The sequence below is a fragment of the Dulcicalothrix desertica PCC 7102 genome, assembly GCF_003991905.1.
Classification (GTDB): domain Bacteria; phylum Cyanobacteriota; class Cyanobacteriia; order Cyanobacteriales; family Nostocaceae; genus Dulcicalothrix; species Dulcicalothrix desertica.
In genome coordinates, this window is sequence record NZ_RSCL01000003.1 from 378,747 (window position 1) to 435,814 (window position 57,068).

General features: G+C 38.5%; 60 protein-coding genes, 2 tRNA genes and 2 pseudogenes (2 of these 64 cut by a window edge). 37 read left to right on the plus strand and 27 right to left on the minus strand.

Going from position 1 to position 57,068, the window contains the following annotated elements; translation table 11 throughout:
* Together DSM106972_RS08415 and DSM106972_RS08420 are read left to right on the plus strand one after the other, a co-directional pair.
* Window positions 1-302, plus strand: the 3' portion of a protein-coding gene (locus DSM106972_RS08415; RefSeq protein ID WP_127080271.1) for a hypothetical protein. 178 nt of this gene lie to the left of the window's left edge; only the last 302 of its 480 coding nucleotides appear in the window; its start codon lies beyond the left edge, outside the window; its stop codon occupies window positions 300-302.
* Between the two features lie 92 nt (window positions 303-394).
* Window positions 395-1,255 (plus strand): DUF6671 family protein, encoded by an 861-nt coding sequence (locus tag DSM106972_RS08420; RefSeq protein WP_127080272.1) that lies wholly within the window; start codon window positions 395-397, stop codon window positions 1,253-1,255.
* Window positions 1,256-1,306: 51 nt separating this feature from the next.
* On the opposite strand, the gene DSM106972_RS08425 is transcribed toward DSM106972_RS08420, so the two are convergent.
* Window positions 1,307-2,248, minus strand: a complete 942-nt coding sequence (locus tag DSM106972_RS08425; protein WP_127080417.1) for a lysophospholipid acyltransferase family protein — start codon at window positions 2,246-2,248, stop codon at window positions 1,307-1,309.
* 728 nt (window positions 2,249-2,976) lie between these two features.
* Here DSM106972_RS08425 and DSM106972_RS08430 point away from each other — a divergent pair.
* Window positions 2,977-3,219: a hypothetical protein gene (locus DSM106972_RS08430; protein ID WP_127080273.1), complete on the plus strand. Its 243-nt coding sequence runs from the start codon at window positions 2,977-2,979 to the stop codon at window positions 3,217-3,219.
* A gap of 58 nt (window positions 3,220-3,277) precedes the next feature.
* Here DSM106972_RS08430 and DSM106972_RS08435 read toward each other — a convergent pair.
* The 6 genes from DSM106972_RS08435 to DSM106972_RS08460 form a co-directional block, all read right to left on the minus strand.
* Window positions 3,278-3,349, minus strand: a tRNA-Thr gene (locus tag DSM106972_RS08435).
* 67 nt (window positions 3,350-3,416) lie between these two features.
* Window positions 3,417-3,497 (minus strand) — tRNA-Tyr (locus DSM106972_RS08440).
* Window positions 3,498-3,654: 157 nt separating this feature from the next.
* Window positions 3,655-4,188 carry a DUF937 domain-containing protein gene (locus tag DSM106972_RS08445; RefSeq protein WP_127080274.1) on the minus strand — a complete coding sequence of 178 codons (534 nt, stop codon included), beginning with the start codon at window positions 4,186-4,188 and terminating at the stop codon, window positions 3,655-3,657.
* A gap of 24 nt (window positions 4,189-4,212) precedes the next feature.
* On the minus strand, window positions 4,213-7,071 hold the full coding sequence (locus tag DSM106972_RS08450) for a DUF4912 domain-containing protein (protein WP_127080275.1): 2,859 nt from the start codon (window positions 7,069-7,071) through the stop codon (window positions 4,213-4,215).
* A gap of 324 nt (window positions 7,072-7,395) precedes the next feature.
* Complete coding sequence (locus DSM106972_RS08455; protein ID WP_127080276.1) at window positions 7,396-8,136, minus strand: metal ABC transporter ATP-binding protein; 741 nt, start codon at window positions 8,134-8,136, stop codon at window positions 7,396-7,398.
* Between the two features lie 125 nt (window positions 8,137-8,261).
* Window positions 8,262-9,302 (minus strand): metal ABC transporter substrate-binding protein, encoded by a 1,041-nt coding sequence (locus DSM106972_RS08460; protein WP_233787738.1) that lies wholly within the window; start codon window positions 9,300-9,302, stop codon window positions 8,262-8,264.
* Window positions 9,303-9,711: 409 nt separating this feature from the next.
* Here DSM106972_RS08460 and DSM106972_RS08465 point away from each other — a divergent pair, with 409 nt between their 5' ends.
* Complete coding sequence (locus DSM106972_RS08465; protein WP_127080277.1) at window positions 9,712-11,346, plus strand: iron uptake porin; 1,635 nt, start codon at window positions 9,712-9,714, stop codon at window positions 11,344-11,346.
* 406 nt (window positions 11,347-11,752) lie between these two features.
* Here DSM106972_RS08465 and DSM106972_RS08470 read toward each other — a convergent pair whose 3' ends face one another.
* Window positions 11,753-13,474: an Rqc2 family fibronectin-binding protein gene (locus DSM106972_RS08470; protein ID WP_127080278.1), complete on the minus strand. Its 1,722-nt coding sequence runs from the start codon at window positions 13,472-13,474 to the stop codon at window positions 11,753-11,755.
* A gap of 471 nt (window positions 13,475-13,945) precedes the next feature.
* On the opposite strand from DSM106972_RS08470, the gene DSM106972_RS53245 reads away from it, so the two are divergent.
* The 5 genes from DSM106972_RS53245 to DSM106972_RS08490 all read left to right on the plus strand — a co-directional run bounded on the left by DSM106972_RS53245 (window position 13,946) and on the right by DSM106972_RS08490 (window position 17,298).
* Window positions 13,946-14,086 (plus strand): hypothetical protein, encoded by a 141-nt coding sequence (locus DSM106972_RS53245; protein WP_186538898.1) that lies wholly within the window; start codon window positions 13,946-13,948, stop codon window positions 14,084-14,086.
* A gap of 148 nt (window positions 14,087-14,234) precedes the next feature.
* On the plus strand, window positions 14,235-14,687 hold the full coding sequence (locus DSM106972_RS08475) for a hypothetical protein (protein WP_233787739.1): 453 nt from the start codon (window positions 14,235-14,237) through the stop codon (window positions 14,685-14,687).
* A 170-nt stretch (window positions 14,688-14,857) separates the two neighbouring features.
* The gene (locus tag DSM106972_RS08480) at window positions 14,858-15,976 is read left to right on the plus strand and encodes a hypothetical protein (protein ID WP_127080279.1); all 1,119 of its coding nucleotides are present in this window, start codon (window positions 14,858-14,860) and stop codon (window positions 15,974-15,976) included.
* Between the two features lie 242 nt (window positions 15,977-16,218).
* Window positions 16,219-16,740, plus strand: coding sequence for a hypothetical protein (locus tag DSM106972_RS08485; RefSeq protein ID WP_127080280.1), 522 nt, complete (start codon window positions 16,219-16,221; stop codon window positions 16,738-16,740).
* 78 nt (window positions 16,741-16,818) lie between these two features.
* A complete protein-coding gene (locus DSM106972_RS08490) occupies window positions 16,819-17,298 on the plus strand; it encodes a hypothetical protein (protein ID WP_127080281.1) in 480 nt (159 codons plus the stop codon).
* 127 nt (window positions 17,299-17,425) lie between these two features.
* On the opposite strand, the gene DSM106972_RS52140 is transcribed toward DSM106972_RS08490, so the two are convergent.
* Genes DSM106972_RS52140 through DSM106972_RS55705 form a run of 3 tightly spaced genes read right to left on the minus strand, consistent with a single transcriptional unit; the run spans window position 17,426 to window position 18,005 of the window.
* Window positions 17,426-17,602 carry a DUF6887 family protein gene (locus DSM106972_RS52140; protein ID WP_170213564.1) on the minus strand — a complete coding sequence of 59 codons (177 nt, stop codon included), beginning with the start codon at window positions 17,600-17,602 and terminating at the stop codon, window positions 17,426-17,428.
* On the minus strand, window positions 17,599-17,796 hold the full coding sequence (locus DSM106972_RS08495; protein ID WP_127080282.1) for a DUF6888 family protein: 198 nt from the start codon (window positions 17,794-17,796) through the stop codon (window positions 17,599-17,601). Before DSM106972_RS08495 ends, DSM106972_RS52140 begins: the two co-directional genes overlap by 4 nt.
* On the minus strand, window positions 17,793-18,005 hold the full coding sequence (locus tag DSM106972_RS55705; protein WP_127080283.1) for a helix-turn-helix domain-containing protein: 213 nt from the start codon (window positions 18,003-18,005) through the stop codon (window positions 17,793-17,795). Before DSM106972_RS55705 ends, DSM106972_RS08495 begins: the two co-directional genes overlap by 4 nt.
* 305 nt (window positions 18,006-18,310) lie before the next feature.
* On the opposite strand from DSM106972_RS55705, the gene DSM106972_RS08505 reads away from it, so the two are divergent.
* Together DSM106972_RS08505 and DSM106972_RS08510 are read left to right on the plus strand one after the other, a co-directional pair.
* Complete coding sequence (locus DSM106972_RS08505; protein WP_127080284.1) at window positions 18,311-18,616, plus strand: hypothetical protein; 306 nt, start codon at window positions 18,311-18,313, stop codon at window positions 18,614-18,616.
* Window positions 18,617-18,871: 255 nt separating this feature from the next.
* A complete protein-coding gene (locus tag DSM106972_RS08510) occupies window positions 18,872-20,596 on the plus strand; it encodes a hypothetical protein (RefSeq protein WP_127080285.1) in 1,725 nt (574 codons plus the stop codon).
* Between the two features lie 396 nt (window positions 20,597-20,992).
* Here the strand turns inward: DSM106972_RS08510 and DSM106972_RS08520 are convergent, their stop codons facing one another.
* Window positions 20,993-21,412: a QcrA and Rieske domain-containing protein gene (locus tag DSM106972_RS08520; RefSeq protein ID WP_127080286.1), complete on the minus strand. Its 420-nt coding sequence runs from the start codon at window positions 21,410-21,412 to the stop codon at window positions 20,993-20,995.
* Between the two features lie 316 nt (window positions 21,413-21,728).
* Between DSM106972_RS08520 and DSM106972_RS08525 the strand changes: the two genes are divergently transcribed.
* Window positions 21,729-21,983, plus strand: coding sequence for a hypothetical protein (locus tag DSM106972_RS08525; protein WP_127080287.1), 255 nt, complete (start codon window positions 21,729-21,731; stop codon window positions 21,981-21,983).
* 340 nt (window positions 21,984-22,323) lie between these two features.
* Window positions 22,324-22,929, plus strand: a complete 606-nt coding sequence (locus DSM106972_RS08530) for a hypothetical protein (protein WP_127080288.1) — start codon at window positions 22,324-22,326, stop codon at window positions 22,927-22,929.
* 16 nt (window positions 22,930-22,945) lie between these two features.
* Here the strand turns inward: DSM106972_RS08530 and DSM106972_RS08535 are convergent, their stop codons facing one another.
* Together DSM106972_RS08535 and DSM106972_RS08540 are read right to left on the minus strand one after the other, a co-directional pair.
* On the minus strand, window positions 22,946-23,986 hold the full coding sequence (locus DSM106972_RS08535) for a Uma2 family endonuclease (RefSeq protein WP_233787740.1): 1,041 nt from the start codon (window positions 23,984-23,986) through the stop codon (window positions 22,946-22,948).
* The gene (locus DSM106972_RS08540; protein ID WP_127080290.1) at window positions 23,974-24,174 is read right to left on the minus strand and encodes a transcriptional regulator; all 201 of its coding nucleotides are present in this window, start codon (window positions 24,172-24,174) and stop codon (window positions 23,974-23,976) included. The genes DSM106972_RS08535 and DSM106972_RS08540 overlap by 13 nt, the downstream gene beginning before the upstream one ends.
* 170 nt (window positions 24,175-24,344) lie before the next feature.
* On the opposite strand from DSM106972_RS08540, the gene DSM106972_RS08545 reads away from it, so the two are divergent.
* The 4 genes from DSM106972_RS08545 to DSM106972_RS55320 all read left to right on the plus strand — a co-directional run bounded on the left by DSM106972_RS08545 (window position 24,345) and on the right by DSM106972_RS55320 (window position 27,313).
* A complete protein-coding gene (locus tag DSM106972_RS08545) occupies window positions 24,345-26,561 on the plus strand; it encodes a tetratricopeptide repeat protein (protein WP_127080291.1) in 2,217 nt (738 codons plus the stop codon).
* Between the two features lie 71 nt (window positions 26,562-26,632).
* A complete protein-coding gene (locus DSM106972_RS08550; RefSeq protein WP_127080292.1) occupies window positions 26,633-26,872 on the plus strand; it encodes a hypothetical protein in 240 nt (79 codons plus the stop codon).
* Window positions 26,873-27,024: 152 nt separating this feature from the next.
* Complete coding sequence (locus DSM106972_RS55315; protein WP_325052166.1) at window positions 27,025-27,162, plus strand: hypothetical protein; 138 nt, start codon at window positions 27,025-27,027, stop codon at window positions 27,160-27,162.
* Window positions 27,155-27,313, plus strand: a complete 159-nt coding sequence (locus DSM106972_RS55320; protein ID WP_158632784.1) for a hypothetical protein — start codon at window positions 27,155-27,157, stop codon at window positions 27,311-27,313. Before DSM106972_RS55315 ends, DSM106972_RS55320 begins: the two co-directional genes overlap by 8 nt.
* Window positions 27,314-27,595: 282 nt before the next feature.
* Here DSM106972_RS55320 and DSM106972_RS08555 read toward each other — a convergent pair whose 3' ends face one another.
* On the minus strand, window positions 27,596-28,507 hold the full coding sequence (locus DSM106972_RS08555; RefSeq protein ID WP_127080293.1) for a CoB--CoM heterodisulfide reductase iron-sulfur subunit B family protein: 912 nt from the start codon (window positions 28,505-28,507) through the stop codon (window positions 27,596-27,598).
* Between the two features lie 303 nt (window positions 28,508-28,810).
* On the opposite strand from DSM106972_RS08555, the gene acpP reads away from it, so the two are divergent.
* From acpP to tkt, 3 genes are all read left to right on the plus strand, one after another.
* Window positions 28,811-29,062, plus strand: coding sequence for an acyl carrier protein (gene acpP / locus DSM106972_RS08560; protein ID WP_096691644.1), 252 nt, complete (start codon window positions 28,811-28,813; stop codon window positions 29,060-29,062).
* Between the two features lie 158 nt (window positions 29,063-29,220).
* The gene (gene fabF / locus DSM106972_RS08565; RefSeq protein ID WP_127080294.1) at window positions 29,221-30,477 is read left to right on the plus strand and encodes a beta-ketoacyl-ACP synthase II; all 1,257 of its coding nucleotides are present in this window, start codon (window positions 29,221-29,223) and stop codon (window positions 30,475-30,477) included.
* Between the two features lie 105 nt (window positions 30,478-30,582).
* Window positions 30,583-32,607, plus strand: a complete 2,025-nt coding sequence (tkt, locus tag DSM106972_RS08570; RefSeq protein WP_127080295.1) for a transketolase — start codon at window positions 30,583-30,585, stop codon at window positions 32,605-32,607.
* A 79-nt stretch (window positions 32,608-32,686) separates the two neighbouring features.
* Here the strand turns inward: tkt and DSM106972_RS55710 are convergent, their stop codons facing one another.
* A complete protein-coding gene (locus DSM106972_RS55710) occupies window positions 32,687-33,034 on the minus strand; it encodes an HNH endonuclease (protein ID WP_127080419.1) in 348 nt (115 codons plus the stop codon).
* Between the two features lie 232 nt (window positions 33,035-33,266).
* On the opposite strand from DSM106972_RS55710, the gene DSM106972_RS08580 reads away from it, so the two are divergent.
* From DSM106972_RS08580 to DSM106972_RS08600, 5 genes are all read left to right on the plus strand, one after another.
* The gene (locus DSM106972_RS08580; protein ID WP_127080296.1) at window positions 33,267-33,521 is read left to right on the plus strand and encodes a hypothetical protein; all 255 of its coding nucleotides are present in this window, start codon (window positions 33,267-33,269) and stop codon (window positions 33,519-33,521) included.
* Between the two features lie 60 nt (window positions 33,522-33,581).
* Window positions 33,582-33,971, plus strand: a complete 390-nt coding sequence (locus tag DSM106972_RS08585) for a hypothetical protein (protein WP_127080297.1) — start codon at window positions 33,582-33,584, stop codon at window positions 33,969-33,971.
* A gap of 41 nt (window positions 33,972-34,012) precedes the next feature.
* On the plus strand, window positions 34,013-34,351 hold the full coding sequence (locus DSM106972_RS08590) for a DUF433 domain-containing protein (protein ID WP_127080298.1): 339 nt from the start codon (window positions 34,013-34,015) through the stop codon (window positions 34,349-34,351).
* On the plus strand, window positions 34,345-34,695 hold the full coding sequence (locus tag DSM106972_RS08595; RefSeq protein ID WP_127080299.1) for a DUF5615 family PIN-like protein: 351 nt from the start codon (window positions 34,345-34,347) through the stop codon (window positions 34,693-34,695). The genes DSM106972_RS08590 and DSM106972_RS08595 overlap by 7 nt, the downstream gene beginning before the upstream one ends.
* A gap of 116 nt (window positions 34,696-34,811) precedes the next feature.
* Window positions 34,812-36,062, plus strand: coding sequence for a DNA methyltransferase (locus DSM106972_RS08600; protein WP_127080300.1), 1,251 nt, complete (start codon window positions 34,812-34,814; stop codon window positions 36,060-36,062).
* A 279-nt stretch (window positions 36,063-36,341) separates the two neighbouring features.
* On the opposite strand, the gene DSM106972_RS53250 is transcribed toward DSM106972_RS08600, so the two are convergent.
* Genes DSM106972_RS53250 through DSM106972_RS53260 form a run of 3 tightly spaced genes read right to left on the minus strand, consistent with a single transcriptional unit; the run spans window position 36,342 to window position 37,189 of the window.
* Window positions 36,342-36,638: a hypothetical protein gene (locus DSM106972_RS53250; protein ID WP_233787741.1), complete on the minus strand. Its 297-nt coding sequence runs from the start codon at window positions 36,636-36,638 to the stop codon at window positions 36,342-36,344.
* Window positions 36,625-36,858, minus strand: a complete 234-nt coding sequence (locus DSM106972_RS53255; RefSeq protein ID WP_233787742.1) for a hypothetical protein — start codon at window positions 36,856-36,858, stop codon at window positions 36,625-36,627. The genes DSM106972_RS53250 and DSM106972_RS53255 overlap by 14 nt, the downstream gene beginning before the upstream one ends.
* 58 nt (window positions 36,859-36,916) lie before the next feature.
* On the minus strand, window positions 36,917-37,189 hold the full coding sequence (locus DSM106972_RS53260; protein WP_233787743.1) for a hypothetical protein: 273 nt from the start codon (window positions 37,187-37,189) through the stop codon (window positions 36,917-36,919).
* A gap of 590 nt (window positions 37,190-37,779) precedes the next feature.
* Here DSM106972_RS53260 and DSM106972_RS53265 point away from each other — a divergent pair.
* Window positions 37,780-37,899 (plus strand): annotated as a pseudogene (locus DSM106972_RS53265) (PIN domain-containing protein); the annotation flags it as partial.
* A gap of 41 nt (window positions 37,900-37,940) precedes the next feature.
* Here DSM106972_RS53265 and DSM106972_RS08615 read toward each other — a convergent pair.
* Window positions 37,941-40,154 (minus strand): CHASE2 domain-containing serine/threonine-protein kinase, encoded by a 2,214-nt coding sequence (locus tag DSM106972_RS08615; protein WP_127080301.1) that lies wholly within the window; start codon window positions 40,152-40,154, stop codon window positions 37,941-37,943.
* Between the two features lie 195 nt (window positions 40,155-40,349).
* Here DSM106972_RS08615 and DSM106972_RS08620 point away from each other — a divergent pair, with 195 nt between their 5' ends.
* On the plus strand, window positions 40,350-41,132 hold the full coding sequence (locus tag DSM106972_RS08620; protein WP_127080302.1) for an FkbM family methyltransferase: 783 nt from the start codon (window positions 40,350-40,352) through the stop codon (window positions 41,130-41,132).
* Window positions 41,133-41,160: 28 nt separating this feature from the next.
* On the opposite strand, the gene DSM106972_RS52145 is transcribed toward DSM106972_RS08620, so the two are convergent.
* The 3 genes from DSM106972_RS52145 to acsF all read right to left on the minus strand — a co-directional run bounded on the left by DSM106972_RS52145 (window position 41,161) and on the right by acsF (window position 43,349).
* Window positions 41,161-41,286 carry an ATP-binding protein gene (locus DSM106972_RS52145; RefSeq protein WP_127080303.1) on the minus strand — a complete coding sequence of 42 codons (126 nt, stop codon included), beginning with the start codon at window positions 41,284-41,286 and terminating at the stop codon, window positions 41,161-41,163.
* A gap of 154 nt (window positions 41,287-41,440) precedes the next feature.
* Complete coding sequence (locus DSM106972_RS08630; RefSeq protein WP_127080304.1) at window positions 41,441-42,109, minus strand: hypothetical protein; 669 nt, start codon at window positions 42,107-42,109, stop codon at window positions 41,441-41,443.
* A 163-nt stretch (window positions 42,110-42,272) separates the two neighbouring features.
* Complete coding sequence (gene acsF, locus DSM106972_RS08635) at window positions 42,273-43,349, minus strand: magnesium-protoporphyrin IX monomethyl ester (oxidative) cyclase (protein ID WP_127080305.1); 1,077 nt, start codon at window positions 43,347-43,349, stop codon at window positions 42,273-42,275.
* 230 nt (window positions 43,350-43,579) lie between these two features.
* On the opposite strand from acsF, the gene DSM106972_RS53270 reads away from it, so the two are divergent.
* Together DSM106972_RS53270 and DSM106972_RS08640 are read left to right on the plus strand one after the other, a co-directional pair.
* Entirely contained in the window at window positions 43,580-43,744 is a 165-nt protein-coding gene (locus tag DSM106972_RS53270) for a hypothetical protein (RefSeq protein ID WP_158632786.1), read from the plus strand.
* Between the two features lie 2 nt (window positions 43,745-43,746).
* Window positions 43,747-44,250, plus strand: a complete 504-nt coding sequence (locus DSM106972_RS08640; protein ID WP_127080306.1) for a TM2 domain-containing protein — start codon at window positions 43,747-43,749, stop codon at window positions 44,248-44,250.
* A gap of 106 nt (window positions 44,251-44,356) precedes the next feature.
* Here DSM106972_RS08640 and DSM106972_RS08645 read toward each other — a convergent pair whose 3' ends face one another.
* Window positions 44,357-44,944: a DUF2996 domain-containing protein gene (locus DSM106972_RS08645; RefSeq protein WP_127080307.1), complete on the minus strand. Its 588-nt coding sequence runs from the start codon at window positions 44,942-44,944 to the stop codon at window positions 44,357-44,359.
* A gap of 332 nt (window positions 44,945-45,276) precedes the next feature.
* Between DSM106972_RS08645 and DSM106972_RS08650 the strand changes: the two are divergent.
* Together DSM106972_RS08650 and DSM106972_RS08655 are read left to right on the plus strand one after the other, a co-directional pair.
* Window positions 45,277-46,599 (plus strand): annotated as a pseudogene (locus DSM106972_RS08650) (transposase); the annotation flags it as partial.
* 331 nt (window positions 46,600-46,930) lie between these two features.
* The gene (locus tag DSM106972_RS08655; RefSeq protein WP_127080308.1) at window positions 46,931-47,377 is read left to right on the plus strand and encodes a hypothetical protein; all 447 of its coding nucleotides are present in this window, start codon (window positions 46,931-46,933) and stop codon (window positions 47,375-47,377) included.
* Here the strand turns inward: DSM106972_RS08655 and DSM106972_RS08660 are convergent.
* Complete coding sequence (locus DSM106972_RS08660) at window positions 47,361-49,847, minus strand: MBL fold metallo-hydrolase (RefSeq protein WP_127080309.1); 2,487 nt, start codon at window positions 49,845-49,847, stop codon at window positions 47,361-47,363. The two genes, DSM106972_RS08655 and DSM106972_RS08660, sit on opposite strands and share 17 nt — an antisense overlap.
* A gap of 113 nt (window positions 49,848-49,960) precedes the next feature.
* Between DSM106972_RS08660 and DSM106972_RS08665 the strand changes: the two genes are divergently transcribed.
* The 4 genes from DSM106972_RS08665 to DSM106972_RS08680 all read left to right on the plus strand — a co-directional run bounded on the left by DSM106972_RS08665 (window position 49,961) and on the right by DSM106972_RS08680 (window position 55,290).
* On the plus strand, window positions 49,961-50,242 hold the full coding sequence (locus DSM106972_RS08665) for a hypothetical protein (protein WP_127080310.1): 282 nt from the start codon (window positions 49,961-49,963) through the stop codon (window positions 50,240-50,242).
* 408 nt (window positions 50,243-50,650) lie between these two features.
* Entirely contained in the window at window positions 50,651-51,694 is a 1,044-nt protein-coding gene (gene phnD / locus DSM106972_RS08670) for a phosphate/phosphite/phosphonate ABC transporter substrate-binding protein (RefSeq protein WP_127080311.1), read from the plus strand.
* Complete coding sequence (locus DSM106972_RS08675) at window positions 51,691-53,913, plus strand: ATP-binding protein (RefSeq protein WP_127080312.1); 2,223 nt, start codon at window positions 51,691-51,693, stop codon at window positions 53,911-53,913. The genes phnD and DSM106972_RS08675 overlap by 4 nt, the downstream gene beginning before the upstream one ends.
* A gap of 66 nt (window positions 53,914-53,979) precedes the next feature.
* Complete coding sequence (locus DSM106972_RS08680) at window positions 53,980-55,290, plus strand: sensor histidine kinase (RefSeq protein WP_127080313.1); 1,311 nt, start codon at window positions 53,980-53,982, stop codon at window positions 55,288-55,290.
* 18 nt (window positions 55,291-55,308) lie between these two features.
* Here DSM106972_RS08680 and DSM106972_RS08685 read toward each other — a convergent pair whose 3' ends face one another.
* Window positions 55,309-55,758, minus strand: coding sequence for a M67 family metallopeptidase (locus DSM106972_RS08685; RefSeq protein ID WP_127080314.1), 450 nt, complete (start codon window positions 55,756-55,758; stop codon window positions 55,309-55,311).
* A gap of 27 nt (window positions 55,759-55,785) precedes the next feature.
* The gene (locus DSM106972_RS08690; protein WP_127080315.1) at window positions 55,786-56,145 is read right to left on the minus strand and encodes a four helix bundle protein; all 360 of its coding nucleotides are present in this window, start codon (window positions 56,143-56,145) and stop codon (window positions 55,786-55,788) included.
* Between the two features lie 243 nt (window positions 56,146-56,388).
* On the opposite strand from DSM106972_RS08690, the gene DSM106972_RS08695 reads away from it, so the two are divergent.
* Both DSM106972_RS08695 and DSM106972_RS08700 read left to right on the plus strand, forming a co-directional pair.
* Window positions 56,389-56,991, plus strand: a complete 603-nt coding sequence (locus DSM106972_RS08695; RefSeq protein ID WP_127080316.1) for a ParA family protein — start codon at window positions 56,389-56,391, stop codon at window positions 56,989-56,991.
* 19 nt (window positions 56,992-57,010) lie between these two features.
* Window positions 57,011-57,068 carry the 5' portion of a plasmid partition protein ParG gene (locus DSM106972_RS08700; protein WP_127080317.1) on the plus strand. The gene runs 206 nt beyond the window's last position, so 58 of the gene's 264 nt are visible here — the first part of the coding sequence; its start codon is at window positions 57,011-57,013; its stop codon lies beyond the right edge, outside the window.

Sequence of the window (57,068 nt, forward strand, 5' to 3'; positions counted from 1 at the left end):
CAGTGCCTCAATTATTACGTATATTTGACCCAGATGTACCAGGATGGTTTGGTTGGTTTTCTTTTCTGGGCATTGCTTGGATATATATTGTGCAGTTTCGCTTATATCAAGATGTAAATGAGTTATACCGTGAAGCTGGCATGAAAGAACCGTTAGTTGTTTGGTGGATATTTATACCAGGTTTAAATTTAGTTGTGGGTTTACGACAAATTCACTTTTTAAGTCAATATTGGGCAAAGCAACAAGGTATTATTGTTAATGATACAGTTGCTGATAATATCCCTTTTCTTTCTACTATCTAATTCTTACCTCTGTGTCAAGAGCGTCTGGAGTGGTAAGAGAAAAGATTTTTTTACCACAGAGGCACTCTTAGCGCAGAGAAATATAAGTAAAAATGCTAATACAATCATTATTTACCAACCGCATAGCTGTACTAGCAACCATGCACCAAAAAGAGCAAGTCATGGCGCCTATTTTAGAGGACTTAGGCTTAAAAGTCATAGTGCCAGCTAATTTTAATACCGATACATTCGGTACTTTTACTCGTGAAATTAAACGACCAGGCACGCAAATAGAAGCTGCTCGTATAAAAGCAGAGAAAGTATTAGAAATTACAGGTGAAACAATAGCTGTAGCAAGTGAAGGAAGTTTTGCGCCGCATCCTAGCTTACCTTATATTTCTAGCAACCGCGAAATAGTTATTTTTATTGATAAAACTCATGATTTAGAAATTATTGGCGAAGAGTTATCAATCGATACTAATCATGGCTCTAAAATTATTAGTACTGTTGATGAAGCTTTTGAATTTGCCAGTAAAGTTGGTTTTCCTGAACATGGCTTAATTGTGATGTTTGATGAAAACCCTAAAAATAGTAGTGAAGTATTTAAGGGTATTAATACATTAGATAAGTTGACAGAAGCTGTGAATTTTGTATTCAATCATTCTACAACCAGAAAAGCACATATTGAAACCGATATGCGCGCAATGTACAACCCGACGCGAATGAAGAATATTGAGAAAGCTACTCGTAATTTAATTAGTAAAATAAATAGCTGTTGCCCTCAATGTTCGGCGCCTGGTTTTGATATTACTCAACGAATTCAGGGTTTACCTTGTGAGTTATGCTATGCACCAACACTTTTAACCAAATCTGTTATTTACCAGTGTAAAAAGTGCAGTTATAAAGAAGATAAGTTGTATCCTGATGGCGCCGAGTTTGCTGACCCTGGTCAATGTATGTATTGTAATCCTTAGATATGGAACGGGCAGGGATGCCCATTCCACAAGAGCATTCTACAAGATGTGTTACCAAAATAAATGATTTAGGAAGTTACGAAAAAGTTTGGCGCATGAAGGTTCTTGGTAATTTTTAGGTAGTAAGTTTTGCATGTTGTATTGTAATTCGTCGATGACTGTTTGTATTTGCTGTGATTTGGGACGGGTACATTGAGGTAATATTATTGGTTCGCCAATTCTGACTGTTAGCTGTTTGCGGAAAAATAGGTCTTTCGTTCCTATCAATGCTATGGGTACAATTGGTACACCTGAACGTAGTGCATAAATTACGGCGCCTCTTTTTAGGGGTAATAATTGACTTTCGACGGCACCTAGTTTACCTTCGGGAAATAGCATGATGCTTTCGTTACGTGCGAAAATACCGCAAACGATGCGGTCTAGTCTTCGCATTGACTCGATAGAATTACCCTTGGGTACATATTTTTCAATGTCCGCAGCTAGAGCAACTAAGTCTTCACGTCCGTTTTTTGCTGCTTCTATTACTGCTATTTCTTCTTTCCATAATCTATCTAATGGAATTACTCCCTTAGCAAAGTGCAGTAATAATCTTTTCCATACACTGTTATATAGTGTGCGCGCATCACCTAAGATATGAAAGTATGGCTTTGCTGGTAATTCTGATAACAACAGAAACGGGTCGATGTGGTTGAGGTGATTAGCTGCAAACAGTACTGGAGTATTGGGTATTCTTTCGGGGTTTTCAACTTTGACCTTAAATAATGTATGGATTAACCCACGCAACACTGCACGGCGAATTTTTCCACTGATACGATTTTCTCGACCTGTGAAGATTGCATTTTCTTGTGATGACAGCGCTTGTTCTATCATCTTGTTGCTTTTTGCACAACGCGCATATGCTACACCCTCACCTGCACGCTTTATTGTCGCTTCTGTTAATTCAGGTAAAGGTTGTTGATATTCGCTTGCTTGAGAGGGCTTCGACTGCAACATTGATACCATAGCGCTGTTTCTCACTCACTAATTTTTTATTCTTATATATCCAAGCTACGCTATCTAATACCCTCTGGTATATTCATATAGGCAGTTTATTCAAATGTCCCTAATGCTCGTCTTCACCGAAGCCCGAAAACTGCACAATTACCGTTCTCCAACCACTTATATCGATGGACAGATGCACAACTGCCATATAGTATTATGAAGGCGCCTGTCGGTCAAATAAAAAGCTCCCTCATCTAAAGACAAGGAAGCAGGGGGTGTGGTGTGAGGAGCAAACTCAATGTTTGCATTACTGCAATTATACTAAATTTTATATGAAGTAGTTATGACATCAGTGTGAATTTTAAGTAATTTCTCTAAAAACATGCTTGGCACGACTTTACAAATTACACATACACCTAACTGTATAATTAGTCGGAGCATAAACTGTACTATCTCTAACTACTTATGGTAGATGCCAATATCTAAAAAAAATCTTAAAACTAAAGTATGAATTGCGGAATTAATGCGATTCTGATTGTAAGTATAAATTACTTAATATATCTGAGACAAATATATAAAGTCTCTAAATTTAAAAAAACACAACTCTAGATACAAGCGTCAGCCATTATGTAACAAAGATTTGGAAAAATGATGTAACATATTGTTAAGTGTTTCTTCTGAATCTTGAAAGCAAATATTGGAACGTTAATACTTGAGGTCAGCTAGGAGATGCTGAGGTAATGAGTCCGTTGTTAATAATTTCTCAATTCCTTACTCACAAATTTCCGTGGTGGGGAATTTGTCAACTTAAATTTGACCCAAAGTATAACACTTTGTACATGCGTTGTGTCAACCCAGATACAAGAAGAGCCATATTCAAGGAAGCTTCGGCACTGTCAAACTTGGATATCGGTATCGAACGGTTTATTGTTGTGTATCCTGGTTATCCTGATATTATTATTCCTTATGCTCATAGCCAATAAGGTTAAAAATACTAATAAAACAAGGTTCCCTATATATTTTGGGGAACCTTGTTTAGTAAGCCCATGACGGGGATTGAACTCGTGACCTCACCCTTACCAAGGGTGTGCTCTACCACTGAGCTACATGGGCGTATATTCATAAACGTAATGTCGTACATTTTGTAGAGACGCGATTAATCGCGTCTCTACGTAGAAGATGGGCCGAGCTGGATTTGAACCAGCGTAGCTTTCGCAACGGATTTACAGTCCGTCTCCATTAACCACTCGGACATCGACCCAAGTCATCTACGACAATTTATATTAGCACAGTGGACAGAAATTACAAGGGGTTTAAGAAAAAAAAATTGTAGGGCGGGTTAACCAAAATATTTGATTCCCTACCAGGATATTGTAAACCCGCCCGACTACCAGGATATTGTAAACCCGCCCATACATTTACGCCACGTTTGGATTGAGGAAACGATTTGCGAATTTCATGACATCACCCAAATCAGTGTCCCCATCTCCATCGCTGTCGAGGAATGAGTTTAGTAGGGGGTTTGAATTACCCCAGGCGCCTGTTTGTGGGGCGCCCATTTGCAGCATTCCCAATACGGCAGAAACTACTGTTGGTAAAGCTGACTGTACGAGGTTGGGACTCATACCAGTTTGCTTTGTAACCGTTTCGCTAATTTGCTGCATTAACTGCGGTGACAGTAGTGAAGTTAATGAACTACCAGAGGCGCCACTGGCCACTACTTGACTAATTAAATTTTCTAAGCGACCAGTACCAATTGTTGTTTGCTGCTGTTTGAGAACCGGACGAATCATGTTACCAACTATTGATACCATGCTTTGCACTTGGTTCGGCTGCATTCCACGGTTGGTTGTCAAACTTTGAACTGAGTTCATTATTGAAGCAAGTTGCGGCACATTTGCTGAGGAGTCTGGATTATTAATTGCACTCAAAACATCAAAGAACATACTCATGGTTATCTCCTGATTAAAAACTACTTAATTTGCTTTTACGCGAACGTGGAAAGACCGGATAATACGTATCCAACGGTTTTCTGGGGTGTAGTAGCCAACTTCAGCAATGTAGTCGCGGTTACTAACAGGAATATTGATGTGCTTATCAAAATCGTTTTCGTCGCAAACGTATTCCTGGGTTGCGTGCGGTTGTTGATAGTCGATATCTAAGTTTGTTGAGTCGTGGACTCGTAACATAAATCTACGTCCACCTTGGTCACGTGCAGCTTGTTTATAATCGGGTGAGATTTCCCAATATGCATAAGCATTTTGAGAGTTACGTGGCACAAGTATTATTTGACATGTTTTGGCTGCTAATGTTAGGCGCCTGTTACCATTACCAAACGTGTATGAAGTTTCGTTGGTGTCTGTAGTTTCTTGAGTAGCGTTGGTATCTTTTTTATCTTTGGTTTCTTTGCTACCATTGGTGTCGAAAGCTTTAGTCACGCTTCCTACGGCAACTGCACCCGCACCCGCAACTGCACTACCTATTTGTGCTGCTCTATCGAACCAACTCAAAGTAGTCTTAGTACCATTCGTACCATTAGCCCCATTAGTCCCATTAGTTCCATTTTCTACAATGTTTCCTGTAGATGATTTATCAGGGGTAATAAAAGTTGTACTAATTATATTAGTGCCATTTTCTACTTTGTCTTCTCTCCGTGATGTTTCAACAACGGCGCCTTCACTTATATCGCTTGTATCATTAGTATCCGACTCGAAAACTGGCGGCAAAGATGATATTCTTACAGGCTCCGATGTTTTGACTTTTAGCCAGCTACCATCGTCTCGAATATAACCAAGCTGTGCGACATAATCACGGTTGCTTTGTGGAATATGAATATGCAAATCGTTGTTTGAACCACATTCGTACTGTGTTACTGGCTCAATTCCATTTAAATTAATATCGGCTACATCTGTATTATTTACTACGTCTGTAACATCGTAAAGGCGAAGTCCAAGTTTACGTCCACCAAGTGTGATAAAATCTGCTTTGCGCTCGGCTGGTATTTCCCAGTAAGCATAAGCTTCGTCTTTGGTGCGCTGTACAAGAATGACTTGAACGTTGTCCACATTTGTGGAATTTGTTATGGAATTTGTATCCTCGTAAGGATTTACTGTATCTAAAATATCTACAGCACTTGCAGCATTACAAGGCTTTTGAATTTCAGTTTGCGACTGACGATTTATATTGAGTAGACTTAATAGTCCTACTCCTGAAGCTGCGGCGCCAGCTAAACCCATTACCCCATTACCAGCTTTTTCTGGTACACCATCATTTTGATCATCATTACCCCATAGCGATGCTGCTTGTAACTGTTCGGCGGTTGGCGCCACTGGAGCTTCCATATCTGCTGCGACACGAACGTGTGGAGAACTAGCAACTTTATACCAGCCATCATCAGTTGTGGGATAACCAATTTCAGCATAATAGTCACGGTTTGCTGCTGGAATGGGAACGTGTAAATCTGGTTCGCGTTCTACACAATTCAATTCGTGGACGAGTGTGGCAGGATGTAAATCAGTATCGGTATTAGTAACATCGTATAAACGCATTTTTAAACCACGTCTACCTTGTCGTCGCAAATCTTCTTGGACATCATGAGGAATTTCCCAATATGCATATGCGCTTTGAGTATTACGCGGTGTTAAAATCATCCGACTTTCACCTAGTTTCGCCACAGGTGTAACAGGCGCCACAGGTGTAACAGGCGTAACAGGTGCAACAGTATTTACAAATGTGCTATTAGGTGTACTATCAGGTTTTCTCGTTAACCACCAAAGTCCACCTCCAAGTATTCCTATAAGTGGTAATAACCAAAGGAAATCTTTATCTGATGATACGGGTGTTGGTTCTGTAACGGCGCCGGGTGCATTAGCAACAGTCGTATTTTGTTTATTTGTATTTGCTTTGTTGGAAGTTGCCGCAGTCTCTTTTGGTGCTGGTGCATTTTGGGGAGCAACTACAGTAGCTGCTCTCGCTTGCTCGACAACTTTTTGATTTTGACTTGCTGTTGCGAAACCTAAAAACGCTTGTACTGCGGACGTTGGTTTTTCGCCTTTGTATACATATGCTAAAGGTTGTGAGAAAGGATAGCGTGGGTCAGTTGGTAAAACATTGTGCATTGGCACGATTCGCACGTTGGAATTTTTCACAACTTGGTCGGCAATTGCATACCCAATACCATCTTTACCCAATGCTTTAATTACAGCAGCAGTACTATCTTCTTTTACCGTTACCGCATTGGCGCCAGCTGTGAGCGGTGCGTTCTTAAATACTGGATAATTTTGAAATGCTTTTCGAGTATCGCTAGTTTCCGGACGGTCAACCAAGCGAATTTTTCCTTTACCTAATTTGAGTTGGGACAAGTCAGTTGCTTGCCCCCGAAAAATTTGAGCAAACTGGTTAATTGTAATACTCGCTTTCAGTGGATTATCTTTACTGACAAACGTGGCTATTTTATTACGTGCCACAGGTACAGCAACCAAACCCTTCGCTTTTTCCGCATCAGTTAGCGGACGACCAATAGATCCTAAATCAGCTTTACCATCTAAAACTGCTTTCAAAGCTGCATCAGTTCCATTGTAGGCAGTCTTGACTTCGGTCTTAGGAAACTGACTTTTAAAATTCTTCGCCAGAGCATCATTAATTTTCATCATGCTGCTCGAACCGTTAATTCTTACCACTGTTCCGTCTTTAACCGTTTTCGGCAATGGGAAAGTTCCCTGTGTCGAAGATTGAGCAACAGTAGGAGAAATTTGAGTAGTAGTAGCTACTGGTACACTAGCACTCAATATTAGCAATACCGCCAACGCGGATAAAGAACCCTTTTTATCAGCCACGCTTACAGTCGCTCCTCTTTCACTTTCAAACGTTAATTTTGAACTAATAGCCGATATGGAACTTAATACAACCGCGTATTAAAAAAACTTTATTGCTGATTTAACCAAAAAACATCAAAGTTACGCAAGTCACATTGAAAATAGCGCGCCCATCTCCTGAATGCGCGATTTAGTCACCCCTTATACATTTCACAAGATTCTTTTAATACATCAAGCTATAAATTACAGCTATATTTTTATTTATTCACATTTAGTATAAAAAGTTTACCTATCTGTAACAATCTTTACCGTGGGTTGGGTGACAACCTAACCCCAAATCATCTATCAATGCTGATGGTGATAGCGAGTGAAAGACGGGCCATATGTAGCCAGAAGGTTTTCTTGTGACAGCGCAAATTCAGGTGTACCACTGCAAACAACTGTCTGGTTAAGACAAATAACGCGGTCACAATTTTGGTTCACCATATCAATATCGTGAGAAACTTGTAAAATCGTCCAACCCTGTTCTTGTTTGATTTGATTGAGTAAAGTATAAAATTCTGCTGTTCCCTGTGCATCAACCCCAGCAAAAGCTTCATCTAAAACCAATAGCTGACGCGGCGCCACCAAACAGTAAGCTAGTAGTACACGCTTAAACTGTCCTCCGCTTAGTGTTCCAATAGCTTGATTTCGTAAATGTAATGCATCAGTTCGCATTAAAGCTTGTTCAACAGCAGCAAGTTTATTTGCCCAAGACCCCTTTTTTGTCCACCCCAAAGCAACCAACTCAAACACCGAAATCGGAAAACTGCGGTCAAATATAAAATTTTGTGGCATGTATCCAATTTGCTGTCGCAAATGCCCTAAACGTGTAATTGGGCGCCCAAAAATTTGAATGCTACCGCTACTACGAGGAATTAAATCTAAAACTGCTTGTACTAATGTACTTTTTCCGGCGCCGTTTGGCCCGACTATTGCGGTATTAGTTCCCGGTTCAAGTTGAAACGAAACATCGCGAAGCGCAAGATATTTTCCTAAATAAACAGTTAAACCTTCGACTTTAAGAATAGGGATATTACTTATCATTAGTGATAAATTTATAACTAAAAGAACACAGAACAGCAATAAAATAGTAAGCGCGAGTAACCGTTCAGGGGCGCCTACTTGTATAAAGATATGTTTTAGAAGTCAGATTAAAGTTTGACGTTTAGTTACTTACAAGCCGATTGTAAATTTTCTAAATTTGATTTCATCGATTTGAAATAACTTTGTGGGTCGTTATCACCTGCTTCTAAAGAGCTAATTTCACGAAGTGTTAAATTTAAATCTTTAGATAAACTAGCAAGTAATTTATTATCAGTCCCAGGTTCATTAAACAATGCTTTCACATTGTACTTTTTCACGGTGTTCACTACCTTCTGTACGTCAGATGGCGCCAGTTGGTCTTCTGGTACTTCTACTACGGCTACTTGTTTCAAGTTATACCGTTGTGCTAAATATGGGTAAGCATCATGGAAAGTTATAAAAGTACAATTAGGAGTTTTTTGCAATTCCTGTTGGAATTCGTTGTGTAAATCATCAAGTTGCTTTATATAAGCTGCTGCATTCGCTTCATACGTTGCTTTATTCGCAGGGTCAGCAACAATTAATGCATCACGAATATTGGTAACTTGCTGTTTTGCTAATACTGGGTCTAACCAAACATGGGGGTTTCCTGCTGAATGCTCATGGTCATGGTCGTGTCCTTTACCTTTAACAGGTTCCACAACTGGAGAAATTTCATTCAATGCTTTAATGCCCTTGCTTGCGTCAACTTGCTTTAAATTGGCATTTTGAGCATTTTTGACTGTATCTTCCAGAAACTCTTCTAACCCCAATCCATTTTTTATCAAAACGTTTGCTGTTGCAATTGCTTTAACGTTTTCTGGTGTTGCCTGGTAATCATGTACTTCTGTACCAGGTGGAATTAAAATTTCCACCTCTGCTGCATCCCCAGCAACTGCTTTTGTAAACCAGTACATCGGTAAAAATGTTGCCACTGCCTTTATTCTGGGCTTTCCTGGGTCTGTTGTTGGTGTTGCAGTCGTTGGAGGTGATGTCTCTGTAGTTACTTGGTTATTATTGGTTTGACTACAAGCTGCTGTAGTGAGCAGTACCAATAACGCTAACAGCGATATCGCGCCCCCTTTAACCTTGCTACTGCTTTTGCTACTTATCTTGTACAATTTTCTTGGCGCCTTATTACATTCCATAAAACACAAACTACCCTCAAGCCACATTTTTCTTGACAATTAAGTTACTATAGTATGATAATGATTCTCGTTATTGGTTTATATTGTAACTAAAAGTCGGTACTAATGTCAATTGCGATTAGTCACAATTGCATTAAGTTGACACGGTTATGACATTGTTGAGGTTAAGAATCTAGATTTTTTATTAAGTAAACCAATAAGTATTGGTTAAAACTTGATAATGCCTATGCAAATATTGTAGGACTTGTACACAGAAACCTGGTTTCTACCCAAAATCGTGTTTTTATTACAAATTATCGACCAAGAAACCAGGTTTCTAGGATTTTTGCGTAAGTCCTGTATTGTTGTATTTAATTCAACAACTTAATAGTAGTATTAATAGTAATTATCAATTGTGTGAGGAGTGAACGTGAAAAATATCTGGTTTCGAGCAGCTAGCCCTGTTGCTTTGGCTACAGTCTTAGCCATGAACTCCACTGCGTTTGGGGAAGAAGTCAAGCAGTTGCAGCAAGTCGAAGTATCTCAGATTGCAACTCCAGTCGAACTAACTGGAAGTACTTCAACAGAGGTAATGTCGCAAGTAACATCGGTATCGCAGTTCTCGGATGTACAGCCAACAGACTGGGCATTCCAAGCGTTACAGTCGTTAGTAGAACGTTACGGTTGTATAGCGGGTTATCCGAATGGGACTTATCGTGGGAACCGCGCGTTGACACGATATGAATTTGCGGCAGGTTTAAATGCCTGTTTGGATAGAGTTAATGAACTGATTGCAACAGCTACGGCAGATTTGGTCAGAAAAGAAGATTTAGATGTAATAGTTAGACTACAAGAAGAGTACAAAGCAGAACTTGCAACACTGCGGGGACGTGTTGATGCGGTTGAAGCAAAAACAGCTGAATTAGAGGCAAATCAATTCTCAACTACAACTAAACTACAAGGGTCAGTAGTTGCAGTGTTCAGCGATGTTTTTAGTGGTGATAATGTTAATGGTGTTCGTCCCACAGATAACAACACTACTTTTGGCGCCCGTACTCGTGTTGAATTCGTCACTAGTTTTACGGGTAAAGATGAGTTGCTGACGCGACTTCAGGCAAACAATATTTTAGGTCCCGACATTGGTACTCCCGAAGGAAACTTGTTCTTTGTAGGAGAAGACGGCAATAATAATGTTGCTCTCGATGCGCTCGTATACGCATTTAATCCTGGTGAAAATACAGAGATAAAATTAATAGCCAATGCTGGCGCCGCCGACGATGTGACGAACACGCTCAATATATTTGATGGAGATGGAAGCTATGGCGCCTTATCGAGCTTTGGTACTCGTAACCCAATTTATTACCAGGTAAACGGCGCCGGAGCAGCCTTTAATCAAAACTTTGGTGACTTTTTAACACTATCGTTGGGTTACTTAGCAGGGGCAAACAACGACCCCACACCCAGAAATGGGTTATTTGACGGTTCGTATGCAGCTCTTGCACAGCTAGTTGTAAAACCATCTGAGCGTATTAGTGTTGGTTTTACTTACATAAATGCTTATAGGCAACCGTTTCTTGCAGGTAGTAATGCTGCGACTTTAAATGTCGCCTCACCATTAGATGGAACAACGGTACTTGGTGAAGAAGTGCCATTTAATACAAGTTCATACGGTGTGCAAGCATCAATAGGTATCAGCGACAAAATTGTCTTAGGTGGTTGGGCAGGTTACAGTAATGCGCGTAACATGGCAACTACAGCAGCTTTCCCAGACCGTGGAAGCGCTGAAATTTGGAACTGGGCTGTTACACTCGGCTTACCCGATTTTGGTAAAAAAGGTAACTTAGCAGGCATTATATTCGGTATGGAACCGAGAGTTACACGTTCAACGATTGATGGACTAACCAGAGACCAAGATACTTCTTACCACATCGAGGCTTTTTATCAATATCAAGTTTCCGACAACATCACCATTACTCCTGGTGTCATTTGGTTAACGGCGCCCGACCACAACAGTAATAACGATTCCACTGTTATAGGCGCCCTGCGAACCACCTTCACCTTCTAGCAACACACCCTTGTAGCACAGGCATCCCTGCCTGTGTATTCTTGCCTGTGTATTCTTACCTATGCTGTTATTCTTTCTTTACAAAAATTTACTTTTATTAATAAACCTCAATAAATATACTTAGGTAATATAACTGAATATGTATTACAAGTTTACAAAATCCTATCTAAAATTCAGTAGTAATTGTGATAAGATGATGACTATATACAAATAAAAAAAGATGACCAGTCTACCACAACCGGTCACATATATGTTCGTCATCTTCTCGAAAGAGTTTATCCGGTTGCACGTTCCCAAAACGCAACAGGATGTTTTTCAATTAAATATTGTAACAGGCAGCACAGATTTTTAGTTGACTTTTGAGAAAAAAAGTTAGACGCACTGGAAATTGTGCTGTTTTGTTGTTTTACCTGATTTTTTGGGGTTGTCCCCAGATAATACGCTCATTCTTGTAAATGGCAATTCCTGGTTTGGCGCCTTTAGGTTTGTAGACGTGCTTTGGTTGAGTATACACTACAGGAACCTGTTCACTTTGACGCGCACGGCTATAGTAAGCTGCGAGGTTAGCGGTGTGTTGTAAATCAACTTCATCAGGTACATTACCAGCTTGGAGACGTAAAAGCACGTGACTGCCAGGAATTTCTTGAGTGTGGAACCATAAATCGTAATCATTTGCAAAGCGAAAAGTCAGTTGGTCGTTTTGACGGTTGTTACGACCGATTAAAACTTCAAGTCCACCCGGAGTCTGGAAACGTCTAAAGTTAATATCTTTACTTTTATCATTGCTGCGACTGCGGTAGCCTGTATCTTCAAGGTATTTTTGAGAGACAAGCTCATCACGAATTTCTTCGAGGGTTTCCAAATCTTCGCTAGTTGAATAACTTTCAATTTGAGAAACAGCAGCTTCAACTTGTTCCAAATACTCAATTTCGGCTTCTACATCGGCAAGTAACGGTTCTACAGCACCACGGGCACGCTTCAGCTTTTGATGCTGTTTATAAAGCATTTGCGCGTTAATCACAGCATTTTTATCAGGTTCTAGGGGAATAGTAACAGGTTTGCCCGTCTCAAAATCATCCAACGTTATTTTATCCATTCCAGGCGCCCACTCATGTAGATACGCCATTAATAAATCAGCATAGTACCGATATTCATCTGCGCGTTCGCTTTGTGCCAACCTTTCTTTAAACGTGTTTGCCTTCTGCCGCAACTTCTCCAACAGATTATTTAGCTTTTGCGTCAACTGATGCCGCAACTGCGAAAATATTAATTGATTAAACTCAGTTGTATAGTAATCATTTAATAGTTCTTGAGTACTATTTGCTTTTTTAATTCCACCCCAACCTAATACTGTATAACCAGACTCTAAATAAACTGGTTCAAACTGGTTAGCTTCGACTCGATGTAACCATTCTTGCCAACGTTGAAAGAATTTTTCCCACTCAAGAGTATTTAGTTTATCGGTAGTCGCATCCAAATCAATATTCGCTGCAACTAACATCGACTGTATTAACATCGGTGAAAGACCGCGATAATTTTTGAGCAACTGTTTTTTCAAGGCGCCAGGTACTAGACTTACCCGTTCATGCCAACGTTCAAAAGACTCATTCAAACTGGGGATAGTATTAGTCATACTGGGAGGCGCCTCATACATCTGCCCAGTCAATACTGTACGAACGCTCGATTGCTGTTGATTTACTTGATGTGCAGTAGTAATAATCTCATTTTTGGCATTAGTAAGCACAACATTACTGTACTTACCCATGATTTCTATATATATATGATATACAGCATCTTCACCAGGGCGCCGAGCGAACTGTAAATCAACAACTCGTTCCCAAGCAGCAATAGTTTCAACTTTAACAAGTGCCAAACCATTAAGCTGACTAACTAGCTGTTGACTAAAAGTAAAAGTATCAGGAACTCTAGGAGGTGGAGAACCAATATGCAAACGCGCAGCTTGAGGATGCCAAGAAACCTCCAACCACCCCCGTCCCTTTAAAGTACGTAAAGCAATAGAAATAGTATTGCGGTCACGCTGGTAAACTTGTTCAACGCGCGAGGGTATCCAAGTTTCGCGCAGTTCGTTACAAACCGCAGTGAGAGTAGTAAAGTCAAAAGATTGCACAGCGATTTGTCCGTTTACATCAACCTACAAACCCCAGTATAACAATCATTCTTATCACTCTTGTGGAACAGGCATCCCTGCCTGTTTATTCTCTCAATTGTCATGAGTCGGGCACGTTAACGCAGTTTTCCCGAAGGGTAGCATCTTAAAGATTCGCTTATAATACTATACTTAAATCACAAGCATCTTATTTGACCACAAAGACACAGAGGGCACAGAGAGAGAATAATTGGCGCCTATAAAAGTTCAGGTATCATTCGTAAAATTCACGCATTATAGAGACAGAATTAACTCGGTCTCTAAATCTACGCATCTTTTATAATTGATCTAGGACTATGATATTCTCTCTGTACCTCTGTAGTAAATAGTAGTGGTTCATGCCATTATTTTTGGAGGTAAGAGGAATGAACCGCAAAGACGCAAAGAACGCAAAGGAAGAATTATTAAGATATAAACCACTACTTTAAAAATATGGCATCAAATGAATTAAATATTAGCAATATCTTTGAAAGAGATGGTATCCATCTATTCATTTGGGAACCAAACCTTATCGTGTTACCCATCCCAGATAATCGCTTAGATTCCTACACTTCAGTAGAAATTAGACTATGACCGAGAAACCAAAAGTAAAAACTTAATAAATGGTCTCTGGATGGGAATGGTATGTACACCTAAAATAGATATAGAAATAAAAAATAAGCGTTGAATCCCCCGATTTTTATTTATAATTTAATTAGTTACCTTTAAAACCTTCTCTAACATGACATCTTTTGGCCCAGACAATAACAATAATCTTGAACTAAATGGAATTAAATTTCAAACGCTTATATCTGAGTGTGAACTGCAAATTCCACTAAAACAACCTGGTAAAAAAACTAAACTTCAGCTAGGCATTGAAATTACTAACAACACAGAAATCCCTCATTGCTTTCTCCTTTTCTTCGGGCGCCCAAAATTCCTTCAAGCCAATAAACAAAACCTGCCACGCTTTGGGCCGAATGTAAATGGTAGTTACAATCCCCAAAAATCAGACTTTAAAATATTGGCGCCGGGAGAAAGCGCGTCTCTGCTAGTAGAAGGGTATTTTTGCTGGGAGGACAATAAATTAAAATATGTATTTCGTGAACCAGGTGGTCAAAATTGGATATTTTATGATTTTAATCATGGCGAATATTGGGTTCAATTTACTTATGAAAATCAACACCCTGCATAGGAACAGAGAGGGGGTTACAGCGACCCTATAGATTTGAAACCAGTGTGGGAAAACCAAATTTACAATAACCCTAGAAGTGACATATATAAAATAGAAGATGTTTGGGTAGGGGAGATACATACACATCCTACTAAATTTAATCTCATACAGAAATCGCTATAGTAACAAATATGACATTTAATAGCAAAGACTTGGAAGTAAATGATATTCCTATAGAAATATGGTTGCCAGACCTGATAGTACTACCTATCCCTGAAAATAAACCTGGCACTAACACTTATATGCAAATAGATTTACATCTTACCAACAATGCAAGAACCTCTTTTCGCTTCAACCCTAAAAAATTAATCCCAGAAGTTATCACATCGGACGGTCAAATATTGCCACAGCTACCCGATACAAATGAATCTTCAGCAAGTTTTTTATATAGACTAACTCATTTAATATCAAACTTAAGCAGTCCGTTTAAACAAGATAATTATTTAATAGTTCAGCCCAGAATAACTACGACTGTTTGCATAAACACAAAGCTCTTTTGGCAGAATAACTTGCTAACTCTCGAATTTCACGCTTGCGACTTCAATTTACTTATATCTAGACACTATTGGTTTTTTGATAAACTGCACCCAGGAAAATATCAAATTCGGTTTAATTATTTAAATTCTTATAAAAAGATAGTTTACTCAGACGGTACAAAAGTCAAAATAGCAACAAAATTAAAAAATCTTTACTTAGTCCAACCCCTATTAGCTGAACCCAATATAGTAGAAGTTGACGGTATTCGGCTTGAAACTATTATACCAGAAAAAATAATAACAATACCAAAACAAGAACGGGGAGCAGAAACTTTAGTAAAGTTAGGGATGAGTATTACGAATAACACCCAAACTCCCTTTCGCTTCGATTTCTTTGCCACTTTAATACCTCAAATAGTAGGAGCAGATGGTCTAGCATTACAAAGAAATTACTCTACTACGTTCCTTCAATCTCCTAGAGAATGTGATTTTCCTTCTTCTATGCCAGGGGAAAGTGTGACTCTTTTTCCATATGCAAAACTCATTTGGCTCAAGCGTGGGCGCCTAGGATTAAAAATTACTGCTGGAGATGGCGGTTATTGGCATTTTTGTAACATTCAACCAGGTGTATATCGGGTGCGATTCATATACAGCAAACGAAACGAGTGGGCGCCAACAAACCAAATAAGCACAAGTAAAAAATCATTAGAATGGATTTGTAAGAATACAGTACCCACACCCTTTGTAGAAATTTGTTTAAGTGAAAACAGTTAAAATTACAAGTTTAATAGTGCATAAAAGCTTGAAAACAAGGGTAACTATAATGACATAAAGTGAATTTGTAAATAGCAACGACCTTGAAGTAATAAATTGAAATATTGTTTAGTTATAACACTAATGGTCTGTATCATCAAATTTAGTGAGCTATATCTTAAAAATTCTTCCTTCGTGTCCTTTGTGTCTTTGTGGTTAATTCCTATTGACCACATAATATAATAATTATGAGGATATCAAATATGACATTTGATGATTTAAATAGCACACAGGTAGAACTCATCAATTCCAATATAATACAATTTCCTACTAGAGTACATCCTATCTCAGAAAACAAAAATGGGGTTAATATTCCAATCAAATTATATGTAAGTATTAACCACAATAATCAAGAATATTTTAATCTTAACTCCTTACAAGCATTTGTTCCAGAGCTTTTAACATCAGATTGTCAAATAGTACAGGGACACTTAGTCACTAATAAGATTATCACTAATAATTTGGAAAACAATCATAATACACAATCAAATTGGTGGAAAGTTAGACCTAATTGTCGTACAACCTTTATTTTAACAGCAAGCCTTTTTTGGCAAGATAATTCTTTGCAGTTAAAAATTCCTACTATTCCTGACTATTATGTGCTTAGTTCTGTTAACCCTAATTATTTCTGGCAATTTGATGCACTTGAAGCAGAAACTTATCAGCTTCGATTTATTTTGAACACTGAAGTTCAAATTAGTTCAGGAATATTAGCAACACCTTGAGAGAACCTGCGTCTAGTTCAAACCTTATTATCTGATAGTACAGCCATAGAAGTTGATGGGGTTTTATTCAAAATAGAAATGCCGTCTGTACTGGCTATTCCTTCAAGACTATTTAGAACTAAAGCTAATGTAAAACTAGGCATTCACGTGACTAACCAGACATCAGCCCCTATAAAGTTTAACCAATCACATTCTATTCATGTAACCCTAATCAATGAAGAGGGTAAAGAAATAAATTACCTGAGTGACATGATAAGACCTGGACTAGGGAAAGAACCACAATATTATTTGGTACAACCAGGAGAAAGTGCATTTTTTGATTTAGAAGGAATGCTTTCATGGTATCAAGGTCAACTTCAACTTGCAGTTTCTAATAAAGCTAGGGGATTAACAGGTTGTGGTTTTTATTATTTTCCTAATCTCTTCATAGGTGTATATCAGATGCAAGTTACATATCGTCATCCTGTATCTAGAGCAAGGCGCCCTGAAGAAAACGTTTTAGAAAAAGTTTGCCCTGGGTGTGTAGCTATGCCATTTGTAGAATTTCGTATTGCCTAGATTGCCCATTATGTAGAGACTAAACATGTTTAGTCTCTACGAGAATTTTATTACAGTTACGTTACCGAATATTACATCACATCTATTTCTCCGCTCTTCGTAATGTTCCAAGATGACAGTCTACTGATTACTTATTCAATCTCTTCTTTAACTCAGCCTCTAGCTGTTCATCTGTACTAACCACAACTCTACCTGGTTTTGCTCGCATAATAGCAAGGTAGTGTTGAAAAGCATCTTCATCATCAGGATGCTGCTTTACATAATTCCTTAGTTCAGATTCACTTAACTGTTCGTAATTACTCATTGAATTATTTCCTCTCCATTACTTAAAATTTCTACTTGAAGTGTTTCACCAATAAGTACTACAACTCTTTGTGAGCGCCTATCATACCTTGTTAACTCAACTGATTGTAGTAGGTTGCTTATTCGCACGCATAAACTGTAGAAAGCTTTTACCTGTTCAATTGTAGGCCCATCTAACTGAATGTCTCTGGTCATGCTGCTTCCTTTACATGAATCAGCAAATCAGAGACTTGGCAGTCTAAAACCTCACACAGCTTATCTAATATGTCTAAAGATACCCTCCTGATCACGTTTTGCTCAATTTTTTGGATATAGGAGACAGACACACCGCTTGCTATAGCAAGTTTTTCCTGTGAAAGTTCGCGTTTTTTTCTTATGTCCTTAAGAGTAATAATCACTGACATTATTTGAATTTATACTACTATGTTGCCATTCATCTAACTAGCCCGGTACTTACTAGCAATAAACACACGTAATATACGAGCAAGTGGTTAAGGCTTTTGATACACCTCGATTATATCCTAATCTTGCTACCCCGCTACGTATTAGTTTTTTTTAAACGCTTTACTCATAAGGCGCCAAAACTTCAATAAAGTTAGGTATTCGCGCTACTAATAATACATTAGTTCCGCTTTGCTTTCAACGATTAAGCTCTCTAACTCCAATTTTAAAAGGGGATAAAGGTAAAATTATAGAACCGGACTGCGATATGATGAGACTTTGGGTAAGTGAAGGGGCACTTTATTACTCAGCAATGCCAGGTGCAAGTACTTTTTTTGTTCTAGATAGTAGACTATATAGAAATTTTTTAAACCAGCTTCAACTGGCAATTCCTAACGAAGCAGGTGGTTTCTGGTACTTTCGTAACCTCAAATTAGGTAAATATCAACTTCATTTTATCTATGAAGTGGCTACGGCGCCAACAACAATGTACCAACCAGAAGATTCGGTGTCAGAAAATTTATGGACTGGTTGTGTAGTTATGCCACCTGTAGAGTTCAGCATTGTTAGATGATAAGTTGAATAGCAAATTCAGGTTTGTTTATTTTTAGTATGTATTTAGGTTTCCTGTTAAGCATGAAGTATATAAAGGCGGGCAAGGATGCCCGCTCCACAAGAGATAAACTAATTGAATGTGTACTTTACTTGACAAGGAACTGCTATAGTATCTGTGAAAAAGCCACTTTTTAGAAACGCTATTATTATCTGTCTTGTGTGTTTGCTATTGAGCAGTACACAATCACTATCTGAGGCGCAATGGACTACTGCAATGGAAACTGAGTTTCAGCAGCGTTCAAAGGAAGTAATTACAAAACTTGCAGGTAGTAATTACGGTACGACATCGTTTGAAAGCGAGAAAAAATCTTACCCTAAAGCAATGATTGACTTTCTTGCTGGAAATAAACAAAAAGCAATCGCGTTTTTACAATCTGAAGATGCTGATGCTCAAAGCCACAGTCATACACTAGGTATAGACTTTTACTCAAGTTTTACTCTTAAAGGGCAAGTTCGCAAATACTTCTACTTTGGTAAATATCTTGACCCTGCATATCGCCAGCGTATGAAGCGCGCAATGAAAATTTTTACAGAGTTTGACCCATTAGATAAATATTTTCCTACACAACGTAAGTTTTGGGCTAATTCAATCGATAATTGTAATAGTTGGGTTGATTGTCGCAATACCGATAACCTCAAAGCGATGCGAGAGGTTGCAGTATATTTGTTTGCTGAAGAAACTGGTAATAAAGAAACACGCGAACTATATAAAAAACGCATTATTAAAAATGTCCGCACTCTCTACCAAATTGGACAAGGTGAGTGGGACTCAGAAAATTACTTGGGACATGCTGTTACTACATATGTAAATCTTTATGATTTTGCTAAAGACAAAGAAGTAAAATCAATAGCAAAAGCCGCACTCGATTGGTATTTTACATCCGGCGCCGTTAAATATTGGCGAGGTGCATTTAGTGGCCCATCAAAACGCGATTATAACCAAGGTAATTGTACATGGTGTTCCCTTGCTACACATGAATTAGGATTATATTTTGGCGATTCACCCATTGGAGATTCCAACCCTTCCCCAGATAGTGTGCATTTAATTACCAGTAGTTACCGTCCACCTGCCGCAGTTGTCGCATTAGCAAGAAAGCAATTTTCTAAGCCATTAGAATTGTTGAATTCCAAACCAACTTATGAAAACTGGAAACCAGGAGGAGACAGCAAACCTCAATTCCACGAAACTTTATACTTCGGTCATACATTCCAACTAGGTACACTAGCACAAGGTTCTGGTGGAGATTGGAATGGGTTTAAAATGATGGCTTTTAATAAACAGCGTGGTGTAGATTATTTCATTGCTGCCACTGGTAACGACGCAACCCAAATATCAACCAGTTCCATTGGTAAAGACAATGTTGCTCAATACCGCAATTTAGTTATTTGGTTAAATGATAAACCAAAGGCGCCGTTTCAATTCTTCTTACCCAAGTCGGTAAAAATAGAAACCAAAAAAGTCAAAACATTTATTCGGTATGAAAAAACCTGGTTAGCACTAACACCCATTAATTTAACAGTCGAGGGTATTAATCAAACTGCAACCGAAAAAATTAAGCAGCGTTATCCAAACGACCAAATTATAACTGCAACAGGCACAAATTCAACTTCAGGATTTGCGCTTGAAGTTGGGGAACAGGAAACTCATAAAAGTTGGGAGCAGTTTAAACAGTCTGTAGTGTCTAAGTCACGCTTAAATTTAAATCAAATTAGTAATGGAATAGTTGAATATCAAGGAGTTACAGGAAAAGTAAAACTCCAATATCAAGGTGAAGCTTTACCCAAAGTTTGGAGAAACGGACAATTTCACGATTGGCGCCAACACTACAAAGTTTACCAGAATGCAACAGCAGCGCAAACCCCTATTTATCAAGGATGGAAAGAAGGTAAGCTAATTGTTGAAGCTGGTGGATACAAGTTTAAAACCCAATCTGAATAATTGACCTCTATTAAAATAATAGACCATTAGAAATCCCCCCTACCCCTTAGTAAAGGGGGTACAAGAGTATTTAATGCTCATTCCTGAAGCAAGAGCGCGGTATTTTTAGTTTCTTCAACTAAATTAAGATTTGGTAATCATTATTAAGTAGATTTTAAAAATAGATTTAAAAGATGATGCCCAACCTTGGGATTGAACTGATAGTCATTTAAATCGTCTTCACCAGATAGTAATCGGAACGCATTCGGCTTTATAATTGCATTCCAATTCCTTGTTTTCGTGCAAATCGAGCAGTTACACTTGTTTGTACCCAAGCTTAAGTCTATGTCCGCTTCAAATCGAACTGCACCGCTGCGGACAACTTCCAATATAGGTTTTAAGCATTACAGCCTCTTCCTACACTGCTTTTACCAAAACACCATCTCCCTCAATTTTAATTGCGTAGGTTGCCAGGGGGTCTGTGGCAGGTCCTGCTAACACCTTACCATCTGCCGCAAATGCCGATTTATGGCAGGGACACAAAAATTTATTTTCTGTTGCCTTCCAATTGACTTTACAACCTTGATGAGTACAGGTAGGATTAACGGCAACGAGATTTTTTGCTTTTGATGTACCCACAACCAACACTGAACCCACAGGCGAGTTTTCATTTAGTAACTGACCAGTTTTATCTAATTCGGCAACTTTACCAATATTTTGCCAATCTTTTGAAGTAGTCGTTGTGGATTTTTCAGGACTGCAAGCTGCAAGCGCAAGTGGAAGAGAAGAGGCTATTCCACCAACACCAAACAAAGTTATAAAATCACGGCGATTCATAAAACGTTAAATTTCTATTATTTTCATTTTTTTCTTTAGCCTAACTAAACTAGCACATTCGGGCTTGCGAACAATTACATAAGTATACTCCGAACGGGTAAAATCTAGACTTTTGTCATGCTGAGGTACGAAGCATCTTAAAGATTTTAGCTTGCTTTAAAAGTAAAGTTTTAACCCGTTTTTAGTATAAATAAGCACGCTCGCTTCACCATAAAAATTAGTTTACGACATCCTGGGGAGGCGCCCGCGCGCACTTTCTACCAATACCTTAAAAATATTCTAATAAGTACTAACACTAACTAAGTCCGAGTGTAGTATGACTATAGTAGGCACAACCAGCCTTGCAGCAATAAGGTCAGGAACCGAGCTTGTTAAAGAAAAAATTAAATTAGATACTGATACAGACATTCCTGTTGAATTAAAATTAGTTAATGACCGTGGGAATCACTGGTTATGGAAACCTTACAACATTATGCTGCTTGAGGATTATAAAAATGCACTTAGGCAGGTTGGAGAAAAATTATATAAAATTAATTATAAGTACAATATATTGTTTAGGAAAAGAAAATGAAACTATCCTTTAAAGATATGCAATTTCTTATTGAAGCGATTGATAACTTAATAAAAATATACTAACTGTAAATTCTGTTTAAAGCCTCGGTTAAATTTGACATATAATTATTGTATTTTGAATATTAATATTATACTCATACTATAACTTTTGATATTGGTTATTCAAATATATTTACATAAGCTTAAAAAAATCAAATGCTGGTAATACAATCTTAAAGTTACGAATCACTTCATTATAGGCGCCTTTCATTCGTCACATTTTTGTGTTAACCTAGATGAAATAAAGTATACAACTTGCGTTGAAACAGTGACAGAGTTTAAGAACGGAAGGTAAGACAATGGCATTCAGTAATTATAAAAGTATTAGCGCGGTTATCAAAAAATTTCAAATAAAGTACGTACAAGCTAACTTTATGCAGGAATTATATTTTCCTGTTAAAGACTCTTTTAAAGAAGAATTAGATTTATTATTCGCAGATGGAGTTGTTGATAACTCCGAAGATGCAATTTGTGAAAACCTAATTTATCCAGTTTTAAAGGAAGTTTGGAAACCTTACCGACAAAAACTAACGCTTTGGAGTCATGAAACACTGTCTTACGATGAAGATTTATCAGGTGTTCCTGATTATACGGTAACAAAAAGAAATCCTTTGAGTACTATTGTATTTGATAAACCTTATTTTTTAGCCGTTGAAGCCAAACAAGACAAATTTGAAGAAGGTTGGGGTCAGTGTTTGGCTGAAATGATAGCAGTGCAGCGAATCAACAACAATTTTGATTCAGATGTATTCGGGATTGTTTCCAATGGTAAAATATGGCAGTTCGGTAAGTTAAACTCTGATTTGTTTACTAGAAACAAAGATTTGTATGCTATTCAAGATTTAAATAAGTTATTTGCGGCTGTCAACTATATTTTTCAACAGTGCGATTCGCAAATATTGTAGTTCGCATCTCATTTTATTATATATCCACAAATCCACGCGCAATGGCATTTTCATCATCGACAGTTAGATAGTCATTTTCATCCATAACTCTAATTTCTGGCTGTTTGCTCAAATTAGACAGCGCTTCGTAAATTTTGTAATCTTGACCTTTCGGTATATCCCAAACAAACAAGGTTATATTCGACCAATAATTTAAAGGTTTTGAATTGGTCAAATCACCAATTACAGCAATTCTTTCTATATTAAAGTCACTACGTAATAACTTTGCAGCTTGATGTGCTAGTTCCCACCACTGCGCTTTACGCTCTGAGTCCTGCTGCTCAAGTAAAAAACGCTGTTTAATAGCACTTATCCAAGCTTTTGGAGGTAATACTTTAATACTACTCGTTAACCCAAATGTCATTAACAGCATTCCAATTAAATTACGAATACCAATTTCTCCGCCAATTCTAGGTTTACCGTCCCAAAATTCAAACTTTGCTGGTGGCGCCCAACAAATATACTGCTCAAAACTAATTGGTGTTGGTGTAAGCTGTAAATCTGGGGCAAACGCCTTCCTACCCCAACCTAAACCATCTTTAATACTTGGGACTTTCTGATAAGGTTGTTCGGGAACTTCCAAAGTAAACAACTTTTGATCTAAACTACTGCCATACCAATTATCTTCACACCAAAGCTGTTCCGGATGGAAAACCAAACCGGGAATACTGCTGGGACGATAGCAATTATCTGCATCAACTCCGCGCGCTTGGTAAATACCCTCATTCAAATTTAGAAATTCTGTTTGTTGTGTTTTTCCGTCAATTATCCAATATTCCAGTGCTCCCGCAGCAGCATAAAAATCACGCTTGATAACGCGGTCAGCATATTCGTGACCAGGACGCACAATTTCTATAACTAGTTCTGCTGCTCCAGATAAATACCACGAATAAAGTTGATTTCGAGTACTATTATTAGTAAAAAACATCACATCTGGCGTAAACCCATTATCTCCCAGACGCATGACAAAATCTCGGCTGTAGCTACTACCACCAATAAGTTGAGCTATTCGCCACAACCCTGTTGAAAGTTCTTGACGAATTTCATTATGGTTATTTTCATCACCTCTATAGCTTCTACCAATGTAGCAAGAATGTTCAAGCGGTCACACTCAGGTGTATTTGGTTGTACATCAAAAAGTACTTCTATTTCAGAAAGTGCTGCACGATAATCAGCCTCTGTTTTGATAGGACGCAGTTCAATCATCGTAATATCAATGTTTTGGCAGACTATAGCTACATATTGAATATCAGTACATACGCTCTTGTCAATTATACTTTACAAAAATAATTATGAAAATATGATTAGAGCATTTGTTTTGTGCTGGTACTTACCACAGGTTATGTATAAATAACTCAATACTAAACGTTGAGATTATGCGTAAATTATCTGTAGTTAGTGCTTTTGCGCTACTGCTAGTTAACCCTTGCCTTTCCATTGCCGCTACAAAACCAACTCAAATATCTGCTTTTTGTGGTAATGAGCTACAAAAAACTGGTTACGATAGGATTTTTTTGCTGACCTATGATTTAGATTCGATGATATCTAATGGTAAAGTTGAGTCAAGTATTGCTCAAATTAATAAAATTATAGATATTGCTCTTACCTCTAAAAGTAAAAGTTTATCTGATGACCTTGGACGCTTGTTAGGAGATGATTTTACTTGGCGCCAAAATTCTCACATTGAGCGTTTAATAAAGGTAACTCCCACAGCAAAGAAAAGTTTGATTTTGGCAATGCTGGATAATATATCAGGACGGATACAAAGTCTTGATGCTGGCTATAGCAGTATTAAAATTAAAGCTTTTGCACAATTAGCTACCATTTATCATAGTTTAGGCGCCAAAGAGAAACCCAGCATATTATTAAACCAAGCAGTACAAATATCAGCAGGAGTTCGGCTCACTGAAATGCGGGCAACTTTATTAACTAGAATTGCGCGAACTTATATAGATATCGGTCAACCTACACTAGCACAAAAAACTTTAGCACAATCGTACCAGGTAGCATTGCAGTTTGATAAAGAGACAAAAGATAAAAAGCGTGAGTTTCATCCTTCTCATCCTATCGCTTATACATATGCAGAATTAGGTGACTTTGAGCGTGCGTTGGATGTTGCCAAGTCTATATCTAACAGGTACCGACAGGATGAAACTTTAGGCGCCATAGGAGGTCAGTATATAAAAATCAATCAGTTAGAACAAGCACAAGAACTTCTTCCAGCTATTATTAGCGAAAGAGAAAAAGCCAAACTACTTGGACAGCTTGCTGTAGCTTATAGTCGTAGCAAAAATTTAAATCTAGCAGACCAATTATTTAACCAAGCAGTAAAATTTGCTAGTGCAAACATTCTGAATGACTTTTATTTAGCAGAAATTATTACTTCCTACGCAAAAGCAGGGCAGATAGATACTGCATCGCAAGTAGTAAACTTTATTCGAGGTGCTTTCGATAAAGGGAACACACGTCTTGCTATAGCAACTGAGTATCGCAAACGAAACCAACTAGTTTCAGCCAAGCAAAGTGTTGAAACGATGCTTCGTTCAATACAAGACGAAGATTTTATGTTGATTGAAATGTTAATACGAAGAGCAATTGAAACTGATAATACAAATAATAACTCTTTGTTTAATTCTTTATTAATTAAGTTAAAAACTCGTCCCGATATTTTAGCAAATTTGGGTAGAGTCGCTATTCAACAGAATCAACTCGATTTTGCTTATGCAATAGCTCAAACTATCGATAAATCAGAGAACCACGAAATAAATCAACTATTTTCTCGTGTCGCAGTTGCTTATGCTAATGCCAAGCAACCAGACAAAGCTATACAAGCAGCGCTTAAAGCCAATAATGTAGATATTATGCCATATCAAGTATATGGATTAGCCAAAACTACTACTGCTTTTCAAAAAGCTGGGCAAACAACCCTTGCTGAAACAACTTTTAACCAAGCAATACAAAATGCCAATGCTTTATCAGATTCAAGGCTTCGTGCTGTAGCATTAACAATAATCGCGCGCAAGTACAACTCAGCAGGGCAAAAGCAACTGGGGCAACAGTTTTTAACACAAGCAATTCAAACAGTAAAATCTAATGTGGCGCCGGATGGTAAACAAAAAGCTGAGTTGATAGGGCTAATATTAAATATACTACTAGAAACAAAACAATTTGACCAAGCGCTGCAAGTAGCAATTGAATTTTCTAACCCTGAATTAAATAAAGGGAATTTTTCTGGTATTGCAACTGGCGCCTTACAAGATGGACAGGATGATTTAGCATTGAAAGCAGCACAATTTGAAACAAATAAAAAATTCAAAGCTCGTAGTTTAATTGATATTGCCAAATTCCAAATATGGCGCCTTTCTGAATCTAAAGGTATCGCGACTTTAGACCAAGCCTTACTCGTAGCACAAACAATACCACAGGATAGTGATACAAATTCAATTCAATATACCGATAGTCGAGCTAGCTTGCTTGAAGAGATTGCACTGCTATATGCTCAAATTGGGCAAAATAAGCAAGCTTTGCAGGTCGCAATGGCTCAAAATGCTTCTGAAATTAATCGTGTTAAACAGCGTATTAGTTGTTATTAAAGATATTAATCCCTTTGGGCAAGCATTGTTACAATGCTACCATACCCTTTATGTTACGAGCGCAAACGGCTATGATGACTCAAGTAATGGTTCAACCTTCATCCTGGGTAGAGTCAGGAATCAAAATTAGTCAAGTTAGAAATCTTAAGTTGTTCAAATTTACCGACGAACTACAATCACGCTTGGAAGAACTCAATGCTACTAAAAAAGCTGGTATGCTTAACTTAGAACAAGAAGCTGAATTAACGGGAATTTTAGAACTCGATAGAATCTTTACTTTGCTCAATGCCAAAATAATTGCTGATTCATGACTATTAATGATGTAACTAGAAAACTAGTTAGAAAAAGGGCGAAATATCTTTGCGAATATTGCCACTTTTTAGAAGAAGCAGCTTTATTTGCTATTGATCATATAATTCCGTAGTCTCTTCCCAATTCCACTTCGGAGCTTAATAATTTAGCTTTGCCGTGTCAACGTTGTAATGGATACCACTACAATTTTACAACAGGTGTTGACCCAGAAACGGGAAATATAGTTTCACTTTTTAATCCTCGTCAACAAAATTGGGCAGATCATTTTATTTGGGCGCCAGATGGTTGAAAAATTATCGGTACTACTCCGACAGGACGAGCGTAATCGTTTAGACTTAAATGATGAACGAAACAATGAAGGTTCAATTATAAAAGCACGTCGTCTTTGGATAAAAGGTGGTTGGCATCCACCTTTAGAAGACCCGCGACGAGAAAGTTAAGATTTATTACTTCTTCAAGACAAATTCTAAGAAGCTCTCTCCTCTGTGCCCTCTGCGCTCTGCCGTGACATTGTTGATGGTGCGTAACGGTTGATGATTTTAAGTTTTGATCTGAATTTGTAATGCAGTTACGCACCCTACGCGCAATCAATTCCTATGTGAATCCTGTGTGTAATTTAATACAAGATGAGTGGGATGCGTTTTCTCTTGCCCTGTGCCAAAAAATAAACATATATAAGGCGGGCAGGGATGCCCGCTCCACAAGATTACAAAAATACAAGTTTATGCTACTAAGGCGCCCAATTTCTCTAATAAAGGTTTGGTTGATACGATGTGTCGTTCTAGACCTAGTTCTTTTGGACTAATACCTAGTGCTAAGGCTATTAGTTGGGGTAAGTGTAGTATAGGTAAACCTAGTTTTTGACCGATAACTTTTTCGACTTCGGGTTGACGTGAGTCTAAGTTAAGGTGACACAAAGGGCAAGGTGTAACTATACAGTCGGCGCCAGATTCGATAGCATCTTGGATATGATTACCTGCCATTTTAAATGATTCGGTGGTGGCGTAACTGGAAAGCGGCCAGCCACAGCATTGTGTACGACCTCGGTAGTATATTGGTGTTGCCCCAACTGCTCGAAACACATTTTCCATTGCTTCGGGTCGGAAGGGGTTATCGTAACTGTTTTTAGAAGCGCGCAGCAAGTAACAGCCATAAAACGCAGCGCATTTTAACCCGCTTAATTTACGAGTCACGCGGTTTTGAATTTCTTCTAGTCCGTAGTCTGCTACTAAAGCATATAGAAGGTGCTTAACTTCGGTACTGCCGCGATATGGTAAACAGCCTTCTTTTTGCAATAACCCGTTTACTTTATTGATATAGTTTGGGTTACTTTGTTGGGCTTCTTTTAAACTTTCATCAACATGTCCTATCACACCTTGGCACGTACTGCAATGGGTTAATAGAGGCAAATTTAGTTCTTCAGCTAGTGCAATATTACGCGCATTAACTGTGTCTTCGAGTAGTTGCGAGTCTTCTTTAAAAGTGCCAGAACCACAGCAAGAAGCTTTTTTAAGTTCTACTAGCTCGATATTAAGCGCACGTGCCAAAGCAGTAGTAGACAAATGAAGCTCTCCACAGGCGCCTTGAGCAACACAACCTGGAAAATAAGCGTACTTTAATCTTTGAGATAGCATAGTAATTACTGTTTTATCATTGCCACAAGTATAGCGATTCGGCGCCTTCGGTCTTGAAGCGTGTGAATCAAAAAATTAAGTGATAAGAAACATTAAGCGTGAGAGAGCGCATCGGATGTTATATGCTTGGGTTTGTGTATTTAATGTTTTATTCGTATGTGAAAAAATAGAAATATAAATCGAGTGATATTAACTGGGGTTTGCGTGTACGCGCGAAGAGCGCTTTTCAGATAAGATGTAATATGCTTTTAAAGCAATCGCCCACGACAAGCGCATTATAGCAACTGGTTGAGGAATTTAACTATGAGCCAAACGGAAACTTTTGAGAAGGTCAAAAAAATTGTAGCTGACCAACTGAGTGTAGAAGCGTCTACTATCAACCCCCAATCCAACTTTGCCAACGACCTAGGTGCAGATTCACTTGATACTGTTGAACTAGTAATGGCGTTGGAAGAAGAGTTCGATATCGAAATCCCTGATGAAGCCGCTGAAAAGATTACCACGGTTCAAGAAGCTGTGGACTACATCAATAACAAAGTTGCCGCATCCGCATAAAAGAGTGAAAAGTGCTGAGTGCTGAGTAAAAAGTTAGGAGTTAGGAGTTAGGAGTTAGGAGTTATTAATTTTACTTTCCTACTCAGCACTTAGCACGACTCACTCAGCACTCAGTACTCAGCACTCAGCACTTAATTAGAGCCACCTGAACTATCGTCATGACAGAAGATTTTAAACGTAAACGTGTTGTTGTAACTGGTGTTGGCGCTATTACACCAATTGGTAATAATCCATCGGAATATTGGGACGGACTTACGAGTGGACGCAATGGTATCGGCAACATAACCCTTTTCGATGCCAGGAGTCACGACTGCCGTATAGCCGGTGAGGTCAAAAACTTTGACCCGCAAGATTTTATGGACCGCAAAGAAGCCAAGCGGATGGATCGGTTTTCGCAATTTGGGGTTTCAGCAGCAAAACAGGCACTTCTAGACGCTCAATTAGTTATCAATGACCTGAACGCTGAACAAATCGGTGTCATGATTGGTTCGGGTATTGGTGGCTTAAAAGTGATGGAAGAACAGCAAACTATTTACCTCAACCGAGGTCCCGACCGCTGTAGTCCTTTTATGGTGCCGATGATGATTGCCAATATGGCATCGGGTTTAACCGCGATTCATACTGGCGCCAAGGGGCCAAATTCCTGTCCAGTAACTGCTTGTGCAGCAGGTTCAAACGCGATTGGTGATGCGTTTCGGTTGGTGCAAGGTGGATATGCCCAAGCGATGATTTGTGGTGGTGCAGAAGCAGCGATTACGCCTTTATCGATAGCTGGTTTTGCTGCATGTAGAGCGCTTTCGCTTCGTAATGATGACCCCACAACAGCATCGCGTCCCTTTGACTTAAACCGCGATGGATTTGTAATGGGCGAAGGTTCGGGTATTTTAGTATTGGAAGAATTACAACATGCTTTAAGCCGAGGCGCCCGCATTTACGCGGAAATCGTTGGTTATGGTATGACGTGCGATGCTTTCCACTATACATCCCCACCACCCGGTCATGAAGGCGCCGCCAGAGCAATGCGAATGGCACTCAAAGATGCGGCAATTTCTACGACCGATGTGAGCTACATTAACGCTCACGGTACCAGTACCCCAGCCAACGATTCTGCAGAAAGCACCGCCGTTAAAACCGTGTTTTCTGAACATGCTAAAAAATTAGCAGTTAGTTCAACAAAATCGATGACCGGACACCTTTTAGGCGCCTCCGGTGGTATAGAAGCAGTAGCATCTGTACTCTCTATAGCCAACGACCGGGTTCCACCCACAATTAACCACAAAACCCCAGACCCAGAATGTGATTTAGACTACGTAGCAAACGTTAGCCGAGAACTAAAAGTTGATGTTGCATTATCCAACTCATTTGGTTTCGGTGGACACAATGTCGCGCTAGTCTTTAAGAAGTACGTCCCTTAGTAATTCGCTTCAGGGATGATGAGATAAGTTGCTTAAAAAAATTAAAATTTCTTTAGGCAATGTGAAGTCAGAGAGTGCTAACCCGTCGTTAAGAACAATCGTATTATGGCTGTTGCAACCCAAACCCCCACCAAGACCCTAGAAGAAATTTGTATTAACTCGATTCGCTTTTTGGCAGTCGATGCCGTAGAAAAAGCAAAGTCTGGACACCCAGGATTGCCAATGGGCGCCGCTCCAATGGCATTTGTACTCTGGGATAAATTCATGCGGGTTAATCCCAAAAATCCAAAGTGGTTTAACCGCGACCGTTTCGTATTATCCGCAGGTCACGGGTGTATGTTGCAGTATGCACTGCTATACCTAAGTGGATTTGATAGCGTGACGATAGAGGATATCAAGCAGTTCCGTCAATGGGGGTCACGCACCCCTGGACACCCAGAAAACTTTGTAACAGCAGGTATCGAAGTTACTACCGGGCCATTAGGACAAGGTATTGCTAATGCAGTCGGTTTAGCAATGGCAGAAGCTCACCTAGCAGCAAAGTTCAACAAACCTGATGCCAAAATCGTTGACCACTACACCTACGTAATACTAGGTGATGGTTGTAACATGGAAGGGGTTTCTGGTGAAGCGTGTTCTTTTGCAGGACACTTGGGATTAGGAAAATTAATAGCTCTGTACGACGATAACCACATCTCAATTGATGGTTCTACAGATGTAGCATTCACTGAAGACGTTTCTAAGCGTTTTGAAGCATACGGTTGGCATGTACTACACGTCGAAGACGGTAATACAGATTTAGAAGGAATTGCAAAAGCAATTGAAGAAGCAAAATCTGTTACAGATAAGCCTTCAATGATTAAGGTGACAACTCTCATTGGTTATGGTTCACCCAACAAGCAAAATACTGCTGGTGTTCACGGCGCCGCATTAGGTGGTGATGAAGTAGCACTTACCCGTCAAAATTTAGGATGGGAACATGAGCCTTTCGTTATACCTCAAGATGCTCTCGACCACATGCAAAAAGCTATTGAGCGTGGTGCCAAAGCCGAAAGCGAATGGAACAAAGCTTTAAGTGACTATAAATCTAAGTACGCTTCTGAAGCAGCTGAATTTGAACGTTATGTTAGCGGCAAACTTCCTGATGGTTGGGAAAAGGTATTACCTACCTACACTCCTGAAGACAAAGGTGTTGCAACTCGTAAACATTCCGAAACTTGTCTTAACAAATTAGCAACAGTACTACCTGAGTTAATTGGTGGTTCGGCTGACTTAACCCACTCTAACTTGACCGAAATTAAAGGTAAGGGTGACTTCCAAAAAGGACATTACGAAAACCCCAACGTTCACTATGGTGTACGTGAACATGGTATGGGCGCCATTGTTAATGGTATGGCACTGCATGGTTCAGGTTTAATACCTTACGGTGCGACCTTCTTAATTTTCACCGACTACATGCGTGCAGCTATCCGCTTATCTGCTTTATCCGAAGCTGGGTCAATATGGGTAATGACTCACGACTCAATTGGACAAGGTGAAGACGGACCAACACACCAACCAGTTGAAACAATTGCTTCATTACGCGCAATTCCTGAACTCACAGTAATTCGTCCTGCTGATGGTACCGAAACTTCAGGCGCCTATAAAGTAGCAATTGAAAAATCAAAAGCTAATGCTCCTACATTACTAGCTTTCACCCGTCAAAACGTACCTAACTTAGCAGGTTCGTCAATTGAAGGAGTAACAAAAGGCGCCTACACAATTGTAGATAGCCAAGGAACACCCGACATTATCTTAATTGGTACAGGTTCCGAAGTTAGCCTTTGTGTAACCGCAGCAGAAAAACTCACCAGCGAAGGTAAGAAAGTTCGTGTAGTTTCAATGCCCTCTTGGGAATTATTTGAAGCTCAAGACGCAGCTTATAAAGAATCAGTTCTACCTAAAGCTGTTACCAAGCGCGTATCTGTAGAAGCAGGTGTAAGCTTCGGTTGGCACAAATACGTCGGTACCGAAGGCGCCACCGTTAGCATCGACACATTCGGTGCATCGGCGCCTGGTCCAGTTTGTATGGAAAAATTCGGCTTCACCGTTGACAACGTACTAGCAACAGCTAAAAAAGTACTAGGCTAATTCTTCCAACATTCGTGTATGTACTAAATACACCTCTTGTGGGATGGGCATCCTTGCCCGTCCCTTTTTTTCAAAGCATTCATAACTCACAATAGTACCGTTTGTAAAACTTAACCCATCTATGAAGCAGTGCTAACTTACTTGGCTTTAAGCTAGTAGAACATAGAAGTTTTTTAGAATGCCATTCTTTATAGCCAGCAATCTGAATTTTAGGATGGAAAAACAATTTTAAATTTTTTGGACTAATGCCCAAAAGATCAAGGTCAAATAAAGTGTGTAAATCAGCACGAAGAAGCAAACCGTTTTCTGGATGGGTATTGTTAGGATACCCAATGGCAACATAGTCTTTATCACTTACTAGATAGTTTTTATCACTTACTAGATAGTGTTTTTTATAAGAAAACTCTGCTCGTTCACATTCTCTAATATTATATTGGTTATTGAGATGAGTAGTTTTTTAAAATGTTTACAGCTAAAAATTCTTGGATTGAGCAAATTTATCAATACATTGAGCATTACTACTGGTGTCCACAAGACCTTACATTAAATGGTAGTAAATTAATCAACCAAAGTTTTGTTTGAAATAACTCTTCATAACTCCTCTTGTGGAGCGGGCATCCCTGCCCGCCCTCCCCTCCCCAAACCCTTCACAACAACCTATGTCAATCACCAAAATAGCAGACAAACTTCGCAGTTTCGATTTAATCACAGAACAAACCTATCAAAAAGTAAAGCAATTAATAGAATTGTCTGACATGACCCGTTCAACACTAATGTACGAAGTAAAAAAAGATGCAGCCAAGCGCTACCCTAAGTTTTTTAATGAAAAAGAAAGACAACTAACAACAAATACCATTGATAGAATCATCAGCTTTCTTGAAAAAATCAATTTATTAAAACATCTACAACCATAAAAAATAATTGAAGCCAAACAAAATATCAAGCAAAGTTATATTACACAACCTACCCAAATTTTGACAGCATTTGATAGTTTAGTTGCAACAACTGACTGGGAACCAGATGATATAGAAGGTATTTATCGTCAACGTATCCAAACATTTGTCAATGCTTTACATGGAGCATTTACACCTACAAACATCACTTTTGAATGGAAAAGTACAACAATTGCACAACTTGCTTTAACTTTCAACGAGCGGCGCCACAGCATAAAGCTTCAGTTTCGCGGTCAATCTTTAGACGATAACAAATTTTTCGCTTTTATTCAACAGATAATACAAGAAAATAACTCAGAAGGTAAATTTTACCCAGTTTACGAAGAATCTTATTCTATCGGCTACATATTTCTTAATGATTTACAAAAAGCAATGCTAGAACAAGAATCTAATATTTTAAATTTTGGATAGGCAATATTTGCTATAATAAAACAAACTGTAAAAAAATATATATGAATCTAACAATGTTATCTACACCCACTCCTTTAGAAACTAATCCTGATGGAGTGGTTCTCGTAGGTAAAACTCGTGTGACCTTAGATACTGTAGTTGCTGTCTTCAATCAAGGTGCAACGGCAGAAGAGATCGTTTTTCGTTATCCATCGCTTAAGCTAGCTGATGTATACGCTACAATTGCGTTTTACCTTAATCACCAGCAAGAAGTTGAAGAATATTTACAGCAACGACGACAGAAAGGACAAGCTGTTCGTGAGATAAATCAGGCAAAATTTGACCCTCAAGGGTTGCGTGATAGATTGCTTGCTCGTAAGGCTTCCCGTTCAGCATGTTAAAATTACTTGCCGACGAAAATTTTAATAATATTGTTGTTAGAGGGCTGCTACGACGTAATCCCAATATAGATATTGTACGAGTTCAGGATGTTGGTTTGTCTGGCAAAGATGACACAACAGTGTTGGAATGGGCATCTCAGGAAAACCGAATTTTGCTTACACATGACGTTGCTACAGTTACCTACTATGCTTATAAACGGGTAAGACAAGGACAATCAATGCCAGGAGTTCTTGAGGTAGAGGTAGATGCACCAGTTGGTCAGGTAATAGAAGATATTATTACAATTATAGAGTGTAGTTATGAGCAGGAGTTAGAAGGGCAAATTCAGTATCTTCCTCTATAAATTATTTATCATAGCAAAAAAACTACCGTGTTAATTATTATCAGTTAAACTCAATACTCATGAAGATTGTTACTCATGAAGATTGTTGACAACAAATATAAATATCTTCTTAAAAAATGGTATTATCATCCAAAATTTTTACTAATACTCCAATCAATACACAAGAAATATCTCAGGAGCTTTTAGACATTCAAGATAAGCAGCGTAGCAATCCTTTACCGTGGAAAGGACAATTTTCCCCACAATTAATTGAGACACTCATCAAAAAATATGCTAACAATAATAGTATTATTTTTGACCCATTTCTTGGTAGTGGAACTGTTTTGTGTGAAGCGGCAAGATTTGGTTTAGAAGCTCATGGAACAGAAATAAATCCAGCAGCCTTAATACTTGCTAGTAGTTACAAATTTATTAATATACCTCAAAGACAGCGTAATATTTATACTAGTAATTTCATAGAGCAGATAAGAAGTAAGATTCCTGATGATACAATGCCACTGTTCCAAAATATAAGTATACAAAAGGATTTAACATCTAATTACATTAAAGAGGAATTAGTGCAACTTGCACTCAATAGTGAGGAAAGTTTTATTAAGCTCTTGCATGAGATTTTAGTTATTTTATTAGACTTTGGGAATACAGAGTTAACAAGCTTAAAAGTTTTTACAATCGCGAATACAATCAGCGCTTTTGTTAATAAATTGCCTTACTCAGCAAAAAATATAAATACTTATAATTATGATTCTAGAAACACTCCGTTAGAAGAAGCTAAAGTAAATCTTGTTATCACCTCCCCTCCTTATATTAACGTATTCAATTATCATCAAGAATATCGTGCATCTACTGAAGCACTACAATGGAACCTTTTAGAAGTTGCTAAATCTGAATTTGGTTCTAACCGTAAACATAGAAATAATAGATTTTTAACAGTCATTCAATACTGCTTAGATATGGCTACTACTTTTCAAGAACTTTTACGTATATGTAACTTTAATAGTCGGATAATATTTATTGTTGGTAAAGAATCAAATGTCAGAGGTACAGCTTTTTATAATGGTGAGCTAGTTACAGAAATAGCTCATCAAGTATTTGGACTTGATTTACACATACGCCAAGAAAGGAAATTTTTAAATCGTTATGGGCAAATAATCAAAGAAGATATTTTGCATTTTAAAAAGCGTGAAAAAAAATCTTATTATAATCTAAATTTAGAAACCGCAAGAGCAGTTGCGGTTAGATCATTAGAAGCTGCCTATACACAAGCCACTGATGATATAAAAACTGATATTAGAGACGCTATAGCAAAAGCTGAAAAAGTCCAACCATCGCCTTATTATAATGCTAAAAAATCGCGCAGTTTTAATTAGCCTGTATACGCAAAAAAAATTATGTTTGATTTACCTACACCACACGGTGATAAATTAGTTGCGCTTCTTAATAATACTGGAGTTTAGACTAAGCAGCAAAAAACGACCCAGTAGCACTGAGTTCAAAAAAAACAAACTTGAAGCATGGAATTGATTGAGACTAAGCCGATTTTTCTTGTTCTTTACGTGGTTTCGGCGTAGTTTTTTTGACTACTGGGTAGCGAATTCTACGTTGTCGTGGTTGTCCTGTCTTCCAACAGGCGTGACTTTCCGCGAGTTTTAGGTGAATGAGCAGGTGTGCCAATAGCCTCTAAAACCAAACCCATAGCCTGGGCAACCCAACGAGCGAGTTAGTTTGTCTAAGGACTTTTGCCAAGGTAAAGGATTGTCTGCACGGCAGTCGCTACAACGGGGGGAACCCCCGCAACGCGCTGCCTCAACAATATCACGAGCCAGCCATAATTCCCAAGTAATCATTGGCATTAAGTCGCTCCAACGCTCACACTGCTTGGTAGTACTGAGTTTCGGAAGAGTCCAGTGTAAGCGTTGCTTTGCACTCGCGTTACCAGTGGTCAACAGTAAACCGACGCAAATAAAGGCGCCAAACCTCGGATAATGGTGGCATTTCTTCCCCTACCCAAGCCAACCATAATGGTTTTTTAACTCTTAAATTCCCTTTTTCATCAAGGCGTTCAACCCTTATTAAGGACATTGGACGTGTCGCAGTTTTACGAAAATGCAAATTTTCCCACAAGCGAATTTTTACTAATCCTAGCTTTGAATCATTTAGTGTCATCTCTACCGTTGCTTGCTGCCATGAATCGGGTTCATTAAGTTTAAATTTGTTACCATGCTTACGAAAGGCGCCCCTTGCCAGAATACTCTGGGGGTGCTGTCCATAAACTAAGATTTGAGCGCAAACGTACAAGAATGTCTGCTGGAATATCGGTTGTTTTTAAAATAAAAGGGGCACAACCATATTCGCTGTCCCACACGGAAATTGGTCTTACAGCTAAGTTTTTACACACTTGCTTTAACTGCCAAGTTGCCTTATCAATTGGGTTTTCGTAACTAGTTATTCGCTCATGCCGTAGCGGTAATGCCCAACTACCTGAGTCCTCTGGCACCCAAGCTATAGTACTATATCCCTCACCAACACCAATTGGTTTGTTTCCACCGAACCCAGGACTTGTATGCTCAATTGTTCTGTCTTGAAGGGTTACTGCATCTGCAAAGCGGCCATAGGGTATGGTCTCCAGCCAATAAAGGGCGATTTTCAGTTGGTATCTGTTTGATATACAAATGCATCAATTTTTGTCGCTGTGGCCTGCTGTCTTGTAGTGCCTCATAAATACTGGGCCATTTGCGCCGAAAAAACGGCGACAGAGAGTTGGGAGCCAAGCTGTAAGCGGTACGTGTCGTTAATATTGCATCAGAAGCGTTCAAATGTTGCATCATGTGCTTTGCCTAAAAGTTTATAAGCAGCTTGACGGAATTCTCGAAGTTTGTCAGATTTCATATTGGCAGGTATGAGAAAAGGTGGTACTTATCTCAGCATCTGTCAAAAGGGGGTCTGTGTTCAATCAGACCCCCTATTTTTTTCCTTGCGAGTTCCCTATTTAGTCTAAAGCCCAGTAAATTAATTAGTAAGAATTAATGCCGTGTTGTCTCTGGTTCCGGTGAACGTCATGAAATTACATCCAAAGGTAGTAAATTACCGATACAAGATGCGGATGTACTAATTGCATCTACTGCTATAACGCGCGGTTTGATTTTGGTTACAAATGATAGTGATATGTCGAGAGTGGATGGATTAACCCGAGAAAATTGGCTTTAAATGAATGTTGGGTTCCGCATAAAGCTACACCCAACCTACGGTTAGGTTAAATCGTCTAGTACTTCTGCTGCTGTTTGGTAGCGTTCGTTGAAGTGATAGCACACCATTTTATCTAATATATTGCCTAACTTGTCGCTGACTGTAACTAAATGGCGCCACTCTACATTTCCTGTATCCGGGTTAATATCCAACGCTTGTGGTGCTACACCTGTTAAAGCTTGAATACCAATCATTCCCAAAGCGTAAATATCACTGCTTAAACGCGGATGTCCTGCTAGTTGTTCCGGCGCCGCATATCCACGTGTGCCAATTGCTACAGTTGCCAGTTCAGTTTCGTTACTAGGTGGCTGCATTTTCTTAACGGCGCCAAAGTCTATTAGCACTAAGTTATTATCTTGAGAGTTACGAATAATATTGTCGGGTTTAATATCACGGTGAATAACTCGGTGTTCGTGAACAAATTTCAGAACTTGTAAGACGCTTTTGAGCATTTCGGTTACATATTCTTCGTCTTGAGTATCGCGTGCTGATAATTCTTTACTAAGCGTTTGCCCTCTTACATACTCTTCTACTAAGTAAAATTCGTTGTTCTCTTCAAAATATGCAAGTAAGTCAGGAATTTGTATATGCTTACCCAATATTAATAAAATCTCTGCTTCAGCATCAAACAACCGACGTGCGACTTCCATAAAACGAGCATCGCGACGTGCAGGCATTAATTGTTTTACTACACAACTTGGCTCCCCTGGACGCTGAGTATCTTTAGCTACATAAGTAGAACCAAAACCACCAGACCCAAGCACGCGGGTAATTTCATATCTTCCACTTAATAAATAATCACCTGTGTTGCGTTGAGGTGGAGCGTCTACAACATTCCCACGCAGTTGTGTATCAGGAAGACGAGTTGGTTCTTTAAGTAATGCACTCAGTTGAGCTATTGCTTCCTGTTGTTTTTCAACTTGAATAATAATTATTCTTGTTTCTATTTCGGTACGATAAGCTAAATATGCCACTGTACCAATACCTGTCATTAGTAACGCAATTGCGGGTGGTACTACTGGTACCCATCCTGCTTGTAAAAATAAGAAATAGCATATCCCTAACAAGGCGCCTAAACTAGTCCCACCAACGACTAAAAACATTAACGGGTTGCGAAAACGCCAACCTACTACCCCTCCCACAAGTGCCCAAAGCCACACCCAGCCAATTTCTGCAAAGTCTGACCAGTACCAAATGAAAGGCTTATCATCTAATACTGTACCCAGAATATTACTTACCACTTGTGCTTGAATTAACACTCCTGGTGTACCCAGTGACTGGTTTGGTAAGGCGCCGTATGGTGTTGAAATACCTCTATCAATACTAGAAGCAGTGTTACCAATAATAACTAGCTTATCTTTTACCAAATCTGGATTAATTTGATTGTTGAAGACTTGTCTTAAGGTTAGTTGTTGCGCTAAATAATCTGGGTGACGATAATTAAGAAAGATTTGATAACCGCCTAAATCTACATCTTCGTAACTACCGGGTTTACCTTTTAAGCTGGGTATAACTTTACTACCTAAAACCCAATTACCATCTTGGTTGAAAGTTGACTTAATGCCTTGTTTGTTTAAATAAGCTGTTATGACTGACGCGGCAAATGAATACTGAGCGTTACACTTCTTATCATGCGAATCTCCAAATAGTAAAGCGCGACGAACTGTACGGTCATTTTGGTCGGGTACTAAGTCATTAAAACCAATATTATCTGGGGGAAAATCTAATGGTGGAGCTATCTCTGGGTTTTTTGGGCTACTAAACTTACAGGCGCCTATTAGCTTACTTTTATTTACAAGTCCGGTGCCTATACCTTTCTCTGAAGCGCGGTAAATATTCAGACCGATGACACGCGGTTGGTAAGATTCTAATTTTTTCAGCAGTTTGTTTATCGTTGTAACTGGTAACGGATATCCAAAGCTTTGTTTATCTTCTTCATCTACTGCCACTATTAGCAAACGATTATCAATTTTATTCACTGGACGTGAGCGCAGCATTTGGTCATATGCCGCTAACTCTAACGGTTGCAACCAAGTTAAATGACGGGCGCCTGTTATTAAAGCTGTAACTCCTAAACTTGTAGCAATTACTACTACTATCTTACTGATAGAGTTACTGCCCTGCGCTGCTAAATTTTTCGGCTTCGAGTCTACCGTAATAGCACTATGCTTATCTTTAACAAGCGTTGCACAGATTTTTCTGAAAAGTCCATTCATCACGGCGTTGCAATACGTTCCTAAAAGTGGTAGATGTTGCAGACTGGGCAGTTGCAGTTACATAGCCCTAGATATTTAATGTAGCAATTTATTTGCTGTATTGGAATAATTAAGAGATTTTCTTTATTCCTTTAGTTAGTGGTTTAATAGACTCAAACATATAAACTTCATAGAATATATTAATAAAATGTCAATATGGAACAAACTTTAAGATGGGTTATATCTAGACCTTGGTTACAACCTTTTTGGGAAAAAACATTAAAGCTTTGCCATGTGGGTATGAACGTTGGAGGTGGATATGCAATCAAAGACAGTGGTGAAAAGCAGGCTCTATACTGGTATTTCACAAAAGTCAATATTAAAGATAATTATTGCGTGTTTGACGTTGGCGCCAATGAGGGACAATTTACAAACGATGTCATTGAAATACTTGGTGATAAGAGCCAAATATATTGCTTTGAGCCGCAAACTAAATGTTATGATATTTTAACTAATGAATTTTCACATCAAAATAATGTTTCAATTTTCAATTTTGCTTTAAGTAAAGAAAATACGACGGGTAGTATATACTTTTCGAGTGAAGGTGAAGCAATTGCATCTTTAACACTAAATATTTTGATTCAAAATGCTGGTGATGTGCGGCAAACTGAAATAGCGATTAAAACGCTTGATTCATTTTGTGCTGATAAAGGGATTTTAGAAATAGATTTATTAAAAATTGATGTAGAAGGACATGAAATAGATGTGCTTTTGGGTAGCGAGAGAATGCTTAAAAATGGCGCCATCAAATGCATACAATTTGAATTTGGTCAAACATGTTTATCTACAAGAATATTCATGCATGACTTTTTTGAGTTATTAGGTAATAAATATGACTTTTATCGTGTATTAAGAAATGGAGTGCATAAAATCAAAGATTATAACTATGGTTTAGAGATTTTTAAAATTACCAACTTTTTAGCTATTCAGAAACCCTAGAAACCGTAGAAACCCGGTTTCTTTGTAATTAAATAGGTAACTCAATCATAAACTCGGTTTTTTCTCCTAATGTAGAAATACAACTGAGCTTACCTCCATGAGTTTCCTCAACAATTTGACGCGCGATAGCTAGGTAATAACGATTAATTAACAATATTGTTTTTCTTGTGGGGTGGGCATCCTTGCCCGCCCTGTATGTAAACCTGTCCCATATCTTGCGGGGGGCGGGTTTAGGGGATTTTTGGTTAGGCTTTAGGTTGTTTGTTAACCCGCCCCTACGGTATCATCATCGATTACGGTATCATCGATTACGGTATCAACATCCACTCTAAAATTATGCCTGCGCGGCTTTCTTTCTGGCGCCCATTTTGTTGTTCGATATCTGTGGATATTCTCAGTTTGCGTGTGATTGCGTAACCTACTGATAATTTTGTTAATCCAATTTCTTCGTTTGATGCTGGCGCCACCCAAGTTTGTGTTAAGGAAATATCTCCACCCCCTCCGCGTGATAATACTAGTAATAGTTTGGCGCCTACGTTAACTCCGTTTGTAGAATCTTTTTCTGTGGATATATGACGATAACCTAAAACTGGCGCCACGTTTACATAACTTCCTAATGGACGTAGATAATAATTTATATCTCCACCATAATTGGTGTGTTTACCGTTGAATGTTGTGTAGTATTCACCGCTAATTGTAAATCTTGTTTTATCTATTTGTATATCTTCGGCGCCAACCTTCACTCCGACCGTAGGGAAATAACCAAAACGTAATCTGCTACGAAAACTAGGGTCGTTTTTTATATCTTCTAATACATTGGGTACTTTTCGGCGCCATCTTTGTAAAACTGGACTATTGTTGATTATCTCTGGACTTAAATCTAAATCTTGGGCGCCAGGTGATGGTGTTTGACTATAAGCTGGTTTTGGATTTATACATAAGCATAAAAAAACTAGTACAGATACATACTTATTCATAGTTTGTTTATATACATTAAAAAAGTGGCACTCCGAAGTGGCGCCACTCTAACTTATAACAAATTAAACCATAGCTTTAGAAATCCCCCCAACCCCCCTTGATAAGGGGGGCTTAAAGCACTCTTGTTCCCCCCTTATTAAGGGGGGTTAGGGGGGATTAACTTTAGCGGACTACACCGTGATTTGATGCAGCATCTATTGGTTTAATTAGATACAATCTGAGAATTTGCCAAGCACTAGAAGCGTAGTAAGGCAATTTTTGCAAGAATTGTAATGGCTTAGGAGTGTTGGAATTAGCGATTTCTCCTAATTTTTCGTTGTTTTTAACACAAACTTCTAACCGTTTGTAAAAGTCAGGATGGTCTGTATTCAACATTACGGGGAATACACGTCCTGCGGTTTTGTTGGTTTTGTCGATGACTTCGTACTCAAACTCACGAGTGTTTAAGCCAAGTGTTTCGTAAAAATCATTGCGCTGAATATCATTAAGATACATCGTCGCAAATACCGACAGTAAGAAGAAGCGACACCATAAACGCGCTCTCCAGTCATTGAGAGTTTGGGGTTGTGCGCGCATTACCGCATCAAAGAAGTCACCATGACGGTTTTCGTCTTGGCACCAGTTTTCAAACCAGCGGAAAATTGGATAAATTTCATGGCTTGGGTTTGCTTCGAGGTTACGGTAAATTGTGATGTAACGCCAGTATCCTATCTTCTCTGATAAGTAAGTAGCGTAGAAGATAAATTTGGGCTTGAAGAATGTATAACTGCGGCTTTTTGTCAAGAAACCCAAATCGAGCGATAAGTTGAAGTCAGACAGCGCTTTATTCAAAAAGCCAGCGTGACGTGCTTCATCGCGCGACATTAAGTTAAAGCCTTCAGCGAGTAAAGGATTTTTATCTTTTAGACGACGACCGAGTTCTTTGTAAAGCAAGAAGCCAGAGAACTCAGCAGTGCAAGAACGCTCTAAAAATTCAACGAACAACTTACGAGTTTCTCCATCAATGTGGTCCCAGGATTGTTCAAATTGGGCATCCCGAACAAAGTGATGGCGGTTGTAGTCAGCGCGAAACTCTTGCACAATGGCTCGTAGCTCATCTTCGTTGACCGAAAGATCCATACGCGCCATTTCATCAAAGTCGGTGGTATAAAATCGCGGGGTCAGCAGAGTTTCCTTCGCTGGAACCTTAGTCCCCGCACGCATTTCTTCAACACCTGGTTTTTTGAGAGAATCTACCATGTTTAAAATTGCTCTTGCCTTTAGTTTTATCTTTTAAGGTTCCAGAAAACAACCATTAGTTTCCTGGCAACGCCGAAAGCGCTCTTTTTTGATTTACAAGTATAAAACTAAGTCTACCAAGCCTTGGGTGCAAACCAGCAGGGTAAAAACGTTAAGAGTTGCAACAAAACTTCTTTTTACTTTAAAAATCGTGCCTTTATCCTCAAAAATCACCCGGTTGGGTGAATCGCATGGGTGAAGTTGAGTTGCGCTATTTCAACTTATCATTATATAAACAGGCGCCTTCTAGAAACCGGGTTTCTAAGAAAAATCGTGATTTTATTACAAGCTATGACAAAGAAACCCGGTTTCTTAAATATATTAAAAAATTAAATCGTAACCATATAGGTAAATAAATATGAACGCAGAAACTCTACAGGAAAAATCCAAAGACCGCTTATTTATGTCCTACATTTTTGCCGCAGGAATGCTACTAGGTTTTGGTGGACTACACCGACTCTATAACGGCAAAATTGGTAGTGGTATTTTGTGGTTAATTACCGGAGGATTATTTGGAGTAGGGCAAGTAGTTGATTTGTTCTTAATGCCAGATATGGTAGCAGAGCGTGAAATGCAAATGCGTCTCAAAGCAGGTTTATCTCCTTATGGAGTACCGATGAATCAGTCGGTTGTCGCATCCCAAGTTTACCAAGTACCTCAACAACAACTAATGGTAAAACTTATTGATGCAGCAGAGAAGAATGAAGGTAAAGTTACCGTTACCCAAGCAGTAAAAGCTACCGGATTAGGATTTGCAGAAATTGAAGCAGTGTTAAAAGAAATGCTTAAATCTGGTTATGTGAGAGTTGATAACGACCATCATACAGGCGCCGTTACCTACCACTTTCATGAAATTGCATAAAAATAACTTCTTGTGGAGCGGGCATCCCGAACCGCCATTTACAATTGGAACGGGCAAGGATGCCCATTCCACAAGGTTATTCCACAAGATAAATTATTGGAAGTTCCTAATTTCTACCCAACCACTTTTGACCATTCAAGCGATAAACCAATCTTGATACCAACATATCAAGCGTGACTTTACGCTCATCGATTAAAAATGATTCAAGTGTACTCGGCGCCTTACCTTCGTTACAAGAAAAAGCCTTCTTACCTTGAATATTTTCTTCAGGGAAATATAAATTGAACTGACGATAACCATTTTGCCAGCTACCTGCAACTTGCCAGCACTCACCTAACTGTATACCCTTGAGTGGAATTGGTTGCTTGGCAAACTTAAGTGATAAATCACGTACTCCCTCGGTTGCAATAGCTTTTTGTAACGCTGGAACATAATCTTGTTCCATAAATTCCAAAAATGGCTTATCTTCAACTGCAGGAGCTTTTTCTTTTTTAGCAGCAGGTTTTTTCTCTCCTGCTGGAGCATCACCACTTGCTTTCTCTTTTTTTGCCGCAGGGGGTTTAGAAGCGTTTGGGTTATCTCCACTTACAGCATCAGGGTCTGGAGCATTAGCTGTAGGGATATTAGTCGTTTCGGGTGAGTCAAGACCAGGAACCTTGTCCTCTGGTTGGTTTTGATTATTTTCTTCTGCCATAGCTCGCAGTTAATCCTTATATATATAGAAGATTCGAGCAATTCTCTTACGAAGACAAGAGCTAGCTCACCTTGAAGTCATCATCCCTATTTTGACATAGCACAGCGAAACCGATTGATTACAATCAACAACGGGATTAACTTAAATCTATAGATGGTAATTAAACGCTCCAAGCACATAGTGGCGCCGCTTAAAAGCGAGACCATAGTCCAGTAAATTCGTCTAAAGTAGCCGAAACAATCATTTTACCGATAACTCTCTATGCATGGCTCTTCCGTACTTTACGTGCTAAAATATTATAATAATTATTTTTTATTTCAGTAAAATCAGTTATGAAGAGGGTTTTGACCGAGCTGTTAAATTTGCCTGACGTAGTAGTAGAATCCAGTCTACAAGAGGGTGAAACCTTAATTTTATCAGTAACTAAAAAGACTAAAAGTGCAGTATGTCCACAGTGCGGTAAAAAGTCAGACCATCTACACCAAAATCAAAATTACTTAATTAAAAATTTACCGATGGGAGACAAGGAAGTTATATTGAATATAAATAGACGAAGATTTAAATGCAAAAAATGCCGTAAAACATTTAATGAAGAACTTGATTTTGTTGGAGCAAGAAAAAAGCATACGCATCGATATGCGGAAAATATTGTTAAACAGCTTATTCATAGTGATGTAAGTAATGTAGCCAAAAATAATGGATTAAGCGATGAAGAAGTTTATTCGATGCTTGAAGATATAGTTAAAAATTTGTTGCCAATAAATGTTAGTAATTTGGTAAGGTTAGGAATAGATGAAATAAGTTTAGTTAAAGGTCAAGGAAAATTTATTGTTGTGCTTGTAGATATAGATACAGGAAAATTAATAGGGTTAGTTAAAGAAAGAAAACAAGCTGATATAGAAAATGTTATGAGAAAGTGGGGAGAAGTAGTTCTAGAACTCCGAGAAGAAGTGAGTATGGATATGACGTTGCATTCCACCTGGAAAAATGGGGCAGCCTTGTTATTAAGATTTTGGGTATCACGAGATATCTCGTTCTGAAGGCTGCCCCATTTTTTTTTGGAGAGACCCGTGACCGGGAATTATAAAAGTTTAATTGATAAGATTTGCCCAAACGCCGTTGTCACAGTGGATAGATTCCATGTTACAAAAATAATACATGAAGAGCTAAACCAAGCTAGAATAGCAGAAAAAAAAGCAGCGTTGGAATTAAATGTTGAATCGAGAGAAAAAGTATTTGATAGTTTAAAAGGGAACAAATATACAATTTTAAAAGCAGAAGATAATCTAACTGATAAACAAAAAATAAAGTTAGATACAATTAGAGAAGCATCTCCTTTAATAGCAATAATGCATTCATTGAAAGAAGAATTCCGTAATTTCTTTGATACGACTGAAGACTCAGGAACAGGAATATTAGGGCTACTCGATTGGTTAAAAAAAGCTGAACCTTATTATCAAAAAAGTGTTAATACAATTAAACGGTGGTTTGGAGAAGTAGCAGGATACTTTGATAGAAAAACTACTAATGGAGTTGTAGAAGGAATTAATAATAAATTGAAGTTAATAAAAAGAAGTGGGTTTGGCTTTAAAAATTTTCGTAATTTTGAAATTAGAGCTTTACTTTCTTGGCACTATAATCTTAATTCAGCACGTTAAGTACGGAAGAACCGTACGCAAGAACCAACAAGATTATCTAGTTGTTCAAATTGACCTTTTCCCACAGGGACACAGAGAGAAAATTAATTTATATGTGCTTTTAATAATAAATTTTCTTGTATATTTTTCAAGCTACAATTCCTCAATTTAAGTGTATTATTAATCACTACATTTACTTAAGTCTATAGTTACAATAAATATGAAAAGAAACCCGGTTCCTGTGCATTCATTTTCGCAGACAAATTGTCTTTTTATAACAATATTGTAACGAAGAAACCCGGTTTATAAGATTTTATTTGTTGCTAGCAATTAAAGGAATATATACATCATGATAGCGAACATCGATTCATTTTATGATGACCAGTTTCGCGCATTAATTCAATTTTATTGTAATCAACTTGGATGGAAAATTGGAGATATTAATGATAGACGAGCTATCATTCGATTTCAAATGCAATCAGGTAGCACGCAAGTTCTTTTTATTATACGCTTTGAAACTACTTTAGAATTCTCTGTCCCCAGCGCTATTTACTATAATAGCACAGACAACGTTCCTGGGTGGATGTCTACAATGTTGTTGATGGAAAACAGTAAGCATAAAATCGGGTTTTGGTGTTTGGAAGATATTGAAGGAAGACAAGTAGTATCCATCATGCACAATGCTCAAATTGACACGATGGATATTGAAAACTTTCAAGTCATCATTAAAAATTTACTCTTAGCTTGCGATAAATTTGAACAAGAAATTGCCACCTTTTTCAAGGACTTAGAGTAAATTCAGGACAACTACCTTCAGGGGCAATTTGACGGTTATGAAATATACTTTCTGGCATTAAACATAAACTACCATCGAAGTATTTACATCTTGCACAGCAGTTACCAGCAGTTATCATTGGTGGTTTCTTCGGTATTTGTTTCTTTGTTATTGGTAGTAACATTAAACTATCTCGATGCCATTTGGCTCGAATAATACCTACTTGTGATAAAGTTTGCCAACGAGGGTCTGTATCTACTACTTCTTGAGGTATACGAATCCAGGCGCCGTCATGTTCTGCTACAATTTCTAATTCTACCTCTTTGGGGTGTTCTATTTCTACTTGCCGTTTTTGACTCAAAAAGTCTGGAAACACTCCATATTCTATAGTCTCCCCACAAGATGGAATATGCACAACATGATTTTTTTGTAAATCGGTTCGTGCTAAATCGTAAAGACTATCGGGCATTCCATGTATTAAAATTAAATGACGCGGCGCCACTTTAGCAATAACTTGTCCTATACCAATCCGGTCGGTATGAGCAGATAAATTAAATTTACGAATTTCCGCTTTTACTGTATAGTCCACCCCATCCATCGTCACAACTTCACCCGACTTCATACTTTGTAATAATCGTCCCGGTGATTCTTCGTCGGTATACCCACTCATAAAAATAGCCGCATCATCTCTTTCTAACAAAGATTTGGCATAATAAACTGAGGCACCACCGGTCAGCATTCCAGAAGAGGCAATAATTACACTAGGTTGAACCATTGCAAATGGACGTTCCTTAGTATCAGTAACAAAAATCACCTTTTTTCCATCACAGAACGGTGGAATACGACAATTTGCAGCAAAGTTACTAACCGCTTCGGGTAACAAATCTAAATTATCATTGAATACATCAGTAATCTTTCTCACCAACCCATCTACAAAGATGGGAATATTACTATTCGTGAATAAAGCGCTGGTTTTGAGTAGTAAAATAATTTCTTGGGCACGTCCGAGAGCAAAAGCGGGAATCAACACATTACCACCTTTGGCAACTACATTCCAAACTGCTTGCACTAACTCGGTTTCTTGCTGTTTGCGACTTGGGTGAATTGCGGCACCATAAGTTGCTTCTGTGATTAAAATATCAGCAGTGGGTAAATCAGCTAATTTTAGTCCCACCGTAGTTCGACTATTGGCAATATTATAGTCTCCTGTATATACTAAACTACGATTGCCATACTTTAAATAAATACAAGCGGCGCCTACAATATGTCCAGCATTGATAAACTTGACGGTTAAACCTGGCAATGGTTCAAATTCTACACCAATAGGTTGAGTTTCCAGGTGTAAAAGCGTTTGGTACAAATCTTGCTCTTCAAATAACGGTTCAAAGTCTTCATTCTTTAAATTTACCTTCAAACAATCTTCCAACATTACCCGTGCTATCGACCGAGTACCTGGAGTACAAATCATCGGTGTCGCTTTGAACATACGATGTAACACAGGTAAGGCGCCGATATGGTCGGAGTGCGCGTGTGTGATTAATATAAGATTAGGGTTTTTCAGCAATTCAAACGCTGGTAACGGATTATCCCCTTTCGGCCGAGTCCCCGCATCCAGCACTATTTCGTACTTTCCTATTTCTACTTTAAAACACGAGGCACCTATCGAACGCGCGGCGCCCAGAGGTGTAACCCTTAATATATCGTCTTCATTTTCCTCTTCGTCTTCATCTTCATCATCAAAATCATCATCATCTATATCACTATCATCACCCAATGCTGGTTGCTGATAAGACCCCAACTCGTAAATAAGTAAAGAAGTAGACCCAACAGTACCCTGAACTCGATACCTTTTCTCTTGTACCGTACCTTCCCACTCCAAAACCCCTGTGTACACATTAAATTCAGAAATTTTTATTCCAGGTATTCTCTCTAATATCAACGGTTCTAATTTTTCACGCCATACTTTTTCTAGTGTTTTCGGCGTAGCCACTGTAGTAGCTGTAGTAGCTGTAGTAACTAGAGCAGGAATTGCCACAGGTTCCACAACTTCCTCTGGTAACGGTACCGACACTGTTTGATTTTGGTAATCGGAATCAAATTTAGTTGCTGTAGTTACATATAACTTTCCAGAGATGAACTCAAAGTCCAATCGATAAATACTACTGACGTGTAAAATTTGTGCAGTAGTAAAAGTAACTTTACAGCTATTTGATACCTTAACTAAAATAGTGCCACGTTTAGCGACTTGTGTGACTCTGCCAATACAATAAGACTGTTGTGCTGACTCTACTTGAGAAATAATTGAAACACTCACTACAGTACCATTCGAGTCGGTAGCAGGAATACATATCCAAATACCTGCACCAGAAAACTCACTATTGCCCTTTATTTTAAGGATTTCACCAGTTATGGTTGTCAAACATTGGTTTTCAATGCTTCCTTCTAAACAGCAAAATATTTCTGTTGTTAAGTTTTGTTGAGTATCTGCCATAAAAATTCTAAAAAGTAATATAATCTAACCACTAAAAACTTCTAACTTAGAAAAAAGAAACCTGACATCAATAGCGAAGTCTGGTTTCTTTCTTTTTATTCACCTAATATACTATGGCTCGTCGATTTTATGTAATTCAACTTGGTTCTTACTGGAGTTTACCAAAACAAGAATATTTAAAATTATTACAACAAGGCGCCGTATCCAATCTTGTTGATATAGATTTAAACACATATCAAGCGCGCATAGTTAAAAAGCCACCATTACAAGCAAAACCCATAGACTTATCAGATTTTGAAATAGAACACTTTCAAATGGAACTCGAACACTTCATGAAAACGGGTGAGCAGACAGGTTTTGACGCAAAAGAATACGTCAATATCTTCTTTGAATAGCCAATAAATAGCCAATAAGCGTTGAAGCGCAAATTTTTCCGATTTTTCTAAGTAATTATACTTAAGCAAAATTTTGGCGCCAAGTCTGTGTGATATAAAGTGCCTATATTAGAGTCAAATCTCCCAAATAAGAAAGAATTTAGCCATTTAATGCGTAATTTTACCCAAGATCGCTCTAATTCTAAGTATTACAATATATGTATTATGTCTTCTATCACTTTTTATTAATTGACTATGAAATACTCCAATAAATTGTACGCATTGAGATTGTCATTGTTTCTCATTTTAAGCAATGTTTGTTTAAAAGTGTAAAAATAATACGAATAAATTTAAATTTATACTAAAACGTTAATTTTGTGCTATTACTCTTACTCTTATACTTGCAAGTCTTGTGACCAAAGAATATTCATGCTTGTACATTTAATTTCTTTTTTAAAACAATCTCCGAACTTATTACTCGTTATCTTATCTCAAGAGTTTTTTCTTAGAAAGACTAAGGCTAATACGTTACAGACATTGTTTCCACTCTACCGCATTGTAGGATTCGCAATCTGCACAATCACCCTTGCCTTAACCACAGGTTGTATCAAAGAACAAGCCAGTAAGCCATCTAAGTCTGACTCAACTACCACGTTATCTAATTCCGTGGAATCTTTTGCTTTACGCATCAGTGTACAACCCACTCAAAATAAAGCCCAGCAAGAACAGATAATTGCCCCTCTGGATGCCCACCTAGAGAAAGTACTGGGTCAGAGGGTCGATTTTCTGATTGCTAAAGATTACAAAGATAGTGTGGACATGTTGGTAGATGGACGAGCCAATGCCGCTTACGTTGGAGTTGTCTCGTACTTTGAAGCCTTGGAGCGAGGGGTAAAAGTCAAACCCCTCGTGGCTCCTATCGACCAATATACTGCTCGCCCTTGGTATCGTTCCTGCATCATTGTAGCTGCAAACAGCCCAATCAAAACCTTGGCAGACTTGAAGGGTAAACGTGTGGCTTTTGTTAACCGCTCTTCGACATCGGGCTATCTTATGCCCTTGGCAGCACTCAGACAACTAGGAATTGACCCAGAACGAGATTTTGCCCAGGTGCTTTTTGGTGGCACCCATGAGCAAACTGAGGCATTGCTGGGTAAAAATGGTGTTCATGCCATCGCTACTAATCTTGCTTCTTATAATAAGTGGAAACAACAGGGCAAGCTAACCTCTCAAGATTCCAGACTGTTGTGGGAGTCTACACCAGTTCCCCATGCTTCTGTGTTGGTTTCTCAAAATTTGCCCCCTTCCCTTATTGAAAAACTGAAGGAAGCTTTTCTCACCACTCCCCCAGGAATTCAAGACTTAATGGGCGCCGAGACTGCCGGATACACTCTGGTGGAAAGTGAGGACTATAATTCTTTTGGGCAATTGCGACATCAACTTAATTTGGTAAAACAGGAGAGTGCCCAATGAAAATCTCTATCAAGTTTGTGGCAATCGCAGCATCATTGGTAGGGGCAATCGCTTTGCTTTTTGGCGGTACTACCCTATGGCGCAATCACATCGAATCTATCACTCTAGAAAAATACAATCAGGCTAAACGAAGGATTGAACTAGCTACCCTGACGCAAAACCAACTTCATTTAGAAATTTTAGAATTGAAAGACCACATTTTGTTTCGGGATTTGGATTTACAAAAAGAAGATGAAGCTGATGCCGATCTTGATGTACTACTCGATGAGTTAAAATCTCTAGGATATACTCCAGATATTAAATACATCTATCAGAGGTCTGAAATTTTTGAACGGCTCGAAGAAAATTTAATTGAGTCGATTAGCCAAGAAGGCGTTGAGGAGTCGCCAGCAACAATAGCAGAACTTCAACAAGACTTCCGGGCTATTAACGGGTTTGGGCGGGATATTAACTTTTTTCTAGATAAAGTAGAGCAGCAGGCTTTGCAGCAGGCCAAGCAAGCCACACAAGAGCTAGAACAGGTACGGACAATCGCCATCAGCATTTCCTACGCCACCATTGCTCTTTTAATTGTGATGGTATTGGGGGTGTTCTGGCTGGTGTTGCGCCCGATGATTCAATCCCTCAAAGAACTTCAGAAAGGAGCTACAGAAGTTGGGGTGGGTAACTTAGCCTATCGTCTCAACATCCGCACCAACGACGAAATTGAGCAGGTGTCTCTGTCATTTAACCAGATGGCAGACAATTTGAATCAAGCTCAAACTATTCTGGAACAAAAACTTGCGGAACTTCAGGTTGCCAAAGAAGCCGCTGAGGTCGCTAACCGAACCAAAAGCGAGTTTCTCGCCAACATGAACCACGAACTCCGCACTCCCCTAAATGGCATCTTGGGCTATGCTCAAATTTTGCAACGCGACCCTGCCACCACTGAAAAACAGCAAAAGGGACTGGGCGTTATTCATCAGTGCGGCTCCCATTTGCTGACACTAATCAACGATATTTTGGATTTGTCTAAACTGGAAGTACAAAAGATGGAGCTTTATTCTCAGGACTTCCATTTAAACAATTTTCTTACTACCACTGTAGAAATATGCCGTATCAAAGCCGAACAAAAGGGTGTCGAATTTTATTACGAATTGGGTGAAAATTTGCCCATTGCTGTTTGTGCCGATGACAAACGCTTGCGGCAGGTATTGCTCAATCTTCTGAGTAATGCTATAAAATTTACTGACTTTGGCAGCGTGAGATTTACAGTTGATGCCGTGGAGAATAATAAGGAACAGGAAAATATTTTATCCACACGCCTTCGTTTTCAAATTCAAGATACGGGTATTGGTATTCCTGCCGAAAAACAAGAAGCCATTTTTTTACCCTTTGAGCAAGCAGGTAAGCGAGATCGTAACAGCGAAGGAACTGGGTTGGGGCTAGCTATCAGTCAACAAATTGTTCAAATGATGGGCAGTTCCATTCAGGTTAAAAGTACATTAGGTCAGGGTAGCATCTTTTGGTTTGAAGTTGAGTTACCTAGCGCTGCTGATTGGCTTGCCCAATCTACGACTATTCACCAAAAAGTCATAGGTTATCAAGGGGAACGGCAGAAAATTTTGGTGATTGATGATCGTGTCGAAAACCGTGCTGTGGTGATAGGAATGCTTGCTCCTCTTGGTTTTAAATTAGCAGAAGCTGAGGATGGTCTTCAGGGACTCGACAAAGCTATTGAGATGCGTCCCGATTTAATTATTACTGACGTAATAATGTCTCAAATGACTGGCCTAGAAATGACTCGGCGCCTGCGTCAATTGTCAGATTTTGTCAAAACCCCAATTATTGCATCCTCCGCTAGTTTATCTCAGGTAGAGATGCAAGAAGCACTAGACGCTGGTTGCAATGCCTTTTTTCCTAAACCAATTGAATTTACCGGATTGCTGAGTGAGTTACAAAAATACTTGGAGTTGAAGTGGACTTATGAAACTACACCCGAAGCCACTGCAACTAGCACCATTGTTTCTGATGAGGCAGCTTATTTAGTGCCGCCAACTGAAGAATTGACAATTCTCTACCAAGCCGCTCAGGACGGGTTTATGGCAGATATTCAGCAGGAAGCTAATCGCTTAAAACAATTTAATCCCCAGTATACGCCCTTTGCCAACAAACTATTAGAACTGAGTCAGAAATTTGACGACGAAGCAATTCTTAATTTGCTGAAACCATATATTTAATAACGCTACGCAAAATTGAATCTGACAAATCTCTACTTTTTATAATTATTTTTTAGGAGAATACACATGTCTAATACTCAATCAACTCCAACTGGAACAATTTTAGTTGTAGATGATAATCCCACCAATATTCAAGTGTTGTTTGACTTATTAAGTGAGATTGGTTATCGGGTTGCAATTGCCAAAAGTGGTGAAGCTGCTTTGCAACGTCTTCAGTCCTTCCATCCTGATATTATTTTGTTAGATGTGATGATGCCAGGAATAGACGGGTTTGAAACTTGTCAACGGCTTAAAGGTAACTCTGCCACTAACGATATTCCTGTGATTTTCATGACGGCACTTTCTGACACGGTGGATAAGGTCAAAGGCTTGAGCTTAGGCGCCGTGGATTATATTACAAAACCCATCCAGCATGAAGAAGCACTAGCGCGAATTCGAGTCCATTTGCAACTCAGTAGTACCCAAAAAACACTAGAAAAACGTACTTATGAACTATCTCAGACATTAGATAATCTCAAACAAACCCAAGCACATCTTATACAAAGCGAAAAAATGTCCTCTCTTGGTCAACTAGTGGCAGGTGTGGCACATGAAATTAACAATCCTGTTAATTTTATCAGTGGAAATCTTCCTCCTGCCGAAGAACATATTCGCGATATAATGACTTTTATTAAATTATACCAGGAATGTCACCCTCAGCCCCATCCTAAAATTCAAGCATGGATGAAAGAGGTAGATATAGAATATTTAGAAGAAGACTTGCCTAAACTGATCGATTCGATGAAATTAGGCTGCGAGCGTATTTGTAAAATCGTCCTTTCTCTAAGAAACTTCTCCCGCCTAGATGAATCAGAATGTAAACTTGTGGATATTCATGAAGGGCTTGAAAGCACCCTACTAATTTTGCAACATCGCCTTAAAAACAAATCAAACCAACCTAGCATTCAAATCGTGCGAGATTATGAACAGCTTCCCCTTATAGAATGTTATCCTAGTCAAATCAATCAGGTATTCATGAATATTCTTAGCAACGCTATTGATGCCTTGGAAGAACAGTATTTACAATATAGTCCTAAACAAATTTCATTAAATCCTAGTATTATCACCCTACGAACTCACCAATTATCCAATCACACTATTGCTATTCACATTGCAGACAATGGTTTTGGTATTCAGGAAAATATTCGCTCCAAACTCTTCGATCCCTTCTTCACGACAAAACCAATCGGTAAAGGAACTGGATTAGGGCTTTCTATTAGCTATAAAATTGTTACAGAAAAACATGGTGGCAAACTTTATTGCCAGTCAGTATTAGGACAAGGTACTGAGTTTATTATTGAAATTCCGGTTCGACTATTGTATTTAAACTCAAAATAACAATTTATTTAAGTAGATTTAATACTGAACAACTTCTTCCTGAAATCCATACTTTTCGTCTAAACACCAACTTCTTATATCCCTAGATTTTCCATCATAAACAGAAACTATAATATACGAATATGAGTGCCAAGCATATTCACGGTCAAACTCAGAAGGAACTGCTAAATTATCAACGTGTGAATGAAATATGCCGATAATATTTAACGACTCCTCTCGTGCTTGCTTTTGTGCTACCATTAAATCCCTAGGCGAAATTGTATACCTACTATTACGACTCCCTTCTTGATTTGTAAATATAGTCGGTTCTTCTTCCGTATTCCAAACATTCTTTGTTGTAATAACTGTGACACATTCCTTATTACTCCCCGAAGCTATACCAAGTAAAATACCACAACACTCTTCAGGATAGGCGCCTTCTGCATGGTTGTAAATAATTTGTAAATGTGAGGTAGTAAGTTGTATCATGTGGAGTTTAGTAAAAAATATTACATCCTAAAATTTATTATTGAATTTTGTAATTAACTCATCTATCGCTGCTCTCACCTCCACAGCTTTACTTACCAAACGGTCATAATCTTCAATAGGTAACATTTGTAACTCGTAACTGAGTAAAAGAAAGTATTGAACTTCTGTAGCATTATCGCTTGCTAATTCCAAATAATTAATCTTTTCTTCATAATCTTCCCTATCATATCCCTGAGCAATTTTAATTGGAATAGCAGAACAAGCTAAACGTATTTGCTGCGTCAAACCCAAAATTTCCACTTCTGGAAACTCTCGTGTCGCTTGATAGACAGCAACTGTTAACTCATGGGCTTTTTCCCATTCTTTGATTTCTCGAAAGTCGGTCATGTGGTTTATAAAATATTTGTCTATTCTTAGAATTGTCTCAAAATCATAACAAATATTTACGCTTTTTTCTATAATGAAAATATTTGGGAATAATCTAAAGGAAGTATTAAATTTTGTTTATATAAACTATAAGTTTATTTGATGTTTTATTAATATTTTAATTTTCTTGCCATTTAAATGTCTAAACATCTATATATACAGGCGCCGAATCTGGTATATTTGCCGTAGAAATACTGAAAATGTATGATTGTGACAGTAGCGTCCTTTAAAGGAGGAGTGGGGAAGTCAACGACAGCACTGCACCTAGCAACGTATTTACAAACACAAGCTGATACGTTGTTAATAGATGGTGACTTAAATCGTTGTTCATTAGATTGGTCAAATCGTGGTAGTTTACCTTTTAAAGTCGCAGATGAAGAAAAAGGAGTAAATTTAGCGAGTCTTTATGAGCATATAGTTATAGATACTCCAGCACGACCATCACTGGGTGATTTAAAAACATTAGCGCGTGGGTGTGATTTACTAGTTATTCCCACAGCACCGGATGCAATGTCTATGGCAGCGACTTTACAAATGTTTGGCGCCTTAAAAGGAGTTAAAGCGAAGTATCGTGTGTTACTAACATTGGTTCCACCGTATCCAAATAAAGCAGGAGAAGAAGCGCGTATAACGTTGGAAAGTATTGGAGTGCCATTGTTTAAAACGAGTATAAGGCGCCTCAGTGTATTTCAAGATGCAGCATTAGAGGGGGTGCCAGTCAATGTAGTCAAAGACCCAAAAGCGAAAATTGCGTGGAGAAGCTATGTAGAAGTAGGGAAAGAAATTTGCAACGGATGTAACGGATAGGAATACTATAAATAACTATATGAGTGAAAAAAAGAAGGGTAGTCGTTTTGATGATTTGATTGATGCAGCGCGTAGTC

Bases quoted from the DNA above. Each gene is read 5' to 3' on its own strand.
- DSM106972_RS08420 (WP_127080272.1), top strand. From the start codon at position 395: ATGCTAATACAATCATTATTTACCAACCGCATAGCTGTACTAGCAACC.
- DSM106972_RS08425 (WP_127080417.1), bottom strand. From the start codon at position 2,248: ATGTTGCAGTCGAAGCCCTCTCAAGCAAGCGAATATCAACAACCTTTA.
- DSM106972_RS08430 (WP_127080273.1), top strand. From the start codon at position 2,977: ATGAGTCCGTTGTTAATAATTTCTCAATTCCTTACTCACAAATTTCCG.
- DSM106972_RS08445 (WP_127080274.1), bottom strand. From the start codon at position 4,188: ATGAGTATGTTCTTTGATGTTTTGAGTGCAATTAATAATCCAGACTCC.
- DSM106972_RS08455 (WP_127080276.1), bottom strand. From the start codon at position 8,136: ATGATAAGTAATATCCCTATTCTTAAAGTCGAAGGTTTAACTGTTTAT.
- DSM106972_RS08460 (WP_233787738.1), bottom strand. From the start codon at position 9,302: ATGGAATGTAATAAGGCGCCAAGAAAATTGTACAAGATAAGTAGCAAA.
- DSM106972_RS53245 (WP_186538898.1), top strand. From the start codon at position 13,946: ATGGCATCAAATGAATTAAATATTAGCAATATCTTTGAAAGAGATGGT.
- DSM106972_RS08475 (WP_233787739.1), top strand. From the start codon at position 14,235: ATGACATCTTTTGGCCCAGACAATAACAATAATCTTGAACTAAATGGA.
- DSM106972_RS08480 (WP_127080279.1), top strand. From the start codon at position 14,858: ATGACATTTAATAGCAAAGACTTGGAAGTAAATGATATTCCTATAGAA.
- DSM106972_RS08485 (WP_127080280.1), top strand. From the start codon at position 16,219: ATGACATTTGATGATTTAAATAGCACACAGGTAGAACTCATCAATTCC.
- DSM106972_RS08490 (WP_127080281.1), top strand. From the start codon at position 16,819: ATGCCGTCTGTACTGGCTATTCCTTCAAGACTATTTAGAACTAAAGCT.
- DSM106972_RS52140 (WP_170213564.1), bottom strand. From the start codon at position 17,602: ATGAGTAATTACGAACAGTTAAGTGAATCTGAACTAAGGAATTATGTA.
- DSM106972_RS08495 (WP_127080282.1), bottom strand. From the start codon at position 17,796: ATGACCAGAGACATTCAGTTAGATGGGCCTACAATTGAACAGGTAAAA.
- DSM106972_RS55705 (WP_127080283.1), bottom strand. From the start codon at position 18,005: ATGTCAGTGATTATTACTCTTAAGGACATAAGAAAAAAACGCGAACTT.
- DSM106972_RS08505 (WP_127080284.1), top strand. From the start codon at position 18,311: ATGATGAGACTTTGGGTAAGTGAAGGGGCACTTTATTACTCAGCAATG.
- DSM106972_RS08510 (WP_127080285.1), top strand. From the start codon at position 18,872: ATGGAAACTGAGTTTCAGCAGCGTTCAAAGGAAGTAATTACAAAACTT.
- DSM106972_RS08520 (WP_127080286.1), bottom strand. From the start codon at position 21,412: ATGAATCGCCGTGATTTTATAACTTTGTTTGGTGTTGGTGGAATAGCC.
- DSM106972_RS08525 (WP_127080287.1), top strand. From the start codon at position 21,729: ATGACTATAGTAGGCACAACCAGCCTTGCAGCAATAAGGTCAGGAACC.
- DSM106972_RS08530 (WP_127080288.1), top strand. From the start codon at position 22,324: ATGGCATTCAGTAATTATAAAAGTATTAGCGCGGTTATCAAAAAATTT.
- DSM106972_RS08540 (WP_127080290.1), bottom strand. From the start codon at position 24,174: ATGATTGAACTGCGTCCTATCAAAACAGAGGCTGATTATCGTGCAGCA.
- DSM106972_RS08545 (WP_127080291.1), top strand. From the start codon at position 24,345: ATGCGTAAATTATCTGTAGTTAGTGCTTTTGCGCTACTGCTAGTTAAC.
- DSM106972_RS08550 (WP_127080292.1), top strand. From the start codon at position 26,633: ATGATGACTCAAGTAATGGTTCAACCTTCATCCTGGGTAGAGTCAGGA.
- DSM106972_RS55320 (WP_158632784.1), top strand. From the start codon at position 27,155: ATGGTTGAAAAATTATCGGTACTACTCCGACAGGACGAGCGTAATCGT.
- DSM106972_RS08555 (WP_127080293.1), bottom strand. From the start codon at position 28,507: ATGCTATCTCAAAGATTAAAGTACGCTTATTTTCCAGGTTGTGTTGCT.
- acpP (WP_096691644.1), top strand. From the start codon at position 28,811: ATGAGCCAAACGGAAACTTTTGAGAAGGTCAAAAAAATTGTAGCTGAC.
- fabF (WP_127080294.1), top strand. From the start codon at position 29,221: ATGACAGAAGATTTTAAACGTAAACGTGTTGTTGTAACTGGTGTTGGC.
- tkt (WP_127080295.1), top strand. From the start codon at position 30,583: ATGGCTGTTGCAACCCAAACCCCCACCAAGACCCTAGAAGAAATTTGT.
- DSM106972_RS08580 (WP_127080296.1), top strand. From the start codon at position 33,267: ATGTCAATCACCAAAATAGCAGACAAACTTCGCAGTTTCGATTTAATC.
- DSM106972_RS08590 (WP_127080298.1), top strand. From the start codon at position 34,013: ATGAATCTAACAATGTTATCTACACCCACTCCTTTAGAAACTAATCCT.
- DSM106972_RS08595 (WP_127080299.1), top strand. From the start codon at position 34,345: ATGTTAAAATTACTTGCCGACGAAAATTTTAATAATATTGTTGTTAGA.
- DSM106972_RS08600 (WP_127080300.1), top strand. From the start codon at position 34,812: ATGGTATTATCATCCAAAATTTTTACTAATACTCCAATCAATACACAA.
- DSM106972_RS53255 (WP_233787742.1), bottom strand. From the start codon at position 36,858: ATGACACTAAATGATTCAAAGCTAGGATTAGTAAAAATTCGCTTGTGG.
- DSM106972_RS08615 (WP_127080301.1), bottom strand. From the start codon at position 40,154: ATGAATGGACTTTTCAGAAAAATCTGTGCAACGCTTGTTAAAGATAAG.
- DSM106972_RS08620 (WP_127080302.1), top strand. From the start codon at position 40,350: ATGGAACAAACTTTAAGATGGGTTATATCTAGACCTTGGTTACAACCT.
- DSM106972_RS08630 (WP_127080304.1), bottom strand. From the start codon at position 42,109: ATGAATAAGTATGTATCTGTACTAGTTTTTTTATGCTTATGTATAAAT.
- acsF (WP_127080305.1), bottom strand. From the start codon at position 43,349: ATGGTAGATTCTCTCAAAAAACCAGGTGTTGAAGAAATGCGTGCGGGG.
- DSM106972_RS53270 (WP_158632786.1), top strand. From the start codon at position 43,580: ATGGGTGAAGTTGAGTTGCGCTATTTCAACTTATCATTATATAAACAG.
- DSM106972_RS08640 (WP_127080306.1), top strand. From the start codon at position 43,747: ATGAACGCAGAAACTCTACAGGAAAAATCCAAAGACCGCTTATTTATG.
- DSM106972_RS08645 (WP_127080307.1), bottom strand. From the start codon at position 44,944: ATGGCAGAAGAAAATAATCAAAACCAACCAGAGGACAAGGTTCCTGGT.
- DSM106972_RS08655 (WP_127080308.1), top strand. From the start codon at position 46,931: ATGATAGCGAACATCGATTCATTTTATGATGACCAGTTTCGCGCATTA.
- DSM106972_RS08660 (WP_127080309.1), bottom strand. From the start codon at position 49,847: ATGGCAGATACTCAACAAAACTTAACAACAGAAATATTTTGCTGTTTA.
- DSM106972_RS08665 (WP_127080310.1), top strand. From the start codon at position 49,961: ATGGCTCGTCGATTTTATGTAATTCAACTTGGTTCTTACTGGAGTTTA.
- phnD (WP_127080311.1), top strand. From the start codon at position 50,651: ATGCTTGTACATTTAATTTCTTTTTTAAAACAATCTCCGAACTTATTA.
- DSM106972_RS08675 (WP_127080312.1), top strand. From the start codon at position 51,691: ATGAAAATCTCTATCAAGTTTGTGGCAATCGCAGCATCATTGGTAGGG.
- DSM106972_RS08680 (WP_127080313.1), top strand. From the start codon at position 53,980: ATGTCTAATACTCAATCAACTCCAACTGGAACAATTTTAGTTGTAGAT.
- DSM106972_RS08685 (WP_127080314.1), bottom strand. From the start codon at position 55,758: ATGATACAACTTACTACCTCACATTTACAAATTATTTACAACCATGCA.
- DSM106972_RS08690 (WP_127080315.1), bottom strand. From the start codon at position 56,145: ATGACCGACTTTCGAGAAATCAAAGAATGGGAAAAAGCCCATGAGTTA.
- DSM106972_RS08695 (WP_127080316.1), top strand. From the start codon at position 56,389: ATGATTGTGACAGTAGCGTCCTTTAAAGGAGGAGTGGGGAAGTCAACG.